41 protein-coding genes are annotated in these 41389 nt (G+C 40.5%); 8 read left to right on the forward strand and 33 right to left on the reverse strand.

From position 1 onward, the window contains the following. The first annotated feature begins 125 nt into the window (after positions 1-125). From GPK81_RS04015 to GPK81_RS04030, 4 genes are all read left to right on the forward strand, one after another. Positions 126-473 (forward strand): molecular chaperone Hsp90, encoded by a 348-nt coding sequence (locus GPK81_RS04015; protein WP_215706581.1) that lies wholly within the window; start codon positions 126-128, stop codon positions 471-473. Positions 474-477: 4 nt separating this feature from the next. Next, positions 478-1065 carry a class IV adenylate cyclase gene (gene cyaB, locus GPK81_RS04020; RefSeq protein WP_118070036.1) on the forward strand — a complete coding sequence of 196 codons (588 nt, stop codon included), beginning with the start codon at positions 478-480 and terminating at the stop codon, positions 1063-1065. 369 nt (positions 1066-1434) lie between these two features. Next, positions 1435-2265, forward strand: coding sequence for a rhamnulose-1-phosphate aldolase (gene rhaD, locus GPK81_RS04025; RefSeq protein WP_118063856.1), 831 nt, complete (start codon positions 1435-1437; stop codon positions 2263-2265). 155 nt (positions 2266-2420) lie between these two features. Beyond that, positions 2421-2678, forward strand: a complete 258-nt coding sequence (locus GPK81_RS04030; RefSeq protein WP_059085862.1) for a hypothetical protein — start codon at positions 2421-2423, stop codon at positions 2676-2678. A gap of 227 nt (positions 2679-2905) precedes the next feature. Here GPK81_RS04030 and GPK81_RS04035 read toward each other — a convergent pair whose 3' ends face one another. From GPK81_RS04035 to GPK81_RS04085, 11 genes are all read right to left on the reverse strand, one after another. Beyond that, the gene (locus GPK81_RS04035) at positions 2906-3967 is read right to left on the reverse strand and encodes a tyrosine-type recombinase/integrase (protein WP_119239703.1); all 1062 of its coding nucleotides are present in this window, start codon (positions 3965-3967) and stop codon (positions 2906-2908) included. Between the two features lie 232 nt (positions 3968-4199). Further along, positions 4200-4649: a D-aminoacyl-tRNA deacylase gene (gene dtd / locus GPK81_RS04040; protein WP_118063858.1), complete on the reverse strand. Its 450-nt coding sequence runs from the start codon at positions 4647-4649 to the stop codon at positions 4200-4202. Next, positions 4646-6073, reverse strand: coding sequence for an AI-2E family transporter (locus GPK81_RS04045; RefSeq protein ID WP_021978033.1), 1428 nt, complete (start codon positions 6071-6073; stop codon positions 4646-4648). Before GPK81_RS04045 ends, dtd begins: the two co-directional genes overlap by 4 nt. A gap of 169 nt (positions 6074-6242) precedes the next feature. Further along, positions 6243-6884 carry a cytidylate kinase-like family protein gene (locus tag GPK81_RS04050; RefSeq protein WP_021978034.1) on the reverse strand — a complete coding sequence of 214 codons (642 nt, stop codon included), beginning with the start codon at positions 6882-6884 and terminating at the stop codon, positions 6243-6245. Between the two features lie 102 nt (positions 6885-6986). Further along, positions 6987-7901 (reverse strand): RluA family pseudouridine synthase, encoded by a 915-nt coding sequence (locus GPK81_RS04055; protein ID WP_021978035.1) that lies wholly within the window; start codon positions 7899-7901, stop codon positions 6987-6989. Between the two features lie 47 nt (positions 7902-7948). Beyond that, the gene (gene lspA / locus GPK81_RS04060) at positions 7949-8485 is read right to left on the reverse strand and encodes a signal peptidase II (protein WP_021978036.1); all 537 of its coding nucleotides are present in this window, start codon (positions 8483-8485) and stop codon (positions 7949-7951) included. Next, positions 8482-9573, reverse strand: a complete 1092-nt coding sequence (gene aroB, locus GPK81_RS04065; RefSeq protein WP_215706582.1) for a 3-dehydroquinate synthase — start codon at positions 9571-9573, stop codon at positions 8482-8484. Before aroB ends, lspA begins: the two co-directional genes overlap by 4 nt. Before the next feature lie 19 nt (positions 9574-9592). Further along, positions 9593-10345 carry a YlmH/Sll1252 family protein gene (locus GPK81_RS04070; protein WP_021978038.1) on the reverse strand — a complete coding sequence of 251 codons (753 nt, stop codon included), beginning with the start codon at positions 10343-10345 and terminating at the stop codon, positions 9593-9595. A 4-nt stretch (positions 10346-10349) separates the two neighbouring features. Beyond that, positions 10350-11009, reverse strand: coding sequence for a cell division protein SepF (locus GPK81_RS04075; protein ID WP_021978039.1), 660 nt, complete (start codon positions 11007-11009; stop codon positions 10350-10352). 24 nt (positions 11010-11033) lie between these two features. Next, positions 11034-11726, reverse strand: coding sequence for a YggS family pyridoxal phosphate-dependent enzyme (locus GPK81_RS04080; RefSeq protein ID WP_021978040.1), 693 nt, complete (start codon positions 11724-11726; stop codon positions 11034-11036). Between the two features lie 18 nt (positions 11727-11744). Continuing rightward, positions 11745-13190 carry an HlyD family efflux transporter periplasmic adaptor subunit gene (locus GPK81_RS04085; RefSeq protein WP_021978041.1) on the reverse strand — a complete coding sequence of 482 codons (1446 nt, stop codon included), beginning with the start codon at positions 13188-13190 and terminating at the stop codon, positions 11745-11747. A 215-nt stretch (positions 13191-13405) separates the two neighbouring features. Here GPK81_RS04085 and lexA point away from each other — a divergent pair, with 215 nt between their 5' ends. Beyond that, the gene (lexA, locus tag GPK81_RS04090; protein ID WP_021978042.1) at positions 13406-14026 is read left to right on the forward strand and encodes a transcriptional repressor LexA; all 621 of its coding nucleotides are present in this window, start codon (positions 13406-13408) and stop codon (positions 14024-14026) included. A gap of 196 nt (positions 14027-14222) precedes the next feature. On the opposite strand, the gene rsfS is transcribed toward lexA, so the two are convergent. The 14 genes from rsfS to GPK81_RS04160 form a co-directional block, all read right to left on the reverse strand. Further along, positions 14223-14591, reverse strand: coding sequence for a ribosome silencing factor (gene rsfS, locus GPK81_RS04095; RefSeq protein ID WP_215706583.1), 369 nt, complete (start codon positions 14589-14591; stop codon positions 14223-14225). Positions 14592-14597: 6 nt separating this feature from the next. Then, positions 14598-15212 (reverse strand): bis(5'-nucleosyl)-tetraphosphatase (symmetrical) YqeK, encoded by a 615-nt coding sequence (gene yqeK, locus GPK81_RS04100; protein WP_021978044.1) that lies wholly within the window; start codon positions 15210-15212, stop codon positions 14598-14600. Continuing rightward, a complete protein-coding gene (nadD, locus tag GPK81_RS04105; RefSeq protein WP_148446960.1) occupies positions 15199-15840 on the reverse strand; it encodes a nicotinate-nucleotide adenylyltransferase in 642 nt (213 codons plus the stop codon). The genes yqeK and nadD overlap by 14 nt, the downstream gene beginning before the upstream one ends. Before the next feature lie 16 nt (positions 15841-15856). Then, positions 15857-16147 carry a ribosome assembly RNA-binding protein YhbY gene (gene yhbY, locus GPK81_RS04110; RefSeq protein WP_021978046.1) on the reverse strand — a complete coding sequence of 97 codons (291 nt, stop codon included), beginning with the start codon at positions 16145-16147 and terminating at the stop codon, positions 15857-15859. A gap of 12 nt (positions 16148-16159) precedes the next feature. Continuing rightward, positions 16160-17452, reverse strand: coding sequence for a GTPase ObgE (gene obgE / locus GPK81_RS04115; protein ID WP_021978047.1), 1293 nt, complete (start codon positions 17450-17452; stop codon positions 16160-16162). A 64-nt stretch (positions 17453-17516) separates the two neighbouring features. Beyond that, a complete protein-coding gene (gene rpmA, locus GPK81_RS04120) occupies positions 17517-17804 on the reverse strand; it encodes a 50S ribosomal protein L27 (RefSeq protein ID WP_015525168.1) in 288 nt (95 codons plus the stop codon). A gap of 5 nt (positions 17805-17809) precedes the next feature. Further along, on the reverse strand, positions 17810-18130 hold the full coding sequence (locus GPK81_RS04125) for a ribosomal-processing cysteine protease Prp (RefSeq protein ID WP_021978048.1): 321 nt from the start codon (positions 18128-18130) through the stop codon (positions 17810-17812). A 12-nt stretch (positions 18131-18142) separates the two neighbouring features. Next, positions 18143-18448 carry a 50S ribosomal protein L21 gene (rplU, locus tag GPK81_RS04130; RefSeq protein WP_015525170.1) on the reverse strand — a complete coding sequence of 102 codons (306 nt, stop codon included), beginning with the start codon at positions 18446-18448 and terminating at the stop codon, positions 18143-18145. 141 nt (positions 18449-18589) lie between these two features. Further along, complete coding sequence (locus GPK81_RS04135) at positions 18590-19813, reverse strand: ribonuclease E/G (protein WP_334300534.1); 1224 nt, start codon at positions 19811-19813, stop codon at positions 18590-18592. Further along, the gene (locus GPK81_RS04140) at positions 19797-20513 is read right to left on the reverse strand and encodes a TIGR03936 family radical SAM-associated protein (protein ID WP_334292213.1); all 717 of its coding nucleotides are present in this window, start codon (positions 20511-20513) and stop codon (positions 19797-19799) included. Before GPK81_RS04140 ends, GPK81_RS04135 begins: the two co-directional genes overlap by 17 nt. Further along, positions 20488-22359, reverse strand: coding sequence for a TIGR03960 family B12-binding radical SAM protein (locus GPK81_RS04145; protein WP_215706585.1), 1872 nt, complete (start codon positions 22357-22359; stop codon positions 20488-20490). Before GPK81_RS04145 ends, GPK81_RS04140 begins: the two co-directional genes overlap by 26 nt. Positions 22360-22705: 346 nt before the next feature. Continuing rightward, positions 22706-24046 (reverse strand): site-specific integrase, encoded by a 1341-nt coding sequence (locus GPK81_RS04150; RefSeq protein WP_215706586.1) that lies wholly within the window; start codon positions 24044-24046, stop codon positions 22706-22708. Beyond that, positions 24046-25266 carry a site-specific integrase gene (locus GPK81_RS04155; protein ID WP_215706587.1) on the reverse strand — a complete coding sequence of 407 codons (1221 nt, stop codon included), beginning with the start codon at positions 25264-25266 and terminating at the stop codon, positions 24046-24048. Before GPK81_RS04155 ends, GPK81_RS04150 begins: the two co-directional genes overlap by 1 nt. Before the next feature lie 107 nt (positions 25267-25373). After that, a complete protein-coding gene (locus tag GPK81_RS04160) occupies positions 25374-25559 on the reverse strand; it encodes a helix-turn-helix domain-containing protein (RefSeq protein ID WP_215706588.1) in 186 nt (61 codons plus the stop codon). A 169-nt stretch (positions 25560-25728) separates the two neighbouring features. Between GPK81_RS04160 and GPK81_RS04165 the strand changes: the two genes are divergently transcribed. Then, the gene (locus tag GPK81_RS04165) at positions 25729-26817 is read left to right on the forward strand and encodes a 5' nucleotidase, NT5C type (RefSeq protein WP_215706589.1); all 1089 of its coding nucleotides are present in this window, start codon (positions 25729-25731) and stop codon (positions 26815-26817) included. A gap of 99 nt (positions 26818-26916) precedes the next feature. After that, positions 26917-27114: a helix-turn-helix transcriptional regulator gene (locus GPK81_RS04170; RefSeq protein WP_215706590.1), complete on the forward strand. Its 198-nt coding sequence runs from the start codon at positions 26917-26919 to the stop codon at positions 27112-27114. Positions 27115-27553: 439 nt separating this feature from the next. Here the strand turns inward: GPK81_RS04170 and GPK81_RS04175 are convergent, their stop codons facing one another. The 7 genes from GPK81_RS04175 to GPK81_RS04205 form a co-directional block, all read right to left on the reverse strand. Beyond that, positions 27554-28645, reverse strand: coding sequence for a DUF4317 family protein (locus tag GPK81_RS04175; RefSeq protein ID WP_215706591.1), 1092 nt, complete (start codon positions 28643-28645; stop codon positions 27554-27556). Positions 28646-28667: 22 nt separating this feature from the next. Then, positions 28668-29489 (reverse strand): DNA adenine methylase, encoded by an 822-nt coding sequence (locus GPK81_RS04180; protein WP_215706592.1) that lies wholly within the window; start codon positions 29487-29489, stop codon positions 28668-28670. A gap of 11 nt (positions 29490-29500) precedes the next feature. Continuing rightward, complete coding sequence (locus GPK81_RS04185) at positions 29501-30298, reverse strand: hypothetical protein (protein WP_215706593.1); 798 nt, start codon at positions 30296-30298, stop codon at positions 29501-29503. 134 nt (positions 30299-30432) lie between these two features. After that, a complete protein-coding gene (locus GPK81_RS04190) occupies positions 30433-31383 on the reverse strand; it encodes a WG repeat-containing protein (protein ID WP_215706594.1) in 951 nt (316 codons plus the stop codon). A gap of 186 nt (positions 31384-31569) precedes the next feature. After that, the gene (locus tag GPK81_RS04195; protein ID WP_215706595.1) at positions 31570-34215 is read right to left on the reverse strand and encodes an Hsp70 family protein; all 2646 of its coding nucleotides are present in this window, start codon (positions 34213-34215) and stop codon (positions 31570-31572) included. Between the two features lie 11 nt (positions 34216-34226). Beyond that, complete coding sequence (locus GPK81_RS04200) at positions 34227-36527, reverse strand: MBL fold metallo-hydrolase (protein ID WP_215706596.1); 2301 nt, start codon at positions 36525-36527, stop codon at positions 34227-34229. Between the two features lie 33 nt (positions 36528-36560). Further along, complete coding sequence (locus GPK81_RS04205; protein ID WP_215706597.1) at positions 36561-37229, reverse strand: 3'-5' exonuclease; 669 nt, start codon at positions 37227-37229, stop codon at positions 36561-36563. A gap of 236 nt (positions 37230-37465) precedes the next feature. Here GPK81_RS04205 and GPK81_RS04210 point away from each other — a divergent pair, with 236 nt between their 5' ends. After that, positions 37466-38194: an HD domain-containing protein gene (locus tag GPK81_RS04210; protein WP_215706598.1), complete on the forward strand. Its 729-nt coding sequence runs from the start codon at positions 37466-37468 to the stop codon at positions 38192-38194. A gap of 133 nt (positions 38195-38327) precedes the next feature. Here the strand turns inward: GPK81_RS04210 and GPK81_RS04215 are convergent. Then, positions 38328-41389: WD40 repeat domain-containing protein (locus GPK81_RS04215; protein WP_215706599.1), on the reverse strand; the 3062-nt coding region annotated here is incomplete at its 5' end.

The raw sequence follows: 41389 nt of genomic DNA on the forward strand, positions 1-41389 counted from the left end.
TGTTATAAATACATAACAGAAAGATTTTATCTGTTACTATAGCAATTCCAGCAATTCATGTTTTGTACAGTTCAACCTGATACAATCATTTCCGGGAATGCTATAATCAGAAGGGAGAAATTACCATGGCAAAAACAATCAAAGAATTAACACAGGATCTTCTTCAGGCACCCTCTGCATGCAAAGAAGTAAAAGAAGCGGCACAGAATTATCTGAATGCTGCAGGAACTGAGAAAGAAGCAGATGCGGCAACTGCTTACGTAAAAGAACTGGAAGCAGATATCATGCCCATCGACGGACTGATCTCTTTTGCAGGTTCTGACATGGGTGCTCAGGTATTTGGCGCAGATGGCGCAAAAAAGATCCTGGCTCACGCTGAGGAGATCAAAGCTGCAGGTGCAAAATACTGTGACTGCCCGGCATGTGCAGCCTGCGAAGCACTTCTGAACAAAAAATCTGAAATTCTGAAGTAATAGCATGGATCAGTTTGAAATTGAGGTCAAGCTTCCATTAAAGAATCTTAAGGAAACTCTGAAACTTCTGACAGATCAGGGATTTCATGAGACAGCAGAAATCAGGGAAGAAGATACCTATTTTAACAGCATCTACCATGATGTGAAAAAACGTGATGAAGCACTGCGAATCCGAACAAGCACAGACTGCAGATCCGGTATTTCCAAAACTCAGATTAATTTTAAAGGTCCAAAACTGGATAAAGTCTCCATGTCCCGAATGGAACTGGAAACAGAAGTATCCGATACAGAAGTGCTTAAAAATATTCTCATCCATCTGGATTTTTCTCCTGTAGCGTCGGTTATAAAACTGCGAAAATACCTGAAATGCGGCAGATTTACCGCCTGTCTGGATCAGGTAGAGGGACTTGGAGACTTTCTGGAGCTTGAAGTGATCGCAGAGCAGGAAAGCGAACGGGAAGAAATTTTATCCAGGATGGAAGATCTTCTTGCCATATTGGGATATCACATGTCAGATACTGTACAGACTTCTTATCTCAGTATGCTTCAGAAAAAGGCTGCACATACAGAAGCAGATGGATATCTTGCCTGATTCGGTTAAACTGGCAGGAACATTTTCGTATGAGTATTTAAGCTACAGAATACGAAAATGTTCCTGCTTTTTCTTTTCTTACAATATTATAAATTCCACATTATAAAACAACATCAAACCACATTCAAATCACATGATATTTCCATTGATTGTTTGCTTTTTTGTTGCTTTATGTTTACTTTTATGTGGTTTATTGAATGTTTACAATGCTTTTTGTGTTTTGAGTGTGGATTTGTTGACATTTTTTCAAAAAAGGTCTTTACAAATCCACATCATCGGTCGTATAATAAAGTCACAAACAACAAGAAACAATATAAAAAGATTGAAATCTCAACAACAAACCACATATAAACACGGAGGGAATATAATATGAAAATTCTTGAATCTAAATTTGTACAGGGCTTTATCAAAATGGCGGATGATGGATATCAGCAGGGATGGCATGAGAGAAACGGCGGAAACTTAAGCTATCGTCTGAAAGCAGAAGAAGTGGAGATGATCCGTCCACGACTGAACGCCCCAGGAGAGTGGACCCCTATTGGTGTTGAAGTTCCGGGGCTTGCAGGAGAGTTTTTCCTGGTAACCGGAAGCGGCAAATATTTCCGTAATATTATCGTTGACCCGGAAGTATGTCTTGCGATCATCGAGCTTGACGAGACAGGAACAAATTACCGTATTCGCTGGGGACTGGTGGAAGGTGGCCGTCCGACCAGTGAGCTTCCAACTCATCTGATGAACCATGAAGTAAAGAAAAAACTTACCAACGGAAAACATCGTGTTATTTACCATGCACATACTACCAATACCATTGCACTTACCTTTGTTCTTCCTCTGGATGACAAAGTATTCACCCGTGAACTCTGGGAATCTGCAACGGAGTGTCCGGTAGTATTCCCGGATGGTGTTGGTGTCATCGGATGGATGGTTCCAGGCGGAAGAGATATCGCTGTCAAAACCGCAGAACTGATGAAAAAATATGACGTCGTCATCTGGGCACATCATGGAATGTTCTGCTCCGGCGAGGACTTTGACCTGACCTTCGGCCTTCTTCATACTGTTGAAAAATCCGCAGAGATCCTTGTTAAGATCTTATCCATGGCTCCGCAGAAACTGCAGACCATCACACCGAATGACTTCCGTGCTCTTGCAAAAGATTTCAAAGTAACTCTGCCAGAAGAATTCCTTTACGAGAAAAAATAAATCTCTTCATACAATGCAACTCATATAACCTGTATCTCTATCTGAAACTTTATCGGAAACAACCAAATATTTGCTGATTTTTGCTGATAAATCTGGTATGATAAAAACATATCTGGTTTATCAGCCAATTAATTTCAGAAAGGATATGGATAAGTATGGAAGAATTATATAAAGCGATCGAAGAAAAGATCAAGGCAAGCGGATACCCTCGAAAGATTTCCGGAGAGGAAGTCTACGATGACATCTGCGATCAGATCGATGGGAAAGAGAACGGAAGTTATGTATTGCTTTCCAAGTTTGATGATGATGTGATCTTTGAATATCATATTACTATTATGGACAGCGAGTTTAATCTGGGTGTTCTTACCATGCGTACTCCGGAAGGTGTATTTGAGACAGATTTTGATAAATAAGTTAAATACGGATTTTGATTTTGGGGGCATGGATATAATACAGATGTTCCCAAGCACTACTTAATGTTTTTGGGACCCTACAGGGGATTAGGGATTTTCCTGATGTGATTAAATATATAGAGGCAGTTGATTTACATAATTTATATTATGTGAACTAACCACCTCTATATTTATATTATATACAGTGTATGCCAAACGAACCAGTTGCTCCGCAATCTAATTATACATCAGTCCTCACGAAGACGTACCGCCTTGGCTGCTTGACGCCGTCTGGCATCATCCAGGGCCGCATAATGCTTCTTTGTCGTATTGACATCCTTATGTCCCAGAACATCCGCCACAAGATAAATATCACCGGTTTCCTGATACAGGGCAGTACCATAGGTGCTGCGGAGCTTATGAGGTGTGATTTTCTTTGTTGTTGTAATCTCTCTGGCATATTTTTTGACCAGATTTTCAATTGCCTGGACACCGATCCGGCGGCGCTGGGTAGAATAGAAGAGCGCGTGCTCATGTCCTGCCAGTGGAGTGATATTTTCCCGGACTTCCAGATATTTTTTGAGTGCTTTTTCCACCTCTGGTCCAAAATATACAACCATTTCATTTCCGCCTTTTCGGGTGACCTTGATTCCGTTATTTTTGAAATCTACATCTTCAACATCCAGCCCGACACATTCAGATACTCGGATCCCGGTACCAAGAAGGAGAGTGACAATAGCAAGATCTCTGTCCTTCGTTTTTTCATGATACATCCGTTTCTGCCCGGTCAGCGTATCTCCGCAGTGTTCAATATAATCCAGCAGCATGGCAACCTCATCAGTATCCAGACGAATAATATTCTTATCATGGATCTTGGGCACATCGATCAGAACAGACGGGTTGGTGGTGATCATTTCATGTCTGTAATAATATGCATAAAAACTACGCAATGCAGAAATTTTACGTTTGACGCCACGTTCACCATTTGTTTCCGTTTTGGAAGAGTCCGCGGATTTATAAACTTTGAGAAATTCTTCATATTCCTCAAGATCAACAGCTTTGATCTGATCCAGAACATCAACTGTAAAATCCGACATATTTTTGTCTTTAAACATCGGATTCTGATCTAACAGAAACTGAAAAAATATACGAATGTCATATGCATAGGAAATTCTGGTTTTGGTTGTCGTCGTTGCGTCAATGGCCCGAAAATAATCCCTGCAAAATGGCGGAAGTGTTTTTAAAACTTCACGGAGTTTTAAAGTATTGTCAATGTCATTTTGTTCATGGTAAGTAATTTTATTATCCATAAAAACTCCTTTATATGATTTTAATACATGATTCGCAGGAAACACCTGAAATACCGGTATAAAAGGTCAAAAGAAGTGGTTTCGCACCCATCTATATCTATACGACAAACCCGAGTTTTTCAAATAGATTGGTAGTATAAACAGCTACTTCCTGCAAAATTGCCTGTTTTTGATAAATTTTCAAGTAAATAAAGTGCCTCCTTATGGAAGCACTTTTTATTATTATTTGTCGTTACCCTCTGAGGTTTTCATCAAAAATAACGGTAAACGGTCCGTCATTTTCCAGAGATACTTTCATATCTGCACCAAAAATTCCGTGTTCCACAACCGGAACCTGTTTACTGGCTTCTGAAATAATATATTCATATAATTTATTTGCTTCATCTGGCGCACCGGCTTCTATGAAACTTGGACGATTTCCCTTACGGCAGTTTGCATATAAAGTAAACTGTGAAACCAAAAGCAATTCCCCGTTTACATCTGCCAGGGATAAATTGGTCTTTCCATTTTCATCCTCAAAAATACGAAGTCCCAGAAGTTTTTTCAAATACCAGTCTGCATCTTCCCTGGTATCCCCACGGCCAACGCCGATCAGAACAAGAAATCCTTTTCCAATTTTTCCAACTGTTTCTCCATCTACTTTAACTTCTGCATGATTTACACGCTGAATTACAAATTTCATCGTTTATTCTTCCTCCGTCTGTTTTTCTGTTTCAGTCGAAAACCTATATATTTTGCCTGGACAAACTTGGCCAAAAATGCAAACATTCGTTTGATTTCGTTCCATGCTCCGGTCCACACTCTGTGTTTTTCTGCTTTTATTGCAACTGCCTGCATTTTTGCTTTTGTTGCAGATTCTTTTACCGGCATGGGCAACGCTTTTCCGGAAACGGGATCTACACAGTCAATATCTTTATAAAACTCAGCATCTGCAGACATCTCTTTTTCATCAAGGCTACGTCCGATCAGCTTCCATACAGCCGCATTCAGAACCGCAAAAACCGGAACGCCGACAATCATTCCCGGAACTCCGAATAAACCACCGCCAACCATAATTGCAACAATGACCATGAAACTGGACAATCCGGTAGATTCCCCCAAAATCTTAGGTCCAAGAATATTTCCATCAAACTGCTGAAGAACCAGAATAAAGATCAGGAAATACAGACTCTGAATCGGATCTACCAGCAAAATAAGAAGAATACACGGAATCGCTCCAAGATATGGTCCAAAAAACGGGATAACGTTTGTCACGCCAACGATCACACTGACCAGAATCGCATATGGCGTTCCAATGATGGATGTTCCCACATAACACAATACACCGATAATTGCAGAATCCAGGATCTTGCCACTGATAAATCCGCCAAAAGTCTTATGCGTAAAACGCATGGAATGAACAAGAAAAGTCGCCCATTTGGCCGGAAGAACCGCATAGGTAGCCATTTTGGCCTTTGCAACAAATCCCTCTTTATCTGCCAGGATATAAAGTGATACAATCGCTCCAATAAGGAAATTCTTCAAAAAAACAAGAAGATCCAGAAAACTCGCAGATATGTTTTTCATCATGGACTGCATCTGAGGAAGGATCGTATTTGTCAGATATTCCTGCAATCTGCTGGAATACTGGTTGATCTGGCTGATCATATCCGGATTCAGCTTCCAGCCCTTTTCCACAACGGAATTCAGCCAGTTCTCCACAACATTTACATAATGAGGAAAACTGTAGATGATATTCATGATACTTCGGATCAACTGCGGAAGGATCATCATGACAAGGGCATAAATGATCAGGAACATAAAAAACACAGAAAGAATTACACAGATCCAGCGTACTACTTTTCTGCCCTTTTTCTGAAGGGTTTTGTGTCTTTTTTCAAAAATAGGAAAAATAATCTTCCGCTCCAGAAAATTAACAATGGGGGTTAACAGATATGCTATGGCGGCTCCATAAATGATCGGCGCCATAATGCTGAAAAATGTTTTAATTCCGGTAACCAGGGATTTCATATGGAAAATCCCGTAATAAAATAAAATACTGGCAGCAATGACCAGAAATGCAGTCACACCTAACTGCACGTAGCGATGATTCCAACGAATTTTCATAGTAATTTCCTCCACCATGTGATTATAACATAGCATCTCCGGTTTGTGTCTAAAAAAAGCATAAACATTCTCTCTCAAAACTCATAAGGATGAATTCTGTCTGTATTTTTTCGCTGATACCGAAAACACCCTGCCATAAAATGGCAGGGTGCCTATAAAAATCTGACGTTTATTTTTTCAGGCTGTCATAAATGTGAATGGCTTCAATAATGGCCTTCGCAGTTCCATCAATACCAAGCTTGCTGCTGTCCAGACAAAGATTATAGCTGTCGGCAGATCCCCATTTCTTATTGGTGTAATAATTATAGTAACTGGAACGGCTCTTGTCTGTTTTGTTGATCATGTCTTTGGCTTCTTTGGCGTTCTTATTGTATTTCTGGGAAATACGGTTGATACGCCAGTCAAGATTTGCATGGACAAATACGCTGAAACAATCCGGATTATCTGCAAGTGCATAATCTGCACATCTGCCTACCATTACACAGGGGCCTTCTGAAGCAAGCTTCTTGATCGCCTCAAACTGTGCAAGAAAAATCTTATGGTTCATAGGCATATCTGTAAACCCTGCGGATGAATATCCAAAAGAATACGTATCCATTACAAGAGAATAAAGAAAACTGTTTGTAGGTTTCTCATCATGATGCTCAAACAGTTCCTTACAGATTCCACTATCATTGGCTGCGTGCTCCAGCAGCTCTTTATCATAGCATTTAATTCCAAAATACTTAGCAACTTCCTGGCCGATCTGTCTTCCGGCACTACCATATTTACGACCAATTGTAATAATAGAACTTGTTGTATTGTTACTCATAACAGCCACATCCTTTCTGCTTCGATTCAGCAAATTCATAAATATGAACTTCGCTTCCTCTTTAATACAGCTATTATACACTATATTTCACAAGTTTTCCAGTTATTTTCGCAATTTTGACAGCAATTTAACAAAATATTCCGGAAGTGGAGCTGTAAATTCCATATATTCACAGGTACGTGGATGAACAAACCCAAGAATCATTGCATGAAGAGCCTGTCCCTCCAGATGATAGGGATTTTTTGAAGACCCATATACCGTATCTCCCAGAAGTGGATGTCCGATGCTGGCCATATGCACGCGGATCTGATGGGTACGCCCTGTTTCTAGCCGGCATTCCACATAGGTTGCCTGTCCAAAACGTTCCAGTACTTTGTAATGTGTTACCGCATCTTTCCCATTTTTGTAATTGATGGCCATTTTTTTACGATCTGTTGGATGACGTCCGATAGGACCTTCTATGGTTCCCTCGTCCTCTTTCAGATTTCCCTGTACAACTGCACGATAACGTCTCCGGATACTGTGGCATTTCAGCTGTTCTGCCAGATCCCGGTGGGCCGTATCGTTCTTGCACACCAGAAGCGCACCGGTAGTATCTTTATCAATTCTGTGGACAATTCCAGGTCTCATCACCCCGTTGATCCCGGAAAGGCTGTCACCACAATGGGCCATAACCGCATTTACCAGTGTTCCCTGATAATGCCCGGCAGCAGGATGTACCACCATTCCTTTGGGCTTATTAACGATCAGCACATCTTCATCCTCATAAAGAATATCCAGTGGAATATCCTCCGGAACAATATCCGGTTCACTGGAATCCGGAATCTCCAGATGAATTCTGTCGTTTTCCCTGACCTTATAATTGGATTTGGCAGCCTTATCCCCAACTGTAATCTGTCCATCTTTCAGAAGTTTCTGAATGAACGACCTGGAAAGACCGCTGTCTTTTTCTGCAAGATAGCGGTCGATTCGTATACCTGATTCTTCTTTTTCTACTGTATAATCGTATATTTCCATTTTATATCTCCTGCAAAATCAGATGAATCCATCATCCTCTGACCAAATCACCGTTTAATATTCAGAAATGAAAAATCATCATCTCTGTATTTGGTACACACAAACAGAATCAGAAAAATCCCACTTGCAACCACATAAATATCTGCCAGATTAAACACCGGAAAATCAATCAGGGAGAAATAGATAAAATCAATCACATATCCTCTGAAAAAACGATCAATAAAATTTCCCAGAGCACCGGCAGCAAGTACGGTAGCAATCGTAAGTAACGGCAGATAAAAACGCTCTTTTGGAATACGGATCCATGCATAGAGAATCACTCCCAGAAACAGCACACTTACAATTGCAAAGAAAAGTACACTTCCCTGAAACATTCCAAAAGCAATTCCCCTGTTTTCCGGATAAAGATAATGAAGTTCAAGTACACCGGGAATCAGCGAAATCGACAGTTGCCCTTTCAGATACAGATATGACAGCCATTTCGCCACCTGATCTGCGGCTACAAGTAAGATCATCAGGAAAATATCCCCTGCCAGACATTTGCCAGGAGACATTTTCTGATGATGGTTAACACGGCTGATCATAAAGTTATCTCCTGAATACAGGATAACAGTTCTTCATCGGTAACTGTTTTGTCAATAAAACTTTTTCCGATGCCGTCCATCAGGATAAACTTAATATGACCCTGTTCCATTTTTTTATCTTTCTTTGTTGCCAAAAGAACTTCTTCCGGAATAAGGCCATCTACATGTACAGGAAGATCATAGTCCGCACATCCCTGACGAATTTCCTGATATTCTTCTTCTGTCAAAAGTCCTCGTTTCATGGAAAGATACGCCGCAGCTACCAGTCCGGCTCCCACACACTGCCCATGAAGCAAGGTGAAATTCTTGAGTTTTTCTACCGCATGACCTACGGTGTGTCCCAGGTTGAGAAGTGCACGCTCTCCCTGCTCCTTTGGATCACGCTCCACAACACCAGCTTTGATCTCACAGCATTTGCGTACCATTCTGGCAATCCGTTTCATGTCCAGCTTTTTAATCTCTTTCTGCTCACGGCATACAAAACGGAAAAATTCTTCATCACAGATCAGTCCTGTTTTCAGGATCTCACCCATTCCACACGCAAACTGTTCTGCCGGCAGAGAAGAAAGAGTACTCATATTCATATAAACAAGACGTGGCTGATGAAAAGCTCCAACCATATTTTTATACTGCTGGAAATCTACTCCTGTTTTTCCACCAACGCTGCTGTCTACCTGAGCAAGTAACGTCGTTGGAACCTGAATAAAATCAATTCCCCGAAGATAAGTAGCCGCTCCAAATCCGGTAAGATCACCTACAACACCGCCACCCAGAGCAACAAGAAGACTTTTCCGGTCAAGTCCATTGTTAATCAGCGCCTGATATAGACCAGAAACGGTATCCAGATTTTTATTTTTTTCTCCGGCCTCAAAAGTAAACACGGAAATATCAGAGCTTACTTCACTTAAAGCTTTTTTTACAGGTGCTTCATACAATGGACCTACATTAGAATCTGTTACAATACAGATTTTTCTGTCCGCAAGTCCTTCTTCTCTCATAACCTGAGCCAGATTGGAAAAATCCTCTTCAAAACAGATTGGATATCTAAAATCCCCCTCACGCTTTACAAGTAATTTTGATTCAGCCATCGCGTTTTCCTCCTTGCTGTCAGATATAAAGCAGAATACGTACACCGAGACGTCCTTTTTTCGTCCGGCGGGATACTCCATCAAAAATAAAACGTCCTTTTTTTCGAACGGATATAATATCGCCTTCTTTAGGCTCATAGCCATTGGATGTAATCAGTTTTCCATTTACAAATACAAGACCTTCTTCAATACAATGTACAATACTGCTTCTTGACGTCCCAAAAGCCAGTGCGATCAATGAATCCAGACGTACAGAAGCACAGGTACCTGTAATTGGTGTCATTTTCGGCTGTGGAAATTCACCGGGGTCTTCTATCCTGGAAGCCACAACGGTGGTATGTCTTACACGGCACAGATTCTCCAGAAAAAAATCTGTCATTCTATGCAGGCAGAAGAAACTCGCCGTATGGTCTTCTATGAGAATATCACCCACAACACTTCTGTCAACGCCAAGGTTCAGTATTGCTCCAAGATAATCCCGGTGTGTCAAATCTTCCGAAAATTTTACTGCTTTGGGCTCCAGGCGGATGCAATCAATGGGATATTCCCATGTAAAAGTAAGAGCATCAGAATGAAAGGCTACCATCTGACGCTCTGCATTTTCATATCCTCCAAAACTTTCTGCTGTTACGCCCAGCTTATGAAAATTCTGACTGTTTAAAATATTTTGTTCATTTAAATTAAGAAAATCCGTAAATGTGGTAATATCCCGCTGATATGCCATGTTTGCCAACTCACGGATTCTCTTGATAAAAAGTTCTTCTTTATCCATGGATTCAGTAACCCACTCTTACAGATGGTACAGATCCTCCAAGGATATTCTGAAGATCACCGGTAATATCCACATTGTATGGTCCAAGTACAAAAATATAGCTGGATACCTGCTGAAGACTTCCTCCAAGAGAATAACATGCTCCAGAAGTAAAATCAATGATCCTCTGAGCAAGTTCCACATCAATTCCTTCAAGATTCAGAATCACTGTAGAATTTTCAACAAGTGTATCTGCAATCTCTCTTGCCTCTTCCATAGTAGTTGGTTTAATTACACACACTTCCATATTTACTGACTGTGAGGAACGTTTACTTGTACGCATAGGTGTGATCTTAGACGAAGGCGCTGGTCTGGAAACACGTTCCTGTTTTACAGGAGCTTTGGCAGCAGCTGTTTTTGCACTTACTTTTGGAGCAGAAACCTTCATCGGTTCTTCCTCCGGCTCATCGTCCAGAAAATCGTCTTCCTCTTCTACATTCTTTTTCTTGGAAAACTTCTCAAAGAATTTCTTCTTTGGCTTCTCTTCCATATCATCGTCATCATCGAGGAAATCGTCATCATCATAATCGTCCTCATCCTCAAGAATACTATCATCCAATAATTCGTCATCGTCATAATCGTCGTTCAGTTTGATGGCATCTAAAAATTTATCTAAAACGCCCATTTTAAATCTCCAATCTTATTAGTCTTATATTGCGTAATTTCTTGCACCGAAAATACCGGTACCTACACGCACCATTGTAGCGCCCTCCTGCACGGCGACCATATAATCTCCGGTCATTCCCATACTCAGAACACTCATAGTAACATTATTAATGTTTTTAGCTGCAATGTCAACACTTAATTTCTTGAGTTCACGGAAAATTTCACGATTTTCCTCAGCATTTTCTACATAAGGAGCAATTGTCATAAGACCTTTGATCTGTATATGTGGAAAACTTGCAATCTGTTCAATAAACGGCAAAACTTCTTCCGGCTTTAATCCAAATTTGCTCTCTTCCTGAGCTACATTTACTTCTATAAGAATCGGTACGACTACATCCTTTTTCTCTGCCTCTTTTTCTATGGTTTCAGCCAGTCGAAGAGAATCTACAGAATGAATCATCGCAACCTTATCCACAATATATTTTACTTTATTGCGCTGAAGATGTCCGATCATATGCCACTGAACATCCGCCGGCATCTGATCATATTTATCCACAATCTCCTGTACTTTATTTTCTCCGAAAACGCGTGCACCTGCAGCATAAGCCTCCTGAAGCATTTCCACTGGTTTTGTCTTGCTGACGGCAATAAGTGTAACCTCTCCAGGATCTCTATTTACTTTCTTACAGGATTCTTCAATATTTTTCTGTACCTGTACTAAATTTTCCGCTACCATAGCCGAAAGCCTCCTTTATTAATAAAGTATATCTTGTTCACTTACTTTATCTGCATTTTTTACAATACGGTCATATCTGACAAGTCCATTATATGTTTCTTTGGAAACAACCGCGTATTCTTCATTTTCATCCAGAATTTCAATTCTGCGAAATACAGCATACCCTTGGTTGATGCAGTAAACGCCCTCCAGAACTTCTGTATCTCCGATTACAAACTTTTCTCCGCTGTCCGGATCAATGATTGCATCGCCTTCATTGAATTTACTTTTATCAACGTAATAAATATAACTTACTTTCTGTGTTTTTTCATCCGTAGCCTCATCACGTCCGTAAATACCCGTATTTATAAACGTTGTAGTGCTGTTTCCTTTTTTGTTTCTGCCTGAAAGCATAAAGCCTGACTGCTGTGTATCTTTATCCGTTGTCATATATTTCGAGGGAATTGCATAAAATTCCTTCGTTACTATAGATGATAACGGAACTTTCAGTCCGGTCACATTATTGGTAACCAGTTCTATTTCTAGGAAACGATCCGATGCATAACGGATAAGACCTTTATTGAAATCAATCTTTCCATATTTAGATCCATCAATCTCCTTAATGGAAAAATCTCCGGTCTGAGTCAGATCATCTTTTAAAAATTTAACACGTATGGATGTGCGGTCTTTCAGATTGGCAGCCTGTTTTTCACTTAACGGAATCAAAAGACTCCATCGTTCATCCGTGATAATTGTATAAATATCGTCTCCGGCATTTACCTGGCCATCTGTTTTCAGATCTGTTTCCTGATAAGAATTCTGATCAAAATCAGCTGCTGTAACGGTATCGACGGTTTTGGATTCATATCCATCCGTAGAATACAAAATAATACCGTCTGTCTGGGCACGACGTATATTCGGGTCACTGGAAGCTGTTGTTGTAGTTGTTGTAACTTCCTCCCCGTCTTCGTTCACTGTACTGGTCGTAGATACACTGGAGTTATCAGAAGCATACTGAAGAATGCTTCCGTTCAGCTGATATTTAAAACTGTATGTACTGTTAAATTTACTTGCATCAAACCCTTTGGAAAAACTCTGCATATTACTGCGGATATCCGTCAGCTCCTCCTTACTCAGAGAAGAACCGCTGCCCGCAGCCTTGGAGCTGTTTAAACTGTATACAGCTCCATTTGCATTGATCTTGGTTCCCTCTCTTGCATAATAGGTAACATACCCACCAGCATCTGCCTGTACTACATTTTCTGTCATAATAGACAATCCGGTGTATGTTTCATTCATGGACAAAGGACCTGACGGAACCTGATAGGACTCCATATGAGAAGCCGTAAGATAAAGAATCACACTGAAAATCATATAGATAAGTATCGCTCCAAACATCACCGTTCCAATGTTCAGACCAAAAATTTTACGAAGTTTTGCCAGTATTCCAGGTGTGCTGCTGGAATGCGTTTTATTATCAGGCAAATGAATGCCTCCTTTACATCTTTCATCTCTTAAAATCCGTTTTATTGTAACATTTTCTTTTCCTGAATACAAGCTCTAAAACGGGCGAACATACTTTCCGAATATCCGTTTGCTATTTTCGCAAAAGTATGTTATAATATTCAAAATATAATTTCGTGACGCTGTCATATCATATCCGGCAGCAGATAAACTTTAACCCAGGGAGGTAAATACATATGACATATGGCAGAATCAGCAAAAAACAGCAGGAAATACTGGATTACATGAAAAATGAAATTCTCAACAGAGGTTTTCCGCCTTCTGTACGTGAGATCTGTGAAGCAGTAAATCTGAAGTCCACCTCTTCTGTTCACTCTCACCTGGAAGCTCTCGAAAAAAACGGATATATTCGCAGAGATGCAACCAAACCCCGTGCAATTGAAATTATAGACGATAATTTTAATCTGGTACGCCGTGAGGTTGTCAATGTCCCACTTGTAGGTACCGTTGCAGCCGGACAGCCGATCCTGGCTGTCGAAAACATTGATGCCTACTTTCCAATCCCGGCAGAATATATGCCAAATGAACAGAGCTTTATGTTAACAGTAAAAGGTGACAGTATGATCAACGCAGGTATTTTTGACGGCGATCAGGTGCTTGTAAAACAGCAGTCCACCGCCGAAAACGGAGATATGGTAGTTGCTCTGATTGATGATTCTGCCACAGTCAAAACATTCTATAAAGAAAATGGTTATTATCGTCTTCAGCCGGAAAATGACAATATGGAACCGATTATTATCACTGGAAACCTGAAAATCCTTGGCAAGGTATTTGGAGTGTTCCGCTTCTTTTCTTAAACTGCAGTTTCCAGTTATATGAAAGCAGCAAAAATGCGGTATCTGTTTAAAGGATACCGCATTTTTTGTTCAGCTTGTTTAACCAAATCAAGTAAGTAGCGAAGCGGATTGCGAATATCCGCTTGACTCTATACGAAGTTATTCTTTGCCTTTCATGGTTTACATAATGTTTTTACAGTAAACTTTAAAACGAAATTTATTCTTCACCTTCTGCCAGGAATTCCTGGGCATCAAGAATCTTTCCGTCTCTCCAGATTCTCTCCAGATCATAAAACAGTCTGTTCTCTTCGTCAAAGATATGGATGATCATATCGCCATAATCCATAAGAACCCAGCTGGAGTTTCTGGTTCCCTCGATTTGTTTTGCCTCATATCCGGCACGGCCAAGCATCTCATCTGCGTTGTCAACCATTGCCTGTACCTGATTCTGGTTGGAAGCACTTGCGAGCACAAAATAATCTGCGATTACGGAAACCTCATGGATATCAATGATCTTGATATCTTTTGCTTTTTTATCATCCAGTGCCTTGCAGGCGATCCGGACCATCTCTTTTTCGATACTCATAGAATTTTAATCCTCCTGTCTGTTGGCTGCATCCTGCATTTTTCTGTCATGGAGGTCTTTATAATAAACATAAGCATCCCTGGTCGTACTGTCGATCTCCTTGGGATTTTCCTCCAGATATTCCAGTGTATCTTTCAAAATCTCATACATACACTCATCCAGATCTTCAAAAGCGATCTTTCGAACTTTTGGAAGATTCGGGGCTTTGTCACGCATTGGTTCGATATAATCTGAGATATATACAATCTTCTCAAGAAGACTCATTCCCGGTCTTCCTGTCGTATGATACGTGATCGCTGTCAGGATCTCTTCATCTTTAATGTCATATTTACTGCTGGCCACATAAGCCCCCAGTTTTGCGTGAAGAAGAAATGGATGATCCTTTTCAAAATCTGATACCGGAATATCATGCTGGCTGCACAGTTTCAGTTTCTTTTTATTAGGAATGCACTTTGCACTGTCATGAAGAAGACCAGCAGCCTGTGCATCCTCCAGATCATAACCATAAACCATGGCAAGTGCGGCACAGGTGTACATAACTCCCATCGTATGCTCAAATCTGGCTTCATCCAGATATTTGGAAAGTTTCTTTTTTATCTTGATAAAATCATATTTTCCCATCTGAATCATTTCCTTTATATATATCGTTTTTCTCAATATAGGAAATCACAGGCTGAGGAACATAGTAGCGGAGACTCTGTCCACTTTTATGCCAGGAACGGAGAAGCTCGCTGGAAACATCAATATTCATCGTATCCAATCGGATAAAATTCCCGCTGTACTTCTGTGCCAGAAGTTCCATCTGCTGATCAAGCTCCTTTAACGGGGTATGATCTCTGGTTGCTACTACCAGCACTGCTTCCTGACAGATGCGTCCCGGTTCCCTCCAGGTATCAAAATTATAAAGGGAATCCGCACCGATAATAAAATAATATTCTGTATCCGGATTCGCTGCATTCAACTGTTCCAACGTCCGGTAAGTATACGTATAGCCTTCCTCATGCATCTCGATCAGAGACAGCTCAAAATGAGGATTGTCCTTTATGGCAAGACGGACCATTTCCGCACGTTGTTCATCGGTAGCCCGGCCTTTCCGGTTTCGTTTATGCGGTGGATTTCCACAGGGCATAAACAAAACCTTATCAAGTCCCAGCTGTTCATAGGCTTTTTCTCCCAGGATCAGATGCCCCATATGAATGGGATCAAAAGTGCCGCCCATGATTCCTATTTTTTTTACTTTTTTGCTCAATTATGACCTCCCGAAATTACGGAAGAATGATCTTTTTCTTATCCTTTTTACCTTCTCTGTAGAGAACGATCTTTTTACCGATCACCTGTACTACCTGAGATCTTGTTCTCTCTGCAAGGACCTGTGCCATTTCACGTGGGTCTTCCAGACAGTTCTGAAGAACACTGATCTTGATCAGCTCTCTTGCTGCAAGAGCTTCCTCAACAGCAGCAGTATTTTCAGGAGTAAGACCTCCCTTGCCAAGCTGAAGGATTGGATCCATGGTCATGGCAAGGCCTTTTAAATATGCTCTCTGCTTACTTGTCATTTGTCATACCTCTTATTTATAATAATCAAAATCAAAGCCATACATACGAACTGTGTCGCCTTCCTGGATACCTGCTTTTTCCAGTTCTTCCAGAATGCCGCCTTCTTTTAGGAATCTCTGGAAGAACGCAAATCCCTTCTCAGAATCCAGATTTGTATAGCCAAGCATTTTTTCAATCTTAGGACCTTCCACAAGAAAGACTTCCGGATCTTCTTCACTGCGTTCCACAGTAAACGGAAGATTCTCATTTACCAGAACATCTTCAGGGAAGAATTCCTGTTCAAACACAACCGGTTTCATAGGACTCTTGTCCAGAAGCTCTTTCACATGGAAAAGAAGCTCTCTGACACCCTGTCCGGTAACTGCTGAAATCGGATATACAGAAATACCCTGCGGTTCAAATTCTGCTTTCAGCCGGTCGATGGGGTTTTCTTCTCCATCGTCGAAAATACAGTCGATCTTGTTGGCTGCGATCACCTGCGGTCTTGCCGCGATTTCCGGATTGTAAGCTTCCAGCTCTTTATTGATCTTGTGGATATCTTCTACCGGATCACGACCTTCTACGGAAGCTGCATCTACAATGTGGATGATAACTCGTGTACGCTCAATATGACGGAGGAATTCATGTCCAAGTCCCACACCTTCCGATGCACCCTCGATCAGTCCCGGGATATCTGCGATAACAAAACCGCCGTTATCCGTATCTACAACGCCAAGATTCGGGCTTAATGTTGTAAAGTGATAGTTGGCGATCTTCGGCTGTGCATTGGTCACACGGGAAAGGAAAGTGGATTTACCAACATTCGGGAATCCTACCAGACCAACATCAGCGATCACTTTGAGCTCAAGGAGAACTTCAAGCTCCTGAGCCGGCTGTCCTGGCTGTGCGTATTTCGGTACCTGCATAGTAGCTGTTGCGTAGTGCTGATTGCCTTTTCCGCCACGGCCGCCCTTTAACACGATCTGTCTGCGGTTCTCACCGGACATATCCGCAATGACCTTGCCGGATTCCGCATCCATGATGACCGTTCCTTCCGGAACTTTCAGGACAACATCTTTGCCATCGGCGCCATGACAGCGTTTTTTACCGCCCTCCTGGCCATCCTCAGCTTTATATTTTCTTCTGTGTCTGTAGTCTCCGAGAGTATTCTGCCCCTCGTCGATCTCAAAAATCACATCACCGCCACGACCGCCATCGCCGCCGTCCGGGCCACCATTCGGCACATACAGCTCACGGCGGAAGCTTACATGTCCGTCGCCGCCTTTACCGGAGCGGATAATGATCCTTGCTCTATCTGCAAACATATTACACCTCTATTCCAAAAAAAGGCTCCAAACCGGATCGATTTGAAGCCTTTTACCTATTTCATTACTCTGCGTCTACAGGAACGATAGAAACCTGTTTCTTATCGCGACCTTTTCTTGTGAATCTTACGACTCCGTCTGTAAGTGCAAATAAAGTATAGTCTTTACCGCAGCCTACGTTTTCACCTGGGTGAATCTTGGTTCCGCGCTGTCTGTAAAGAATGTTTCCGGCTTTTACAAACTGTCCGTCTGCTCTTTTCGCACCTAATCTCTTAGACTCGGAATCACGACCGTTCTTTGTAGAACCAACTCCCTTTTTATGTGCGAATAACTGAAGGTTCATCTTCATCATTGTTGTTACACCTCCTTGACTTTTACTGTCAAATATCGATTGTTATAACTACCAGCAATTTCCGTCAGACCGAGAAGTAAGGAATCCATAAGGAGCATCCCCCGTTCAGAAAGATCATTTCTGAAATGAATGGAAACAAATCCATCCTTTTCCTGCACATCAAATTTATCATCTGTAAACTTCTCAAGAGAATTTACAGTGGTAATAATCAGTGCAGACACAGCAGCACAGACAATATCCTGTCCAGCTTCCGCATAACCGGCATGTCCCTTCGAAATAAATTCTACGTAAGATCCGTTTTTCTTTCTGACTTTAATTGTAATCATGATGACACCAGATTAACCGTTAATCTTTTCGATCTTAACTTTGGTGTACTGCTGTCTGTGTCCGTTTTTCTTGTGATATCCAGTTTTGCGTTTGTATTTGTAAACGATGACCTTGCGATTCTTACCGTTTTCAACTACAGAAGCGGTAACACTGGCATCTTTTACATCTTCGCCAACTTTTAATCCGTCATTGCTAACTGCGATTACGTTGTCAAATGTTACGGTTTCACCAGCTTCTACACCGAGCTTTTCAACTTTAATTACGTCACCCTCGGCAACCTTGTACTGTTTACCACCTGTTGCAATAATTGCGTACATCTGTGGCACCTCCTAATTATTTACTCGCCAAATTCGGTGGCTTCTGTCTTAAAACTGAAGCTCTTTAACCTCTTTGTGCGGCATACTCGATTATCATAACAGCGACTTACTGTTCTGTCAATAGTTTTTTTGACATTTTTATTATTTTTTTGCAATTTCCTGGATATCTTCAATCACAGGGCGTCTTACTTTCTTTCTGGTCATTTCCAGGATGTGTAATGGCGTGATATCAATGGCCCGGCTCTTTATCGGATCCTTTCTGAGAAGCTTCTGTAAAACATGGAAGAGTTCATCTCTGTGATCCGGGTTTTCCATATTGATAAAATCGATCAGGATAATGCCTGAAAGATTCCGAAGCCGTAATTGCCGGCTGATCTCCGCTGCAGCTTCCAGATTGATCTTACGGAAAGTTTCTTCCATTTTCTTCTTTCCGGTATATTTTCCGCTGTTTACATCAATCGATACAAAAGCCTCCGTCTGCTGGATCACCAGAAAACCACCGCTATTCAGCCATACCTTTTCCTTCTGGATCGTATCCAGTGCCGTTTCCACACGATACAACTTATAAAGAGGAAGTAGTTTATCCTGATAAAAACGAAGCTTTTCTTTAAGCTCTGGACTGATCTCTTCCAGATATCCCTGGATCACTTCCCTGATCTCGGGCACATCGGTGATGATCTCATCCAGATCACGGCCATAGGCATCCCGTACAGCCGCCACATAAAATGGTTCGGTCTCCAGAACAAGGCTGAAGCAGGTACGGTTCCGTCCCTGAACCAAAGCTTTATGGTAACGGCCCTTCAGCCATTCCAGTTCCTTCAGGATTTCTTCTTTGGAAGCATCTGCGGCATTGGTACGGACAATGATCCCGAATTCTTTATCCGGGCGGTCTGCTTCTTCTTTCAGCCATCCGCTGAGACGATGACGGTCTTCCTGTGTCAGTTTGGAAGACAGGCCAAATTTTTTATCTCCTGTGGTAAGAACAAGATATCTTCCTGTAAAATTCAGATTAGACGTCAGTGCAGGAAGTTTTCCCTTCATGGCATCCCTGCTCACCTGGACCAGAAGTTCATCTCCCGGCCGCAATGGTCCGTTTCCTTTTCTTCCTGCGGAAAAAACAGCTCTCTGCGCTTCCGCAAGGGGATAGTAACATCTCTTTCCAGGTCCGATCTGGACAAAAGCCGCCTGGATATTGGATGCGATATTTTCAACCTGTCCGGTATAGATATTTCCAAGAATGGATTTTTCCTGATCGGATTCCAGCCGGACCTCCACAATCCGTTCCTCTTCAATAAGAGCCGCAACTGTACACGGAACATCATGGATCTCCATCCTTGTTATGATCAGTTTACTCAATTTCCTCACCTAATGATTCCAGCGTTACAAAACGCGGGCTTGCATTTTCTCCCTGGTCTGCATACATTTCCAGACGTTTCACTGTAAAGGCAAATTCCGGAAGTTCTTCTCCCAGCCATTTGAAGAATGTATTTGTTACCAGTTCTGGTTTCGTGTAATTGGAACTTGCAGATGCCAGCATATAAAAGAAGCCCTTCTCCCTTACTTCCATTTTATAGATATTCGGTCGAAGATCGATTTCCTTTTCACTGCGCTTGGTCTGCTTGGTCACTTTGATCTCCGGCTGTGCCAGAAATTCTTCCACTCGGCTTTTCCATTCAATAGAAGGCTCCCTGCCCAGCCGGAACTCCACAAGGTAATCTGCTGCTGCCACCAGCGCCATCGCTTTACCAGCTTTTCCATCCTCTACCTTGCGGACACTTACGATATGCATCCCCTCTGCCATCTGTTCATCCAGACGAGCCGCAATCTCAGACGTAGCCATATCTTCTGCCATCTCCAAGTCAAAATAATCTCCCAGGCTTTCCATTCCAACTCCAAGAGGAACTGCAAAAGACATGATCATATGGGGACTGTATCCTCCCGAAAAAGCCACTGGAAGCTCTGCACGGCGTATCGCTTTCTGGAAATAACGCATGGTATCCAGATGTCCCACAAACTTCATAGGACCCTCTTTACTGAATTTAATTCTTACCTTCAAGGCAGACACCTCCTTTAAATTTCATAGCTCCACATGCAGAACATTTCTGACGGCAGTTTTCTGTCACAACACCCTCTTTTGCACGCTGCCATTCACGCTCCAGGAATTTACGGCTGACACCAGTATCAATGAAATCCCATGGAAGGATCTCATCCAGGCTTCTTTCACGAAGTGTGTAGAATGTCATATCCACGCCACATTCAGCCATAGCTTCTTTCCAGATACCATAATCAAAATTTTCTGTCCATGCATCATAGAGAGCACCTTTTTCATAAGCTTTCAGGATCACATCTGCACATCGTCTGTCACCTCGTGCCAGGAATCCCTCCAGTGCTGTTACATCCGGCTCATGCCAGTTGTAACGGATGCTTCTCTGGTTCAGCTGTGCACGGATCTCACTCTTAACCACTTTGGCTTTTTCCACAAAATCCTGCTCTGTATACATCGGTGCCCACTGGAATGGTGTAAACGGTTTCGGTACAAAGAAGGAGGTGCTGACATTGATCTGTACTTTGCCCTTCCTCTGTTCTTTCGGAACCACTTCATAATAGGTTTCTGCGATCTTCTGAGCTAGATGTGCGATTCCCTTCATATCGTCTTCTGTTTCTGTTGGAAGGCCAAGCATAAAATAAAGTTTTACCTGATTCCAGCCGCCTTTAAACGCCTCGCCAGCGCCATGGAGGATTACTTCCTCTGTCAGTCCTTTGTTAATAACATCACGAAGTCTCTGTGAACCTGCCTCCGGTGCAAAAGTCAGGCTGCTTTTCTTTACATCCTGCACTTTGCTCATAACATCCAACGCAAAGGCATCGATCCTGAGGGACGGAAGAGAAATATTTATCGCTTTTCCATGAAACTCCTCGATCAGAAAATTCACCAGTTCTTTCAACTGAGAATAGTCACTGGAACTTAAAGAACTGAGGGAAATCTCTTCGTGTCCTGTATTTTTCAGCATGACCCGTGCGGATTCTTTCAGAGTTTCAACATCACGTTCACGGGTAGGACGGTAGATCATTCCTGCCTGGCAGAAACGACATCCACGGATGCATCCTCGCTGGATTTCCAGAGTCACACGATCCTGTGTAGCCTTGATATGTGGAACAACCGGTGCCTCCACTGCACGATATTCTTTTTCCATATCTATGATCAGCTGTTTCTGGACTTTTTCCGGAACACCTTCCTCAGTTGGTACAAAAGACGCAATCGTGCCGTCTTCTTTATAGGTAACCTCATAAAGAGATGGAACATAAATTCCCGGAATCTTAGCTGCTGCCAGAAGGAAATCTCTCCTGCTGCCCCCGGCCTTCTTATTGGCCTTATAAGCATCAAAAAGAGCATCGTAAACCGTCTCGCCCTCTCCAATATAAAACAGGTCAAAAAACGGCGCCAACGGCTCCGGATTATACGCACAGGCACCACCACCGATCACAATCGGGAAATCCTCACCACGGTCCGCACTTTTCAGCGGAATCCCGCTGAGATCCAGTACCTGGAGGATATTGGTATAACACATTTCATAACCAAGAGTGATCCCAAGGAAATCAAAATCACGGATCGGCTCCTGGGACTCCAGTGCAAATAACGGGATATTCTGTTCTCTCATCACCTTATCCAGATCCGGCCATGGAGAAAAAAGGCGCTCACACCATACGTCCTCACGCTGGTTGAACATGTTGTAGAGGATCATCATGCCGAGATTTGACATGCCGATCTCATAGACATCCGGGAAGCACATGGCAACTCTAATGTCAATTTTAGACAGGTCTTTCATTACGGAATTGACTTCGCCACCGATATAACGGGCTGCTTTGTCAACTTTTAGCAATATTTCATCATTTAATGCTAATTTTCTCATAGTTTTCCTTTCGCTAGTTGTGCATATTGTACAAGATAATCGAATTAGTAAGCAGTCTGTACAATATATAACTCATATTAAATAATACGTCATTTTACCTGCTGAAAACCCTCTAAAAAAAGGCCGTTCAGGGCGTTTGGTCAAAAAATGGGTTTTCTGCAAATACTCGACAATAAATATCACGTTTTGTGAAAAGCCAGTATTTATAAGGTTTTTTCCGGTCCATACAGCACGAAAAAACAATTCCTGTCAGAGAACAATTTCCTCAAAAACCAAGTGTCATGTAGGGTGAAAATTTGACATATATCTTCTGCTATTATAAACGCATCAACAGGTAAATTCAAGATTATATGTCATAATACCCTGTTACATCCGGCATATCCAGTGAATGAGTATTTTCAGATTCAGGAATGACTTCGTCCACAAACGGCTGCATCATAGAAGCAAGATTAATCACTTTCATTTTCGATTTTACATAAATCTCTTTTGTAAAATCAGAGCTATAATGCCCAAGGCTGGTTGAAATTGCTTTCATACTCACATGATACTGGGAAAGTATTGTAGCATATGTGGTTCGTAGTTTTCTCCATTCAATAAAGCGGAACCCACATTTTTTTACAACTCTTTTATATGGTTTGTCTTTAAAACTTCTGTTCCATGGCAGACCATTGTCCTGGCATATAAGATATCCAAGATCATGGAAATCGTCTCCCAGATACTCTTTTAGTTCATCATAATGTCTGCGTTGAAGAATGATTTCATCAATTACAAAGTCGGCTAACGGCACTTCTCTGACGCTGTTATGAGTTTTGGTACGTTTTTCCTGCGTTAATAAGCTCTGTCCTGGGACACCGTCATTTGTAATCGTGCGTCCCAACTGGCTTTCCACATAAAGCTTGTTGTTCATAAAATCAATGTTTTGATACTTGACAGCAATCGTTTCTGAAATTCTCAATCCAGTTGTAACAGCAAGCAGCATAGCCATAAAGATATGCGGTTCTTCTGTTTTGCAGGTATATAAAAGCATGGATACCTGTTCTACAGAATAGACGTTTGAACGGTCTGCTAATTTCTTCTGAAATTCCTTTTTCTGCTTTTTGGCATACTCTCTTCTGGTTCCTCTTTTTTGGGCTTTATGAAGAGTGATTGCAGAATCCACGAGGTTATTGGAAACATAACCGTTTATTCGGGCATACTTAAACGAACCAGATAATACTCCGTAAGCAACTCTCAGCATATCAGGAGACTTAATAGTATCAAGTCCCCTGATAAAGTCATCACTTTTTAAATCGCAGAGGTATTTATTACCGATTGCCTTAATCAAGTAATTATAGATGATATTTCGGTAAGACATAAACGTGTTATATGCAATATCCTTTGTGTCAATCATATAATAATACAGCCAGTAATCAAAAAACTCTTTTACTGTATAATCATATGGAAAAAATTCCTGGTTGTATAACTGTGCTATTACAATTTCCCTTGCCTTGGAAGCCTCGCCCTTGGTATCAAATCCCCCTTTTTGGTAATCCGCCTGATCTCCAGATTCAAAGGTAAACGTTACCCTGTAACAGTATTTTTTTCTTGACTTCAGGTATACGATACTGTCATTAAATTTCCATGAAATAATCTTTCCATAAAAGAATGTTTCCCTCACGTCCGGACGTGTTATTTCTTTTACATGCATTATTTTCCACCTCCACTGTTTGTCAGGGCGATGGCAGGATCCATGGTATGAGATATAGTTGCCTTGATCTGATCTTGGGCATCCATAATACCGCAGTAAATATCAAAGGTTGTATTAATATTTTTGTGTCCGAGTACTTCCGAAATCTTCTCCAGAGGAATGTTCATCTCAATTAATGCAGTTGCACACATGTGTCTTAGTGTGTGCATGGAAATGTGAGGCAGATTACAGGATTTGGTAATAGCATTAATTCCTGTATTAAGTGTTGCATCACTTTTTATCCGCCCATACATTCCAAGGCAGACATAATCCTTGAAGTCACGATTTCCAGTCTTTGCAATGATACGTTCATTTTCTTCCCTGCGGATTTTTAATTCCTCAAAAATAACAGATGGAACTACGAGGCACCGGTTACTGTTTAAGGTTTTCGGCGGTTTGAAGGTCCTTTCAGAAGAATAAACTTTTACTTGTTTGTCATTGCCGGATTCTTTACTTTCGTAATGATAATCCCTGGTATACTGCCGCTGTATTGTAAGGGTTCGTGATTTTTTGTGAAAATCGGAATATTTGAGACCTAAGATTTCACCCGTTCTCAGCCCACATACCAAAGCAAGCAGTATTTCAAAATAACAAGTATGATAAACCTTAGCGGTACGAATAAAAGAGCTTATTTGCTCTTTTGTGTATAGATCCATTTTTTTTCTGCCTGAATAACAAGATTTTATTCCCAGAAGAACTTTTGGCGATATGAAACCACTCTTTTCTGCCTCTTTTAAAATGACGCGCAGAACCTTATAAGTCATCTCGCCGGAACTGTTGCTGTACTTTTTACATTCGGAAAGCAAATCATTTACAAAAGTGTCTGTCAGCATACTCAATAGAACATCTCTGCGGATTTTGGGCAGTATGATTTTGTAAATCACCCAGAAATACTTTAACTGGTTGCTGCTGTCTGTAAATTCTGTCAGGTAGTGTTCATGCCAGTACTGCAGATATTCTGCAAAAGTATAGGAGTTTTGGGTAAGATTCTTGATACGGGAAATTGCTTTCCTGTAAATCTCCTCTGAAATAAGATAGCTTTTGGATGCTTCCTCTTTTGACGGGAATCCGGCTTTAATGTCATACTCAATTGCGTATGTCTTTGCATTGATTTTCTTTTCAATATGGTTCCATGAACCATTTTTTTCAAATACATTATAATCTGTCAATGATACTTGCATTGTGATCCTCCTTTAAAGTAACACAGAATGCCCCCTTCATTGACAAGTTAACTTTATCACGCAGTAACATTCTGTGTCAATATGATGTATCATTAAACAATAATATGTTACGTGTTCCCTTCCATCCAGTCATCAAACGGTTTCTTTGGAATGCGGTAAAGTTTTCCAAGTTTGATAACTTTGAACGGGCTCTGTGTCTTGTAGGCTTCCTTTACCAGTTCATATGCCCTGGTCCTTCCGATGCCGAGAAGTTCCTGTAAATCATCCATATCATACAGTTTGGATCCTTTCATCTGAGTCTTCTCCTTTCTTTTGGTGATGTAAATAATATGTTCGATTGGAAAGATTTTTTCTGAAATATGTGCTAATAATTTTGGTGAAATCAATTTCTTTCTTGTTTACAGAGTAAGAACACATATTAAATACGACAAAAATAATTTTGATGAAAAGGAGAAAGAAACTATGGCTTACAAGAAACTAAAAATAATATGTGATGCGGATGATGTACTGTTATCCTGTAATGAATATGCCCTGCAGCTTCTGGGGCAGACTACAGGCCAGTATTACAATATATCCGATATTACAAAATGGGGAGAATTGGGAAATGAGCTGGATGACAGGATGCAGTTTTTCAATTATGCAGAATTTTATAAAAAACAGCCTGCTCTTCCAGGCGCGAAAGAATTCCTGGCATCTTTAATGGAAAAAGCAGAAGTGTTTATAGCCACTGCGGTATATCCAGAATTCATGGGCGAACGTATTCAGAGGATTATGACGCTGTTTCCGGAATTCCCGGTAGATCATATTATCATGGGAAAGAGGAAAGATTTGTTTCATGCAGATATTATGCTGGATGACGGGATACATAACCTGTTGGAATCAAACTGTAGTCTCCCAGTACTCTTCCGGCAGCCCTGGAACCAGAATGCGTCAGGTATCTGCTGTGTGGATGATTATGCAGATTTTTTGACACTGGTGGATTTTATGAATGGTAACAAAGCAAATATATCCAGGATACCTAAAATACTGTGTATAGTAGGGCCTTCCGGCAGCAGAAAGCGGGATCTGGCAGCGGCACTTTGTGAAGCAGATAAGCGTATGGAACTGATTAAAACCTGTACTACAGCAAAGGGACGTAAACATAATGCGGAAACGGTTTCTGCTACTTTTTTCGATCTCCTGTTCCGGCGGATGGAATTTATTGAAACGACATGGTATTGTGGTGAACAATATGGTACAAAGAAAAGAGATATCGACCAGGCTCTTGCACAGAATCATTATCCGGTTATTGTTATGGATATTTCAGGATGCTTAAGTGTTTATAATGCGTATCCCAGACAATGCGAAATCATATATGCCGACCGTGACAAACGGGACTGTATCATGTCTATTATACAGAAGCCGGCATTAAGAAGGGAACAGGTTGCTGACAGGATCGTCTCTTTTGAATTTGAAGAAAAGAACAAAGTGCTTGCAGATCATATTGTTTCTGTTGGAGATGGAAGCCTGGAAAATGAAGTTGCAGATATTCTTTCCTACTTGAAGCTGTAGAAACAAAAGGCCGGTTTCCGGTCTTTTTGTTTTTTGACAAAAAAATTTTTTTCGTACATATTATTTATAGGACATCTGAGTTTTGGAGGACTTTTTAATATGAAATGGAAACTGGCGGCATGCCGTATTAATAAAGGGTTAAAACAAAAAGAAGTTGCAGAGCTTATGCATACTTCTAATACAACGATTGTAAACCATGAGACGGGAAAGGTTAAACCAACAATTGCTCAATTAAAAATGTATTCAGAAATATATGGGATACCCGAAACGGACATTGATTGTGAAATTCGAAAATAGACAAAAGGAACAGAAAAAATTTTTTCCGCCAGCGGAACAGAAAAATGGGTGTTATGGCAGAAGGGACGCATTATACACAAAAAGAGACCCTGTTTCAGGCCTCTTTGCTACTGATTACTGGTCCTTACAAATTAACGTTATTCTCAATCGTTTTCTGTGGTACCGTTGGTTTACCGTGTTGCAGATGTTTGGGCAGGCTCTGGGAATGGAGCTTTCTTAAAGCCATGCGGGGAGGGGACTCCTCTCCTTCTTACTCTGGTATTTTATACTGTATTGTAATGTTTAATAATTTTCTGTTACACAAAAAATGAACAAAATTCATAGTTGTGAAAGCACTAGGGGATAAATAAAAGAAGGGCGATCCGTCCTTCTTTTATTTATCTTAAATATTGGAAATAACCAATCCAAACAGCATGGCCTGCTACATATGGACACTCGTTTATCTCTTTTTGCTGGCGGCAAGCAAAATGCCATCAATGGATGAGCTGCTGGCAGGAATCAGATAATAATCAACTCCGTCAATTATTCTTCTTTCAATTTGGGACAGCTGTTCAATTTCCGTCTTTATGGAAGCACTATCTGTATCAATCGTAATTTTCGCTGGAACCAGGTTGCTTATAGAAAAAGAGCATCCTTCATATTCTTCCGCTGCTTCTTTTAACTGTTCCTGTTTTTCTTCTGGTACCTCCCCATATTCAATAATGGCATCAACCAGTTCAGATTTTGACAGTTTCACATCTTCTCCGGAAAGCTGCATGTCAATCAAAGTTTCCTGAAGATGGTCATAGACACCATTGACAGCTTCAAAAGGCACATTATTGTCATACGCGCTTTGCAGCAAGTCATGAAATCCTTCTTTCTGTCCGTCCGGGCTTAAAGAAACTTCAGATCCAAATAAAACTGGGATAACTGGTCTTGCTTTGGATGCAGATTTTTCATTTTTACTGTAAAATACTGCTTTGCTGATATCCGTATGCAGACTATCCAGTGAAGGATATAAAAAAGCATGGGTAGGGGTATCAAGCATTGGTTCCACCATGCGGTTTGTGAACTCATTTTTAGGGGAATCATATTTGATGCCTGGTTTGCTTAAATTACATGGTTGAATCAGGATAAGAATAAATGGATACACTTCTTCACTGTCCCTGCCGTCTTTTCCAGGTAGATCATAAGATCCATAAGCAAAGAAAATGCAGTAATTTCCATCAGCATTATAATTTTCACGGATTAACATTGCCACTTTTTCAATTTCATCCATATCAGAAAGGCTGGAAGAACGAAGTCCTTCCACCTGGTTGTCTTTTACGTCAATTTCAATAGCAGTGGAACCTATTTTTCCTGTAACTCCTTTTTTGAAAAACTGACAGTACTGGACCAGTTCCGATTCATCCAGGCGCAGGAACGTCTGAGGCTCCTGAAAGCGGATATCGTCATGAGCGTTATCAACATAGCAGGATACAATTCTCATAACAGGTGTAGTTTCCGACTTTCCGATGATTTTTTTTATAAAAGCAATATCTTTTTTTGTCATAATACTTCTCCCTTCCAATTCTCTAAAATAAAGTTTGCTGGACATAACTTCCAATACGGTAGTTCATCCAGATGATTTCGGTAGTTACTTTTCCTGATGTAGATTGATTTTTAAGTTCAATTCTCTTCCATTCTTTTAGTTTTTCATCATATAAAGGATGAGCATATCCACTTAACATGATTTTTGCTTTGGAATCCAATAATACATCAAGCAGTTCCATATGATCTTTATCAGCCATTTCATGCTTGTACTGCTTGCCAGCTCTGGTACTAAGCACATAAGGAGGATCGACATACATAAATACATTTTCATAATCGAATCGTCTGATAAGATCTATTGCTGGCATACATTCGATCTGAGCCTGTTTCAAACGGTCTGCTGCGAGAAGCACCCAGTCAGGCAGGATTTGCCAGTTAAGCAGGGAATAAGCCCGTTCTCTTCCCTGCACATCATTTTTCCAGCCAACTTTATACCCATTGGTACGGTATCCATGCCCCATCCAGCACTTGATAAGAAAACCCAGGGCCTTTTCATACGGATCCAGGTCTGGTTGTTCATTAAACTGCCTGTCATAGATATATCTGGCATATGGTGTTGCATAAATCATGGATGCTAATTTATCAGGGTTATCTCTAAGACATGAAAACAGATTCACAACATCTAGGTCTAAGTCATTAATAGTTTCAATGGCAGATGGCTGTTTCGTAAAAAATACGGCACCGCTTCCGAAATAGGGTTCCAGATAAGAAGGGTGTTTAGGGATATATTCGCATAATTGAAATGCGATTCTCCATTTGCTGCCGGGGTACCTGAGTACGGCCCGGCAGGAATTTGTATTGCTCATTTTTCGTCCCTCTAATAAGTAGGATAATTGTTATATTGATACTGCTGGTTAGGATACTGGTTCTGTCCACTATTGCTGCTTGGCTGCTGACCATACATATCTCTTGTATACCCAGAATCCCCCTGAGGATAAGCTGAAGGTGCCGCCTGGTGCTGTTGCCCCTGCTGCCGGATACTGCTCAAGTATTGAGCGTACGTCTGCTGTCCCTGCAGAATGGTCTGGTAAGCATTTACCATTTCCCAGTTTCGGATAAAAGAATCTGTTCTTTTTAACAGGGTATATAAATCCATATCATTCAAATTAATGAATGCGGATTTTTCCTGCTGATAGGAACCGCCTTTCATATAATATCCACCCATACGGTTCTGCACACGGATGCCATGCCCATTTGATACGGAAATAAACCATGGATTATTAGACATAGAACCGTCCTGTTTCAAGGAATGCCTTGTAATGACAAATTTCTGGGCAATGGAATATCCATTTGCATCCGGAACTCCGAAAATTTTGTCAGAACTCCATTCAAATTCCTGGAAGCCGGCTTCAATGCGGGTCAGCAAGAACTGGATCTGCTCTGGAGTAAGGTTGAACTGTACGATCGTGTTATTCTGCCCGGTTCCATTGGAATAATCCTGAATAGAAATGCCAATCAAAGAACTGGTTTTTGAGCCGGAGACTTCTTCTCCTTTTGCATGTATCTGTGCATAGTGCTCAATAGGAGCCGGACGGAGTTTGTCGTAAAATGCAATCAGTTTTTTACTTGTCTGTATCTTTGCAATCTGATTGGTCTGAATAAGATTAAATGCCATATCAATACCTCCAAACATTTTTCTTCCATCTGTTTATTTCTAATATGTCATTTCTGGCATTCTCTGGTGATTTTTTATAAGAAAAAAAGAACCTGTTAAGACACAGGCTCTTTTTAATATTACGCATACACAAGTCAGTCTGATTGCGGTTTCCAATCTACCACATCCAATCTATCATTTTCTTTTTTTCCTTTAAAAATAATCTCTTTCTTAAAAACTTCACCCTGAATCTTATAACTGTCCCAAGTCAGATCCTTATATACTGCAGGAACAATCATATTTCCGTTAAGATCTATTGCTCCATAGCCATCCGTTCCTTTTACTATAGCAAATTGACTATTAAAAACCTCAGCAACCTCAGTAAACTGCTCAAATTCTTTTACAACCTGCACGGAAGCACCTTCGTCTGAAGAATCGGAGTAATGAAGTAATAGCACATGTCCATCCCGTACCGCTGTCCCGTTGTCTGAAATAACCGGAAGGCTATCAATGGAATCGCATTTGTCAATAAGAATGGTTCCTTGTCTATCAATCACTGCCCACCCATCTGATTTTTTGACCCTTGCCATGGTTCCCTGACGTCCCCATGAATCAGCTTCTTCATAATAACCCGTCATATATTTTCCGTTTTCAGAAACGTAATAGTAACCTTTTCCAGAGTTGACACATGCCGAACCGTATTCCATCGGAGAAGCCTCGGTATATTGTGGGAATATGGTTTCCCTTCCGTCTTCTTTTGCAATAAAGCCGATAAGACCTTCCTTGTCTATGACACGGCAATAATCAGAGAATGGATCCTTTTGGATTGCCATGTAGGTATCGGATAACACATTTTCCTGCTGCATTAAATATGCCCCACTCTCATCATATACAATATGGGTTCCATTTTTTGAAACAGTCAAGGAGTCATCGTATTTATATTTCGTATTGTTTCTCATATAAAAAAGGTATCCGACTGCTGCTGCACCTATAAGTGCAAAGATGATTATTGTTATAATAAAAGAAGTCTTTTGACTTGCATTATCTAATTCTTCTGTGCAGTCCTCATCTTTCAAGCTGATAGCTTTTAATAATTTTTCAATCATATCTTCTTCTCCTTATGACATTTACTGGGTTTACAGTTACAAATCATGCCGGCATACTTAATGGTACCTGTAAAGAAACCCATGACTGAAGTCAGGGGTTCTTCACAATAAAAGTATACTATAGAAGTTTTTGTTATTTCGATGTCAATACATTAAGAAATGCGAAATGCCTGTTTTCATAAGATATTAGTTGCAGGCGAGATGCTCGTCGAGAACGCTCGTCTCCTCAAGACTGAGAGCTGTTCCATTCCACAGATCGGTTACCGTGGAAACAACTATGGGATCGTCTTCTTTAGCAAGATAATTTTTGATTGCGGACCATGTATGCTTCATGGTATAGCTGTCTGCACAGATGGGATTATCAGCCTGGTTGGTACAGAGTTCTGCAAGAAGGAGTGCCGCAAATTTGTCCGTGCCATTTTCATCTTCCAGAGATAACCAGGGAGTGATTGCTTTGATGAATTTTACCAGATACTTCTGGTTTTCCATAGATGTTCCTGGACCGAAGCGGTCAGCCATAAGGGAAGCGATCCACTGGTTAAAATCTGCTGTCTGGAAATAGTTGTTCAGGAATTCAGCTACCTTTTTGTCGTCGTGCTCATAGCGGATCACCATCTGCAGGATGACATTTTTGAACTGGGTACTGTCACCGTAAATCCGCCCCATATATTCCGTGCAGAAATCAGCAAAGTTTTTCCCGAACTGTCCGATGACTTCCAGGGCCCTTCGCAGTACATAGTAGTTCTGTTTGATTGCGGAAGCATATGGGGAAAAATGTTGTCTGGCATAGGAAAGCACCTGTCTCTTCTGCTGGTCGTTCCAGCCATCCTTGAACATTCCTGCAATCATATAGATATATGCCAGCATGAGGTCCGACTGCTTGCAGGTTTTCGCGATATCCATGCATGGCTCAAAGAAATCTTCAGGATTAGATGCCTGACCGATGGTTTCCAAGGCTCTGGATAGCTGCGGATTCAATTCATATCCGAGTTTATTCTTGTTCCTATCAGACAGAGCCCGCAGTTCGTTCAGTTCGCTTTTGGGGTTTAATTTTATTTTCTCGACGGTACTGATATTTTTGGATGTTCTTTCTGTACGTTTTAAGGACGCCATATCCATTTCCATTGTTTTCTTTGTTTCAGGCTGTCCGGTGATCCAGGCTTCCATGGTCATCATTCGCAGCGGGTTAATGTAGATCTGAAAACTGATAGGAGTATCTGCCGGATAACTCCTGCCGAATTTTACTGTCCTTGTAGCTATCCTGCGGTTTGGGAGGTTCTTTGTTTTACCCCGTCCGAGGAACATTTCGATACCCAGGGAGCTTGTTGCCTTATCCAGTTTATACTTGTCACGGATTTCTTCCGATTTATAAGGAAGTTCAGTACCTGCCGGAATTAGCTGGCTTACATACTCACCTCGTAATCCGAGGTTAATGGTATCGTTTAAAATGGTGCTGGTATTAAATGCAATGCCTGGATGCAGAGCACTGGTGCATACGTTTGTTTTTTCAGAAGATGATGGATCTTCCAGCTTACGTACATTATATTTGTGGAGGCAGTAATGGTAATATACAGCTCCCCTTGCTACGGATAAATCGGGATCACTGGTTGTCAGTGGTTCGAACCCGAAGAAATCCTTTAAACGTTTTGGGATAAGATAAAACTTGGTCATGCCTCCATTTAAAATAACCGCATCTATTTTTGTATCTTTCCCACATTTATCGATGACATCAAGAACAGGGTAGATGATGTTATTTACGTCCCTTTCCGCCATATGCTGGATTTTTGATGCATCCTCCAGCTTATACTTATATCCCATAAGTGGGGATACAATCCTTTCTACATCCGATCTGGTATAAGTGTCGGCATAAGCATAAGAATCATAAAGATCAATGTCCATAACTTCCAGTTCATAATCTTCTGGAAGGTCAATGTCAGACATTCTGGCACTGTCATAGGCCTGGGACAGGTCTACTTTTAATTTTTCAGCCAGTTTTCTTAATTTGCACATGACCTCTTCTTTTCGTTTAATGCTTACTTTAATACCATTGCTCTCTTCAAAACGTTTTAACATATCTGCGGCCAGCAGTTCATCAAAATTATCACCGCCAAGAAGCGTATATCTGCTGATCGCCAGATCCTTGATGTTAAGGATCCCTTTTTCTGTATAACCTACCTGGTGGATTGTAACATCGAGGGTTCCGCCTCCGAGGTCAAATACAAGGACGTTCTTTTCTGTATCCAGTGACAGCAGGTCAGAAGGGATCTCCCCGCATTCCTGCATCCGCATGAAATCATAAATAACTGCCTTAGGCTCATAAAGCAGGACATCATGCATATTTTCCACATTGATTCCCGCCTTCCGTGCGGCATCGAGAGTAGCCTGGCACTGGTCTGAATCAAAGGAAGCAGGTACGGTTATAATAACATCACTTAATTCATTCTGAAACAGCCGCTTTTTGGCAGAATTGATCATGAAAGAAAGAATCTGTGCGGAAACATCAGAAGGGGTCTTGTCCGGGATTTCATCAACAAGGGGTACCTGGTCGCTGGTACCCATTAATGATTTTACGGACTTGCATACATAACCGTTGCGGGTTCCGTATCTGCTTTTCGCATAATCCCCGATATCGGCAGTCATTTTTCCGTCACTGTTCTTGTAATAGAATACAACGGAGGTAAGAAGGGGATTTCTTGACTTGCTTCCGGTATCGTTTTTGCGGTCAAGCTCCAGTACGATTGGTTTCATGGTATTGTTCTGCATGTTTCCATAAGCGATAACGGAATTAGTCGTTCCAAGATCAATGGCAGTGTAATATTGTTTTTCGGACATAATCGATTCTCCTATTCTTCTTTTTCGCGTACTGTTGGAAGGGAAATAATGGTATTTCCATATTTCCATCCAGGTTTTTCTACGGTAACAGATTTCTTTTCACCTTCATAGCTGAATGGCTCTCCGATGTAGGTGTATCCGGACAGATCCTCTGCTTCTGCCATAAATTCACGTCCGGTAGAGTCAAGTGGGTGAATACCGCTGTCTTTGATAAAACGAAGCAGCTGTTTGAATACAATTGTCAGTGGAAGAACTTGCGGCGGGATTTTTACTTTGTTTTCTTTTAATGCGGCGAGTCTTCTGTCCACCAGTTCAATACTGTCCAGAAGATGTCCGTAAGATTCGGAGTTCATGCTGGTATAAAAAGATGCAATGGCCGCGTCTTTTGCTTCTGCTGCGGTTTCATCGATGGTTTCATTTAATTCATCCAGCATGGCCTGTACCAGTTCCAGGGAATTTCTGCAGTTATCGTATTTGAACTGAAGCTGCTCGTATTTATCTCCGGAAGCCATCCCTTCCGCTTTGGCAGATTCAGAAAGCACATGCTCTGTTTCCTGAAGGACATCTTTGGCAGATTTTCTTTTCCGCTTCATGCCACTGTTTTTCAGCAGCTGTCCACGCAGGTTCCTGAGCAGTCTGTCACAGTAGCGGGCCCCGAAGGTAAATGCAACAGGCAGATATTTGTCATCTTTCAGATCCGGATCAGCCATAATCATGAAAATAACCATGTACTTTCCAATAAAATAGAGTTTTCCATTTTGGCGGTCGCGCAGATTCAGGTTTTCTGTGAGTTCGGAGAAATTGGATATAGCGTCCATATTTCCGTCAAGAGCTTTCTTTAATACAGCCATCTGGTTTTCTACAAAACCGAGCACATATCTTCTGCGGTCTTCACTGTCAAGATTTGTATTATGTAAAGCAGTGCGGTAATCATCATAGGTAATGCCAGACTCTTTCACAAAAGAATCCTGAAGTTTGTAATAAGCATCGTGTGGATGCAGTCCCGGATACAGCAGGCTCCCATAAATGGCAATCCATTCAAAAGCGGATTTATGCCGTCCTCTTCGGTACTCAGACAACTGCTTTTCTGCTATTTCGAGTTCTTCTTCCATTACGGAACGGTAGATTTGATCGTATTTCATTTTCTTTGTCCTCTTTAAATAATATTTTTCACCGTTCACAGACTGTACTGCGTTGAGTGTGGGCTGCAGTTTTTTTACAGCGTGAGCGAGCGGTATCTTTTCTTTCACGGGACGGGTGTGCAGTACATACATGAAATCCGGCATAAGATACTGGATGAATGAAAGTGTTTCCGGAATTGATGCATGAAGACTATAGTTGTCAAAGGGGATGGAAACACATCCTGTCCGTTTTGCTTCCTGGCCAACTACAATACAGTTTTTTGTCGGTATGTTTTCAGTGATATGAATGTTTGGGGTGTATATCTGATATCCCATGTCCGAAAGAATGTCTGCCACTGCCCTGCTCTTTGGTTCCAGGTAGACAGGGAGTTCAGGAAAAACAGAACTCAGGAAGTAAAACAGATCCAGATGTTTCGGTATGCTTCTCGAAACAAGATAGATGCCATCTCCAAGTTTTCTGTGTTCCTGAATGATATCTTTTAGTCCGGAATAGGAAGCCGGTAAGTCCGTGGGAGTGCCTTCACTGAACAGGTTTTCCCACGTATCCTCTTTCTGATAAGCATTCGGAATGTTGATCAGAAGAGTTTTTGGATGAAGCTGTTCCGGAAGGCGCATGCCATTTACCCCAAACATGGAAGCTATACTGAAATCCCCGGTATACAGAATATCATGATGCTCGGTTTCCAGATGGATCATAACTGCCCCTGGCATATGTCCGGCTGGCAGCAGGGTAATTTTACATCCATGGATGAGAAATGGTTTTGCAACAGGCCGGGTATGGATACGTTCCATAAGGATCTGTGCTTTCCGGTAACGCTCATTTTTGATCTTGTCAATTTCTTTTCGTCCGGATATGCGTCCGAACTCCAGAAGCTGCGTGTAAATCAGCCTTTTTGAGGCTTCTGTGGTTATAATCTCTGCATTCGGGGCAAGGGAGGCAATCCTTGCGATGGATCCGATATGGTCATAATGTGCATGGCTGATGAGGATCAGGTCAAGATCAGAATAATCATTCAGTTCGTACAGAAGCCTCTCATAATCTGGGTATAACTCATCTCCTTTCAGCCTGGCTCCGCAGTCCAAAAGAATATGTATACCCTCGATAGAGAGGTAATAGGCTGATGCGCCTATTTCGTTTCCGCCTCCCAACGGGATAAAGTAATCACTCATGGTTCATCCTCCTTTTCTCAGATGCCGAAAAAATTAAGCGGAGAATGACAGGGATGAAAAATCGAACAGGTCACCGATGGAAAAATTATTCTTGGGTTTCAGTGCATCAATGACATACTGGAGAGCTTTCTGTCGTTTGGTTTCATCGTGCAAAATTCCAAATAACCCCGCTGTATTTCTTGCGTCCACAAGGGCATCATGCTGGTGACCGCAGAAGTCTTCTCCTGCGTACATAACCGCGTCTTTTAAAGAAACATTGTGTTCCAGGCCGAGGGTATGTCCATATTCAGCCTGAAAATCAAACCATGTAGTGTCAATGTATTTTTTATCCTGAATGGATAAAGAGACATTTTTTAATTGGATTTCCTTTGAAATCTGGGCAAAATCATTATCGCTCCATTGAACAATCTGAATTTCATCCTGGATGCTGTTGCACCAGGAGAAAAACATGTGTAAGGCATCTTCAAAATAAGGTGCCGATTCTACCATGGATGTTTTGATTCCCGTCAGTTTTTCATATTTTTTCTCAATACGGGAATTGAAATATGGTTTAACAAGGGTGACAAAACTGCCAATCTCATGATACGTTTCGTCGAGCAAAACGGCCCCAATTTCAATTACTTCGAGTTTGCAGGTTGTGCGCTCTGCCTTGTAGACAGAAGCAATTGGATTCATTTCAAGATCGATAACAACATATTTCATAGTGGTTTCCTCCCTGGTTTTATTTCCCGGAATAGCCTTTATGCGAGGGTATTCCATTGATTTGATAATATGAGCATAACATGGGGATTAGGGCAACTCAATGTCAATGCGTTACGAAAGAACGGAGGAAAAATGGGGTGTCAGTACGTTACGAAAGGGTGGATATTCAGAAATCTGGATGTGTGGTATAAGAATAGTACAGGTTACTATTGTGGTTTAGATAAGGAGGAATCGAAATGCAGAAGAAACGAAACATTATTCCACTGGTTGAAACTTATAACGAAGTGGATACCGAAAAGTACATCAAATCCTACATGTTCATCAAAGGATTTGCAGTAGCAAAGAACCTGAAGCAGACACTGATTGCGTTGGCAGTGGCAAGACATTTCCACAATGGCCAGTACCGGAAGGATGGAATGCCATACATTGTCCATCCGTTGAAAGTCTGCAGTACGTTAATCAATTATGGAATTGATGATGATACAACGCTTGCTGCTGCCCTGCTGCATGATCTGCTGGAAGACTGCAGCGATAAGCTCCCTTTGAAAGGCCGGGAACTGATTACGGAGTACCATCTTTCCCAGGAGGTACTGGATATTATTACGCTTCTGACTAAGGAATCCGGGCTGGATGAATACGAGCTAAGCGTGTATTTTAAAAAGATTGAGCGAAACTGTAAGGCATCTCTGATCAAACTCAGTGACCGCCTGCATAACAGCACCAGCCTGTATACGTTTACCTTTGAACGGATGCGTAAGTACATCAAGGAAACAGACGACTTTCTGATTCCGATGGCTTCCTATTGCAAGAATTATTATCCGGATTATACCAATTCATTTTCAATCCTGAAAAGTAACATTTATTCACTGAACAACAGTATGCGAATCATGATGGATAAATTTGATCAGGTGAAAGGCATTGGCGAAAAAACAGATTCCTCAAAGAGAGAGGCAATCATCAACTGATTGGCAGGAAATTGACTGCTGAAGTCGGCAGTATCCAGCTTAGTAATTTGTGAAATTTTCGGTACAAACCTTACTTGAATTACATTTTAAGTAAAGTTTGTACCGCCTTTTAATCGTCTTGTAACTATAGCTTCTAATCTAGTTGTGCTCCGTAATTTTTCAAGTCTCTTATATCTTCTACTGATAAGTCAGACAATATGCTTAATTTTTGGATTTTCGTATCTTTCACTTTTAATCCAGGAATATATTTTATAGTTTTAAAACAGGTTAGGTTTTTTGAGATTTTTTTACATTTTGTCGGTTTCCATATTTTTACCGTTCCATCAAATGATGAAGTGATAAAAATCTCTGAAAACGGAACAAAACTCACAGATGAAACGCACCCATTTTGATGTCCGTTATATTTTTTATAAAAAAGGAATTGTAAATGTTGTTTTATCGAATATAAAAAATTCTCAATATCGTCAGAAACAAAAGAAGATAATGTTAATCGAAAATCTTTTGAATTAGTATAGTAAACTTTATTATATGCAATATAACTCAATATATGTCGTAAAGATATAGGCGAAGAAATTTTATTGATTCGGGGTAAATTATATATGTCAAACAAATGTTCCTGCGTTTGAACACTGTATATCTGAACTTCCGGAGAAAGGTCACTTGTAACAACCGCCAAAAATTTTGCATCATTACTTAAAAACAACTCTGGTGGATAGTATCCTTTGTTTGTAAGATATAAATTATACTCGTGGTTATATTCATTTAATTTATAAACTTGTCCTCCTTTCATTGTAAGATAATTTGATTTTTGATATGAGAAACATACAACATTTCCCAAAAGCATTATTTTATGCTCATCATTAACCCCTTTAAATGGGGTTTTTTCTAAATTAATTTTAATCGCAGGAAATTTTTTTTCATTAATTATATCATACGCCTTAATCTTTCCATTATGAGGAGAAGTAGTATATATGATAGCATTACCAGATATTGATATTAATTTTTTTTTCATCCCTTCTTGAGATAATGAGAAGCTAAGCCTTTTTAATATATTTGACTGAGTGTCATATTTGAAAAAATATTTATTGTCTCCATTGATGACTAGGTATTTACCATTTGCGACAAATTGTATGTATTCGACTTTTTCACATGGAACAATAATTTTATCAACAAAATGAAATTTTTCGCTATAATGATAAATATTTAAAATATTATTTAAGTAAGCAATAGCAAATAATTTACTATTGTCCTCGTAAGCAGTATGGTGAATATTTGAAACAAATATATTGTTAGATAAAATACCTGTTTCGAGATTGAAAACAAGGACTTCTTTTTTATTGCACATAAGAATTTCATGTGTTGATTTAATGTAGTATGAACAAAGTATTCTTTTGTCATTACAATTTTGTAAATCCTTTACGACTTTTTTTCGATTCAAATCCCATATTTTAATACATCCATCCGTATCGCCGGCAGCTAAGTATAACTGGCTTTTATTAAAATGAATAGAGACACAAGATATAGTGTAGGTATGTGCTTTTTTGTAAAAATGGAATTGTTTAGATAAAGGTTGATCGACATAATTTAAGTTATAAATATGCAAGCCTCCATCTCTATCCCCGATAATAAGACAAGTAGATGCTACATATTTTACGGATGTAGCCACTTGATTTATTTCAGTTCCACCGTACTCTCTTTTTAGAGAAAAACGGCAGTGGAAACAGTATGACTTATTTTCTAAATGAAGTTGATATATATTTATGGAAGACCTATACATGGCAACCACAATAGAATTTCCTTCTTGATTAAAATCAATTCCACTTATCCTTTCATACGGATCATCTTCATTGCAGATAGTAAAGACTTTCGTAAAAGTTTCAAGATTCCAAATTTCTATGCTTTTTTCAGAAAAAATATTATAGCGACTTGAAACAGTATAAGCGATGTATTTGCTATCCGAAGTAAAGGTAATCATATTACCGTCTGATATTAATGGATTATAACTGTATCCTAAATATCCAATGACTTTAAATGAGGTTGTATTTATAACTTGTGTTTTTTTGCGTTTATAAAAAACAGCCAAAAATTCCCCCGAAGGCGAAAAAACACCATTTATTGAGCGATATCGTCTACACACTTTATATGTATTAATATCAATGATTTCCGTTATTTTACCTGTAGAAACTGCAAGATAATTTCTATTTAAAGAAATATTCATTATGGAATCATGATATTTTCTAATAGTTTTTAGACATTTTGATGTTTTAACATGCCATATTTTAAGAGATCCATCTCGTCCACCAGTGTAAAGCAAGTACCCATTTGAAGAATAAGCTATGCTTTGTATACTATCAGTGTGAACTGTTTCAAACAAAGTATCATGAGTTAATGCGCTTCCCGTTAAATCAGAATGAGATAGATCTATATCATTTAAAGGACAATTTCTTAAATCCAAATAAGAAAGATCTATTCCGGACAAAGTCTTATGGGAGTTATACAAAATTTTTATTAAATTCCATACTCCATATTCTTCAGCATATTTTGAGAAAAATATATTTCTGTATAAGAATAAAACGTTTTGAGGTAAAGAAGTATTTTGATTCTCTATACTTTGCAGATGTTCATGCAAAATTTCACCAATATACTGAATAACAGTATTACTTAAAATATCTTTATTTATAACATCAAGATTCTTAATCGAATTTTTAGAGCCATTATCACATTTTGAAATATATAAAGCCATTTTCATATCTGTAATAATTTTCGTTGCAGCAAAAAAGTCCCTGATATGCTGATGAATAAAACTGTAGCTTTGGTTATTGGCATATAAAATACCTAACGAATATACACAGTATTTGACAATTACGGATGCGTAATCCTCACCCAAAGGTCCTTCTAAAGCAAGCATCTGTCTGGCATAGGTCTGAGTATTTGGAACTGGGTCCTCACCTTTCAGATATTCTTTAAAATATTTTTTCCCATAAGTACCGCAGATATCTGCTTCGTTCTCTCCTTTCAAGACAATATTAATGACCTGCCGGAAGGTTGGAAGGTCAACTGCATACAGATCGTTTTTCTCCATATACCATCCAAGTTCTGGAAGCAGGAAATCCAGAATAAACCATTGCATTTTTTCATCAAGGGAATTGGATTGGTACCCCTCTCCTGCTTTTTGATGGTCCAGCTTGATTTCTG

The organism is Blautia sp. MCC283 (assembly GCF_018785565.1).
Lineage (GTDB): Bacteria > Bacillota > Clostridia > Lachnospirales > Lachnospiraceae > Blautia_A.

Bases quoted from the DNA above. Each gene is read 5' to 3' on its own strand.
- aroB (WP_215706582.1), bottom strand. From the start codon at position 9,573: ATGGCTGAATCAAAATTACTTGTAAAGCGTGAGGGGGATTTTAGATAT.
- rpmA (WP_015525168.1), bottom strand. From the start codon at position 17,804: ATGATGAAGATGAACCTTCAGTTATTCGCACATAAAAAGGGAGTTGGT.
- GPK81_RS04210 (WP_215706598.1), top strand. From the start codon at position 37,466: ATGCAGAAGAAACGAAACATTATTCCACTGGTTGAAACTTATAACGAA.
- GPK81_RS04055 (WP_021978035.1), bottom strand. From the start codon at position 7,901: ATGGAAATATACGATTATACAGTAGAAAAAGAAGAATCAGGTATACGA.
- GPK81_RS04015 (WP_215706581.1), top strand. From the start codon at position 126: ATGGCAAAAACAATCAAAGAATTAACACAGGATCTTCTTCAGGCACCC.
- rsfS (WP_215706583.1), bottom strand. From the start codon at position 14,591: ATGAGTATCGAAAAAGAGATGGTCCGGATCGCCTGCAAGGCACTGGAT.
- obgE (WP_021978047.1), bottom strand. From the start codon at position 17,452: ATGTTTGCAGATAGAGCAAGGATCATTATCCGCTCCGGTAAAGGCGGC.
- GPK81_RS04075 (WP_021978039.1), bottom strand. From the start codon at position 11,009: ATGGGCGTTTTAGATAAATTTTTAGATGCCATCAAACTGAACGACGAT.
- GPK81_RS04160 (WP_215706588.1), bottom strand. From the start codon at position 25,559: ATGAAAGGATCCAAACTGTATGATATGGATGATTTACAGGAACTTCTC.
- GPK81_RS04035 (WP_119239703.1), bottom strand. From the start codon at position 3,967: ATGGATAATAAAATTACTTACCATGAACAAAATGACATTGACAATACT.
- GPK81_RS04125 (WP_021978048.1), bottom strand. From the start codon at position 18,130: ATGATTACAATTAAAGTCAGAAAGAAAAACGGATCTTACGTAGAATTT.
- GPK81_RS04185 (WP_215706593.1), bottom strand. From the start codon at position 30,298: ATGGCATTTAATCTTATTCAGACCAATCAGATTGCAAAGATACAGACA.
- GPK81_RS04070 (WP_021978038.1), bottom strand. From the start codon at position 10,345: ATGGATAAAGAAGAACTTTTTATCAAGAGAATCCGTGAGTTGGCAAAC.
- rhaD (WP_118063856.1), top strand. From the start codon at position 1,435: ATGAAAATTCTTGAATCTAAATTTGTACAGGGCTTTATCAAAATGGCG.
- lspA (WP_021978036.1), bottom strand. From the start codon at position 8,485: ATGATCAGCCGTGTTAACCATCATCAGAAAATGTCTCCTGGCAAATGT.
- GPK81_RS04080 (WP_021978040.1), bottom strand. From the start codon at position 11,726: ATGGTAGCGGAAAATTTAGTACAGGTACAGAAAAATATTGAAGAATCC.
- GPK81_RS04150 (WP_215706586.1), bottom strand. From the start codon at position 24,046: ATGCATGTAAAAGAAATAACACGTCCGGACGTGAGGGAAACATTCTTT.
- GPK81_RS04030 (WP_059085862.1), top strand. From the start codon at position 2,421: ATGGAAGAATTATATAAAGCGATCGAAGAAAAGATCAAGGCAAGCGGA.
- GPK81_RS04170 (WP_215706590.1), top strand. From the start codon at position 26,917: ATGAAATGGAAACTGGCGGCATGCCGTATTAATAAAGGGTTAAAACAA.
- GPK81_RS04190 (WP_215706594.1), bottom strand. From the start codon at position 31,383: ATGATTGAAAAATTATTAAAAGCTATCAGCTTGAAAGATGAGGACTGC.
- GPK81_RS04155 (WP_215706587.1), bottom strand. From the start codon at position 25,266: ATGCAAGTATCATTGACAGATTATAATGTATTTGAAAAAAATGGTTCA.
- GPK81_RS04045 (WP_021978033.1), bottom strand. From the start codon at position 6,073: ATGAAAATTCGTTGGAATCATCGCTACGTGCAGTTAGGTGTGACTGCA.
- rplU (WP_015525170.1), bottom strand. From the start codon at position 18,448: ATGTACGCAATTATTGCAACAGGTGGTAAACAGTACAAGGTTGCCGAG.
- dtd (WP_118063858.1), bottom strand. From the start codon at position 4,649: ATGAAATTTGTAATTCAGCGTGTAAATCATGCAGAAGTTAAAGTAGAT.
- yhbY (WP_021978046.1), bottom strand. From the start codon at position 16,147: ATGACAAGTAAGCAGAGAGCATATTTAAAAGGCCTTGCCATGACCATG.
- cyaB (WP_118070036.1), top strand. From the start codon at position 478: ATGGATCAGTTTGAAATTGAGGTCAAGCTTCCATTAAAGAATCTTAAG.
- lexA (WP_021978042.1), top strand. From the start codon at position 13,406: ATGACATATGGCAGAATCAGCAAAAAACAGCAGGAAATACTGGATTAC.
- GPK81_RS04180 (WP_215706592.1), bottom strand. From the start codon at position 29,489: ATGAGCAATACAAATTCCTGCCGGGCCGTACTCAGGTACCCCGGCAGC.
- GPK81_RS04165 (WP_215706589.1), top strand. From the start codon at position 25,729: ATGGCTTACAAGAAACTAAAAATAATATGTGATGCGGATGATGTACTG.
- GPK81_RS04195 (WP_215706595.1), bottom strand. From the start codon at position 34,215: ATGTCCGAAAAACAATATTACACTGCCATTGATCTTGGAACGACTAAT.
- GPK81_RS04145 (WP_215706585.1), bottom strand. From the start codon at position 22,359: ATGAGAAAATTAGCATTAAATGATGAAATATTGCTAAAAGTTGACAAA.
- GPK81_RS04050 (WP_021978034.1), bottom strand. From the start codon at position 6,884: ATGAGTAACAATACAACAAGTTCTATTATTACAATTGGTCGTAAATAT.
- GPK81_RS04205 (WP_215706597.1), bottom strand. From the start codon at position 37,229: ATGAAATATGTTGTTATCGATCTTGAAATGAATCCAATTGCTTCTGTC.
- GPK81_RS04175 (WP_215706591.1), bottom strand. From the start codon at position 28,645: ATGACAAAAAAAGATATTGCTTTTATAAAAAAAATCATCGGAAAGTCG.
- yqeK (WP_021978044.1), bottom strand. From the start codon at position 15,212: ATGGGAAAATATGATTTTATCAAGATAAAAAAGAAACTTTCCAAATAT.
- GPK81_RS04200 (WP_215706596.1), bottom strand. From the start codon at position 36,527: ATGAGTGATTACTTTATCCCGTTGGGAGGCGGAAACGAAATAGGCGCA.